Annotated in this window: 61 protein-coding genes and 1 CRISPR repeat array (1 of these 62 cut by a window edge); of the genes, 16 read left to right on the forward strand and 45 right to left on the reverse strand. The window is 44.1% G+C overall.

Translation table 11 applies throughout. From position 1 onward, the window contains the following. Positions 1-416: 416 nt before the first annotated feature. The 4 genes from QZZ22_RS00930 to hcp form a co-directional block, all read right to left on the reverse strand. Complete coding sequence (locus QZZ22_RS00930) at positions 417-1,304, reverse strand: hypothetical protein (RefSeq protein ID WP_292461703.1); 888 nt, start codon at positions 1,302-1,304, stop codon at positions 417-419. A gap of 451 nt (positions 1,305-1,755) precedes the next feature. Continuing rightward, the gene (locus QZZ22_RS00935; RefSeq protein ID WP_292461704.1) at positions 1,756-2,229 is read right to left on the reverse strand and encodes a hypothetical protein; all 474 of its coding nucleotides are present in this window, start codon (positions 2,227-2,229) and stop codon (positions 1,756-1,758) included. Positions 2,230-2,494: 265 nt separating this feature from the next. Next, positions 2,495-2,800 (reverse strand): hypothetical protein, encoded by a 306-nt coding sequence (locus tag QZZ22_RS00940; protein ID WP_292461706.1) that lies wholly within the window; start codon positions 2,798-2,800, stop codon positions 2,495-2,497. Between the two features lie 210 nt (positions 2,801-3,010). Next, a complete protein-coding gene (gene hcp, locus QZZ22_RS00945) occupies positions 3,011-4,627 on the reverse strand; it encodes a hydroxylamine reductase (protein ID WP_292461709.1) in 1,617 nt (538 codons plus the stop codon). Between the two features lie 193 nt (positions 4,628-4,820). Between hcp and QZZ22_RS00950 the strand changes: the two genes are divergently transcribed. Continuing rightward, the gene (locus tag QZZ22_RS00950) at positions 4,821-5,354 is read left to right on the forward strand and encodes a hemerythrin domain-containing protein (RefSeq protein WP_292461712.1); all 534 of its coding nucleotides are present in this window, start codon (positions 4,821-4,823) and stop codon (positions 5,352-5,354) included. 195 nt (positions 5,355-5,549) lie between these two features. Here QZZ22_RS00950 and mtaA read toward each other — a convergent pair whose 3' ends face one another. From mtaA to QZZ22_RS01025, 15 genes are all read right to left on the reverse strand, one after another. Then, positions 5,550-6,572 carry a methylcobamide:CoM methyltransferase MtaA gene (mtaA, locus tag QZZ22_RS00955; RefSeq protein WP_292461713.1) on the reverse strand — a complete coding sequence of 341 codons (1,023 nt, stop codon included), beginning with the start codon at positions 6,570-6,572 and terminating at the stop codon, positions 5,550-5,552. A 218-nt stretch (positions 6,573-6,790) separates the two neighbouring features. Further along, positions 6,791-6,997 carry a hypothetical protein gene (locus QZZ22_RS00960; RefSeq protein ID WP_292461715.1) on the reverse strand — a complete coding sequence of 69 codons (207 nt, stop codon included), beginning with the start codon at positions 6,995-6,997 and terminating at the stop codon, positions 6,791-6,793. Positions 6,998-7,000: 3 nt separating this feature from the next. After that, the gene (locus QZZ22_RS00965) at positions 7,001-7,927 is read right to left on the reverse strand and encodes a terminase family protein (RefSeq protein ID WP_292461717.1); all 927 of its coding nucleotides are present in this window, start codon (positions 7,925-7,927) and stop codon (positions 7,001-7,003) included. Then, a complete protein-coding gene (locus tag QZZ22_RS00970) occupies positions 7,893-8,255 on the reverse strand; it encodes a hypothetical protein (protein WP_292461719.1) in 363 nt (120 codons plus the stop codon). Before QZZ22_RS00970 ends, QZZ22_RS00965 begins: the two co-directional genes overlap by 35 nt. Beyond that, a complete protein-coding gene (locus QZZ22_RS00975) occupies positions 8,248-8,682 on the reverse strand; it encodes a hypothetical protein (protein ID WP_292461720.1) in 435 nt (144 codons plus the stop codon). Before QZZ22_RS00975 ends, QZZ22_RS00970 begins: the two co-directional genes overlap by 8 nt. After that, positions 8,655-9,899 (reverse strand): site-specific DNA-methyltransferase, encoded by a 1,245-nt coding sequence (locus QZZ22_RS00980; protein WP_292461723.1) that lies wholly within the window; start codon positions 9,897-9,899, stop codon positions 8,655-8,657. Before QZZ22_RS00980 ends, QZZ22_RS00975 begins: the two co-directional genes overlap by 28 nt. A gap of 51 nt (positions 9,900-9,950) precedes the next feature. Then, a complete protein-coding gene (locus tag QZZ22_RS00985; protein WP_292461725.1) occupies positions 9,951-10,097 on the reverse strand; it encodes a hypothetical protein in 147 nt (48 codons plus the stop codon). Between the two features lie 48 nt (positions 10,098-10,145). Next, positions 10,146-13,253 carry a phage/plasmid primase, P4 family gene (locus QZZ22_RS00990; protein ID WP_292461726.1) on the reverse strand — a complete coding sequence of 1,036 codons (3,108 nt, stop codon included), beginning with the start codon at positions 13,251-13,253 and terminating at the stop codon, positions 10,146-10,148. Positions 13,254-13,261: 8 nt separating this feature from the next. Beyond that, positions 13,262-13,579 carry a hypothetical protein gene (locus QZZ22_RS00995; protein ID WP_292461728.1) on the reverse strand — a complete coding sequence of 106 codons (318 nt, stop codon included), beginning with the start codon at positions 13,577-13,579 and terminating at the stop codon, positions 13,262-13,264. Next, positions 13,576-14,568 carry an ATP-binding protein gene (locus tag QZZ22_RS01000; protein ID WP_292461730.1) on the reverse strand — a complete coding sequence of 331 codons (993 nt, stop codon included), beginning with the start codon at positions 14,566-14,568 and terminating at the stop codon, positions 13,576-13,578. The genes QZZ22_RS00995 and QZZ22_RS01000 overlap by 4 nt, the downstream gene beginning before the upstream one ends. Positions 14,569-14,603: 35 nt before the next feature. Next, positions 14,604-14,864, reverse strand: coding sequence for a hypothetical protein (locus QZZ22_RS01005; RefSeq protein WP_292461732.1), 261 nt, complete (start codon positions 14,862-14,864; stop codon positions 14,604-14,606). Then, complete coding sequence (locus QZZ22_RS01010; RefSeq protein WP_292461733.1) at positions 14,864-15,163, reverse strand: hypothetical protein; 300 nt, start codon at positions 15,161-15,163, stop codon at positions 14,864-14,866. The genes QZZ22_RS01005 and QZZ22_RS01010 overlap by 1 nt, the downstream gene beginning before the upstream one ends. 127 nt (positions 15,164-15,290) lie before the next feature. Beyond that, entirely contained in the window at positions 15,291-15,437 is a 147-nt protein-coding gene (locus tag QZZ22_RS01015; protein WP_292461735.1) for a hypothetical protein, read from the reverse strand. After that, positions 15,434-15,775: a hypothetical protein gene (locus QZZ22_RS01020; protein ID WP_292461736.1), complete on the reverse strand. Its 342-nt coding sequence runs from the start codon at positions 15,773-15,775 to the stop codon at positions 15,434-15,436. Before QZZ22_RS01020 ends, QZZ22_RS01015 begins: the two co-directional genes overlap by 4 nt. 200 nt (positions 15,776-15,975) lie before the next feature. Continuing rightward, on the reverse strand, positions 15,976-16,125 hold the full coding sequence (locus tag QZZ22_RS01025; protein WP_292461738.1) for a hypothetical protein: 150 nt from the start codon (positions 16,123-16,125) through the stop codon (positions 15,976-15,978). Between the two features lie 120 nt (positions 16,126-16,245). Here QZZ22_RS01025 and QZZ22_RS01030 point away from each other — a divergent pair, with 120 nt between their 5' ends. Further along, positions 16,246-16,557: a hypothetical protein gene (locus tag QZZ22_RS01030; RefSeq protein WP_292461740.1), complete on the forward strand. Its 312-nt coding sequence runs from the start codon at positions 16,246-16,248 to the stop codon at positions 16,555-16,557. A 70-nt stretch (positions 16,558-16,627) separates the two neighbouring features. Continuing rightward, positions 16,628-16,972 (forward strand): hypothetical protein, encoded by a 345-nt coding sequence (locus tag QZZ22_RS01035; RefSeq protein WP_292461742.1) that lies wholly within the window; start codon positions 16,628-16,630, stop codon positions 16,970-16,972. Positions 16,973-17,017: 45 nt separating this feature from the next. Further along, a CRISPR array of direct repeats spans positions 17,018-18,206; the repeat unit is 29 nt; unit sequence CGGTTCATCCCCACGCGTATGGGGAACTC. Between the two features lie 137 nt (positions 18,207-18,343). On the opposite strand, the gene cas2e is transcribed toward QZZ22_RS01035, so the two are convergent. From cas2e to cas3, 8 genes are read right to left on the reverse strand one after another with little or no spacing between them, the layout of a single operon-like run. Beyond that, positions 18,344-18,580: a type I-E CRISPR-associated endoribonuclease Cas2e gene (gene cas2e / locus QZZ22_RS01040; protein WP_292461745.1), complete on the reverse strand. Its 237-nt coding sequence runs from the start codon at positions 18,578-18,580 to the stop codon at positions 18,344-18,346. Positions 18,581-18,608: 28 nt separating this feature from the next. Continuing rightward, positions 18,609-19,520, reverse strand: a complete 912-nt coding sequence (gene cas1e, locus QZZ22_RS01045) for a type I-E CRISPR-associated endonuclease Cas1e (protein WP_292461747.1) — start codon at positions 19,518-19,520, stop codon at positions 18,609-18,611. An 11-nt stretch (positions 19,521-19,531) separates the two neighbouring features. Continuing rightward, complete coding sequence (cas6e, locus tag QZZ22_RS01050) at positions 19,532-20,209, reverse strand: type I-E CRISPR-associated protein Cas6/Cse3/CasE (protein WP_292461749.1); 678 nt, start codon at positions 20,207-20,209, stop codon at positions 19,532-19,534. Then, entirely contained in the window at positions 20,206-20,952 is a 747-nt protein-coding gene (gene cas5e / locus QZZ22_RS01055) for a type I-E CRISPR-associated protein Cas5/CasD (protein ID WP_292461751.1), read from the reverse strand. The genes cas6e and cas5e overlap by 4 nt, the downstream gene beginning before the upstream one ends. A gap of 20 nt (positions 20,953-20,972) precedes the next feature. Continuing rightward, positions 20,973-22,079 carry a type I-E CRISPR-associated protein Cas7/Cse4/CasC gene (gene cas7e / locus QZZ22_RS01060; RefSeq protein ID WP_292461754.1) on the reverse strand — a complete coding sequence of 369 codons (1,107 nt, stop codon included), beginning with the start codon at positions 22,077-22,079 and terminating at the stop codon, positions 20,973-20,975. 18 nt (positions 22,080-22,097) lie between these two features. Next, positions 22,098-22,601 carry a type I-E CRISPR-associated protein Cse2/CasB gene (gene casB, locus QZZ22_RS01065; protein WP_292461757.1) on the reverse strand — a complete coding sequence of 168 codons (504 nt, stop codon included), beginning with the start codon at positions 22,599-22,601 and terminating at the stop codon, positions 22,098-22,100. A gap of 45 nt (positions 22,602-22,646) precedes the next feature. Continuing rightward, positions 22,647-24,218, reverse strand: coding sequence for a type I-E CRISPR-associated protein Cse1/CasA (gene casA, locus QZZ22_RS01070; RefSeq protein ID WP_292461759.1), 1,572 nt, complete (start codon positions 24,216-24,218; stop codon positions 22,647-22,649). Between the two features lie 24 nt (positions 24,219-24,242). Then, complete coding sequence (cas3, locus tag QZZ22_RS01075; RefSeq protein ID WP_292461761.1) at positions 24,243-26,993, reverse strand: CRISPR-associated helicase Cas3'; 2,751 nt, start codon at positions 26,991-26,993, stop codon at positions 24,243-24,245. Between the two features lie 196 nt (positions 26,994-27,189). On the opposite strand from cas3, the gene csa3 reads away from it, so the two are divergent. Continuing rightward, positions 27,190-27,789, forward strand: a complete 600-nt coding sequence (gene csa3 / locus QZZ22_RS01080) for a CRISPR-associated CARF protein Csa3 (RefSeq protein WP_292461763.1) — start codon at positions 27,190-27,192, stop codon at positions 27,787-27,789. A gap of 444 nt (positions 27,790-28,233) precedes the next feature. Here csa3 and QZZ22_RS01085 read toward each other — a convergent pair whose 3' ends face one another. Together QZZ22_RS01085 and QZZ22_RS01090 are read right to left on the reverse strand one after the other, a co-directional pair. Next, positions 28,234-28,596, reverse strand: coding sequence for a hypothetical protein (locus QZZ22_RS01085; protein WP_292461765.1), 363 nt, complete (start codon positions 28,594-28,596; stop codon positions 28,234-28,236). A gap of 202 nt (positions 28,597-28,798) precedes the next feature. Next, the gene (locus QZZ22_RS01090; protein ID WP_292461767.1) at positions 28,799-29,524 is read right to left on the reverse strand and encodes a spore germination protein GerW family protein; all 726 of its coding nucleotides are present in this window, start codon (positions 29,522-29,524) and stop codon (positions 28,799-28,801) included. A gap of 253 nt (positions 29,525-29,777) precedes the next feature. Here QZZ22_RS01090 and QZZ22_RS01095 point away from each other — a divergent pair, with 253 nt between their 5' ends. Next, entirely contained in the window at positions 29,778-31,382 is a 1,605-nt protein-coding gene (locus tag QZZ22_RS01095; protein ID WP_292461768.1) for a PAS domain-containing sensor histidine kinase, read from the forward strand. Between the two features lie 207 nt (positions 31,383-31,589). Next, the gene (locus QZZ22_RS01100) at positions 31,590-32,375 is read left to right on the forward strand and encodes a winged helix-turn-helix domain-containing protein (RefSeq protein ID WP_292461770.1); all 786 of its coding nucleotides are present in this window, start codon (positions 31,590-31,592) and stop codon (positions 32,373-32,375) included. A gap of 15 nt (positions 32,376-32,390) precedes the next feature. Here QZZ22_RS01100 and QZZ22_RS01105 read toward each other — a convergent pair whose 3' ends face one another. Continuing rightward, positions 32,391-34,355 carry a CheR family methyltransferase gene (locus tag QZZ22_RS01105; RefSeq protein WP_292461771.1) on the reverse strand — a complete coding sequence of 655 codons (1,965 nt, stop codon included), beginning with the start codon at positions 34,353-34,355 and terminating at the stop codon, positions 32,391-32,393. A 74-nt stretch (positions 34,356-34,429) separates the two neighbouring features. Here QZZ22_RS01105 and QZZ22_RS01110 point away from each other — a divergent pair, with 74 nt between their 5' ends. Next, positions 34,430-34,816 (forward strand): IS5 family transposase, encoded by a 387-nt coding sequence (locus tag QZZ22_RS01110; protein ID WP_292461773.1) that lies wholly within the window; start codon positions 34,430-34,432, stop codon positions 34,814-34,816. Beyond that, positions 34,801-35,232 carry a transposase gene (locus tag QZZ22_RS01115; RefSeq protein WP_292462171.1) on the forward strand — a complete coding sequence of 144 codons (432 nt, stop codon included), beginning with the start codon at positions 34,801-34,803 and terminating at the stop codon, positions 35,230-35,232. Before QZZ22_RS01110 ends, QZZ22_RS01115 begins: the two co-directional genes overlap by 16 nt. Here QZZ22_RS01115 and QZZ22_RS01120 read toward each other — a convergent pair. The 4 genes from QZZ22_RS01120 to QZZ22_RS01135 all read right to left on the reverse strand — a co-directional run bounded on the left by QZZ22_RS01120 (position 35,191) and on the right by QZZ22_RS01135 (position 40,359). After that, the gene (locus QZZ22_RS01120; protein WP_292461777.1) at positions 35,191-36,255 is read right to left on the reverse strand and encodes a chemotaxis protein CheB; all 1,065 of its coding nucleotides are present in this window, start codon (positions 36,253-36,255) and stop codon (positions 35,191-35,193) included. The genes QZZ22_RS01115 and QZZ22_RS01120 overlap by 42 nt on opposite strands. A gap of 896 nt (positions 36,256-37,151) precedes the next feature. Then, entirely contained in the window at positions 37,152-37,934 is a 783-nt protein-coding gene (locus QZZ22_RS01125; RefSeq protein ID WP_292461778.1) for a winged helix-turn-helix domain-containing protein, read from the reverse strand. A 134-nt stretch (positions 37,935-38,068) separates the two neighbouring features. Further along, positions 38,069-39,811, reverse strand: a complete 1,743-nt coding sequence (locus tag QZZ22_RS01130) for a sensor histidine kinase (protein WP_292461780.1) — start codon at positions 39,809-39,811, stop codon at positions 38,069-38,071. A 35-nt stretch (positions 39,812-39,846) separates the two neighbouring features. Beyond that, entirely contained in the window at positions 39,847-40,359 is a 513-nt protein-coding gene (locus QZZ22_RS01135) for a response regulator (protein ID WP_292461782.1), read from the reverse strand. Between the two features lie 148 nt (positions 40,360-40,507). Between QZZ22_RS01135 and QZZ22_RS01140 the strand changes: the two genes are divergently transcribed. Next, on the forward strand, positions 40,508-40,783 hold the full coding sequence (locus QZZ22_RS01140; protein ID WP_292461783.1) for a MarR family transcriptional regulator: 276 nt from the start codon (positions 40,508-40,510) through the stop codon (positions 40,781-40,783). A 50-nt stretch (positions 40,784-40,833) separates the two neighbouring features. Here the strand turns inward: QZZ22_RS01140 and QZZ22_RS01145 are convergent, their stop codons facing one another. From QZZ22_RS01145 to QZZ22_RS01185, 9 genes are all read right to left on the reverse strand, one after another. Next, a complete protein-coding gene (locus tag QZZ22_RS01145) occupies positions 40,834-41,508 on the reverse strand; it encodes a sensor domain-containing protein (protein ID WP_292461785.1) in 675 nt (224 codons plus the stop codon). 129 nt (positions 41,509-41,637) lie between these two features. Beyond that, positions 41,638-41,874 carry a PLD nuclease N-terminal domain-containing protein gene (locus tag QZZ22_RS01150; protein ID WP_292461787.1) on the reverse strand — a complete coding sequence of 79 codons (237 nt, stop codon included), beginning with the start codon at positions 41,872-41,874 and terminating at the stop codon, positions 41,638-41,640. A gap of 26 nt (positions 41,875-41,900) precedes the next feature. Next, complete coding sequence (locus QZZ22_RS01155) at positions 41,901-43,115, reverse strand: ABC transporter permease (protein ID WP_292462173.1); 1,215 nt, start codon at positions 43,113-43,115, stop codon at positions 41,901-41,903. An 11-nt stretch (positions 43,116-43,126) separates the two neighbouring features. Beyond that, entirely contained in the window at positions 43,127-44,365 is a 1,239-nt protein-coding gene (locus QZZ22_RS01160; RefSeq protein WP_292461788.1) for an LPXTG cell wall anchor domain-containing protein, read from the reverse strand. 10 nt (positions 44,366-44,375) lie between these two features. Continuing rightward, positions 44,376-45,086 carry an ABC transporter ATP-binding protein gene (locus QZZ22_RS01165; protein WP_292461791.1) on the reverse strand — a complete coding sequence of 237 codons (711 nt, stop codon included), beginning with the start codon at positions 45,084-45,086 and terminating at the stop codon, positions 44,376-44,378. A gap of 127 nt (positions 45,087-45,213) precedes the next feature. After that, positions 45,214-46,428 (reverse strand): ABC transporter permease, encoded by a 1,215-nt coding sequence (locus QZZ22_RS01170; protein WP_292461793.1) that lies wholly within the window; start codon positions 46,426-46,428, stop codon positions 45,214-45,216. Positions 46,429-46,431: 3 nt separating this feature from the next. Continuing rightward, positions 46,432-47,646, reverse strand: a complete 1,215-nt coding sequence (locus QZZ22_RS01175) for an ABC transporter permease (RefSeq protein ID WP_292461795.1) — start codon at positions 47,644-47,646, stop codon at positions 46,432-46,434. Between the two features lie 11 nt (positions 47,647-47,657). Continuing rightward, positions 47,658-48,902: a COG1361 S-layer family protein gene (locus QZZ22_RS01180; RefSeq protein ID WP_292461796.1), complete on the reverse strand. Its 1,245-nt coding sequence runs from the start codon at positions 48,900-48,902 to the stop codon at positions 47,658-47,660. A 14-nt stretch (positions 48,903-48,916) separates the two neighbouring features. Next, on the reverse strand, positions 48,917-49,621 hold the full coding sequence (locus QZZ22_RS01185; RefSeq protein ID WP_292461798.1) for an ABC transporter ATP-binding protein: 705 nt from the start codon (positions 49,619-49,621) through the stop codon (positions 48,917-48,919). A gap of 259 nt (positions 49,622-49,880) precedes the next feature. Between QZZ22_RS01185 and QZZ22_RS01190 the strand changes: the two genes are divergently transcribed. The 7 genes from QZZ22_RS01190 to QZZ22_RS01220 all read left to right on the forward strand — a co-directional run bounded on the left by QZZ22_RS01190 (position 49,881) and on the right by QZZ22_RS01220 (position 56,223). Further along, positions 49,881-50,495, forward strand: a complete 615-nt coding sequence (locus QZZ22_RS01190) for a YIP1 family protein (protein ID WP_292461800.1) — start codon at positions 49,881-49,883, stop codon at positions 50,493-50,495. Next, the gene (locus tag QZZ22_RS01195) at positions 50,492-51,790 is read left to right on the forward strand and encodes a hypothetical protein (protein WP_292461802.1); all 1,299 of its coding nucleotides are present in this window, start codon (positions 50,492-50,494) and stop codon (positions 51,788-51,790) included. The genes QZZ22_RS01190 and QZZ22_RS01195 overlap by 4 nt, the downstream gene beginning before the upstream one ends. An 11-nt stretch (positions 51,791-51,801) precedes the next feature. Further along, a complete protein-coding gene (locus QZZ22_RS01200; protein ID WP_292461805.1) occupies positions 51,802-52,488 on the forward strand; it encodes an ABC transporter ATP-binding protein in 687 nt (228 codons plus the stop codon). After that, on the forward strand, positions 52,475-53,650 hold the full coding sequence (locus QZZ22_RS01205; protein ID WP_292461808.1) for an ABC transporter permease: 1,176 nt from the start codon (positions 52,475-52,477) through the stop codon (positions 53,648-53,650). The genes QZZ22_RS01200 and QZZ22_RS01205 overlap by 14 nt, the downstream gene beginning before the upstream one ends. Before the next feature lie 301 nt (positions 53,651-53,951). Beyond that, positions 53,952-55,055, forward strand: coding sequence for a hypothetical protein (locus QZZ22_RS01210; RefSeq protein ID WP_292461810.1), 1,104 nt, complete (start codon positions 53,952-53,954; stop codon positions 55,053-55,055). 15 nt (positions 55,056-55,070) lie between these two features. Then, positions 55,071-55,979: an ABC transporter permease gene (locus tag QZZ22_RS01215; RefSeq protein ID WP_292461812.1), complete on the forward strand. Its 909-nt coding sequence runs from the start codon at positions 55,071-55,073 to the stop codon at positions 55,977-55,979. Beyond that, positions 55,936-56,223: an FtsX-like permease family protein gene (locus QZZ22_RS01220; RefSeq protein ID WP_292461814.1), complete on the forward strand. Its 288-nt coding sequence runs from the start codon at positions 55,936-55,938 to the stop codon at positions 56,221-56,223. The genes QZZ22_RS01215 and QZZ22_RS01220 overlap by 44 nt, the downstream gene beginning before the upstream one ends. Before the next feature lie 38 nt (positions 56,224-56,261). Here the strand turns inward: QZZ22_RS01220 and QZZ22_RS01225 are convergent, their stop codons facing one another. Both QZZ22_RS01225 and QZZ22_RS01230 read right to left on the reverse strand, forming a co-directional pair. Beyond that, positions 56,262-56,681, reverse strand: a complete 420-nt coding sequence (locus QZZ22_RS01225) for an inorganic diphosphatase (RefSeq protein ID WP_292461816.1) — start codon at positions 56,679-56,681, stop codon at positions 56,262-56,264. Between the two features lie 209 nt (positions 56,682-56,890). Continuing rightward, on the reverse strand, positions 56,891-57,671 hold the 3' portion of the coding sequence (locus QZZ22_RS01230) for an ABC transporter permease (protein ID WP_292461818.1). It continues 389 nt past the right edge of the window; only the last 781 of its 1,170 coding nucleotides appear in the window; its start codon lies off the right edge, out of view — the gene reads right to left on this strand; it ends in the stop codon at positions 56,891-56,893.

Consider the following 57,671-nt stretch of genomic DNA (forward strand, 5'->3'; position numbering starts at 1 on the left):
ACTTTGATGACAGAAATGATGATTTAGATGATCGGGATGAGGACTTTGATGACAGAAATGATGATTTAGATGATCGGGATGAGGACTTTGATGACAGGAACGATGATCTAGATGACAGGGATGAGGACCTAGATGACGATGATTAAATGATGGCTCTAGCAACATAACTTGATAAGGCGGCCACCATCAGACATCCATATCAAGGAGGATCCTAATGACCATATGAAAGATATGTGGAAACAGTACTTTGGAACTTTATTAAGATTCATTTTTTCTGTTCAAAAAAAGGCACAGGCACTGGCTTAAGTGTCTGTTAAGATTTTTACTTTAAGGAGATAGACAACCTTGACAATCCTGCCAAGGATAGATATCTATGACTCAAATTCGGATTTCTACAGGTCTATCGAATTGAACGATTATTTCTTTTCTTTACCCTTATTTATGAAGAGAACAATTATTAGCGAAATTAAGAGAAACAGTGCTTCAAATCCGGGGATAGTTTCATCACTATATTCATGTTCTTCATTATCCATATATTCTTCAGCTGCATCGTCAAGTAGTGTCTCACTTGCTGGTTCTGATAGAACACTAATATCCCCCTTCCAATTGTATAAGTGCCTTTCTGCATAGTATGTTCCTGCAATATGGCCTATTTGTATCTGGATAGCTCGTTGCTGCCCAGGCTGGCCTTCAGGTAACGCCCCTGTCCAGGTTGCCTCCATGGAATCCATTGAAACGTAGCGCTTCATAGGTTCTGTTTGGCCTTGTGTGTGGCCCCAATTTGAGTCTGTCCAAACCATCTCAGCATATTCTTCACCGTCGGGCCCTCTAAAATAGGTAGAAGCAAAATTCGTGCCAACAAGTCCAGTTTCTGCTTTGGACCAGATAAGTGGATACCAATCACCATGCTGGAATTGATGTACATCTCTATCTATATTAACATTGAAAACCTCACCTGGACGCAAAGTATGAGGTGGATTAGTCCATGTAAAGTCTAAGAGAATAATTTCTGGTGTTGTTTTATCGGGATTATTTTTAAGAAGCCTATTCGGCCGATTTTTATCGACTTCCATTCTTCCAGGGCTCATTTTCCCAAGTTCATAACCACCATCATCAAAACGTAGTCCTATCTCAGATGGTTGAGTATCAAGCCATTGTCGGGAACCATCCTGGCTCAAATAGACTGTCTTCTCATATACCCAGGCACCTTCGGAAGCTTCAGCTTCCATAGGCATTATTACAAATATCATCAAGAGACATAAAGAATAGACAATACTTCTGTTGATCCTTGTTAAATTCATCATTTATTTAACTCCTCCTGTTTTTTCGACAAAAACGAATTAAAGAAAGTTTGTATCAATAAGAAGTTGAAGTAAATTATATAAATAATCTTCTTTTAATCTTGAAGAAATCCTTGTTATCCAGGTGAAGTGGCAATTTTCAATAAGTAGAAACTTAATGCCAACTACTAGGATATATGACCCTTCTTCCCAATAGTCGAATCAGTTGCAGCTGAAGAAACTCCTATTGAAGAGTCCACTGATGGAAAAAGACTTGGTTTCCTTGCATGGTTAATTGCAATTGTGCTTGTAATAGGGATGATAATGGTTTATGTAAGAAAAAGAATGAAGGAGGGCTTTAATTCTCTCCTTTTTTATTGCATAGCGCTACTCTCCCTATTGAAAACTGCGAAAATCACAATTTATCAAGAAAGAGCATGATAAATATCTGCTTCAGATATGGCATTTCAACAAATTATTTAACACGGGTACCGTATATTCTTTGCAGATGATCCCTTGGATCGGCATCTGTCGTGAATTTCATAGTACCTGAGCTATATGTGATTGTAACTATCCAGAATATTAAGGAAGTGTGTTCTTCACGATCACGGCGAGTCTTCTTTTTTAAAGTAACAGAACTTATGTTTCCATTTGGGACTGAGAAATTCTCAGGACTCTCCATGAGAATTTCCTGTGGATTCATCCCAGCATATCTTTCAGCATAGTTAAATGATCCCTTTATCTGTGCTCCCCACTGCCCGAAAAAACCTTTGCCTTCAGCTTTCGCTTGATCGCGGGACTCTTGTACTATTTTCTTCATCAATTTATTCGTTACCTTGGCAAAGATAGTTATGTCCGATGTTGCAACGAGTGTAAAAGTGTCTTCCGATAGACCTAGCATTTTACTCTTTTTCATATTTGGGATAATACTGATTATTTGACTCTCCATAAAACCTCTCCTTCAAGTGCAGCAATTAATATAATTAGATGTAGGATTTATATAATATTATTGACTTGCATTGATAAGTTCTAGAGTGCTTTTTAAATATTCTTATGAAACTCTCAAAAAGAGCATCATAACAACTATTGCCAATGATTAAGTTATAACTAAAAGCCCTTGGAGAACCCTGTCCTCAGCTCACTGCTTTCTTTACCACTGAGGTGATATTTGCTTCTTCGGCGGCAGTCAACTCCTTCAGTGCAAAAGAGGTCGGTCACATGTGGCCTTCATCAAGATTCGCCTTCTCGTCGAAACCAAATGTCATATATCTATCATTCTTCGTGCCGCGGAAGAAGCAGATGACCTTGCCGTCCTTGCTATAAGCAGGCATCCTATACCAGGTTCTTGGCGAGAGAGATGGTGCACTGTATGTGATGATGACATGAAGCCGCTCGCCCATGGAGCGATATGGTTGCGGCATCTCAGCGATCTTTGCAAGCACAGCACTCTCTCCACTTGTCTTATCAGCAGACGAACTTGTCTTTTGTTTATTGGGTATTGATTCTTTTGTTGTTTTCATAAAGTCATCCCTTGATAAGCATGCTTAAACAAAACGGAGAATTTGATAACAAGTTTGTTCTAAGCACTAACACAGAATCAATTGAATGGGCAAAAGACTTATTTGAATGCTACTTGAAAGATTCTACTCAAGTGACACATCTTGGAGTGTCTTGATTGTTTAAAATCAAAAGTCTTGTTTTGTTTTGCTAATAATCTTCCGGTAAAAAGTTTAAAGAAGGACCTTGAGATCCTCTTCAACTGTGGAATTTGGTCTGATATTGAACTTCTCAACCAGCACATTCAGGATATTTGGTGAGACGAATGCTGGAAGTGTCGGACCAAGTGTAATATTTTTTATTTCAAGTCGCAAAAGGGTAAGTAATACAAGGACCGCTTTTTGTTCGTACCATGCGATATTGTACGAGATTGGTGCATCGTTAACATCTGTGAATCCAAGTCTTGCCATAAGACCCTGTGCAATCACAATCAGCGAGAACGAGTCATTGCACTGCCCTGCATCCAGTACCCTTGGAACTCCATCAATTTCCCCTAGGTTAAGTTTATTGTAGCGATATTTTGCACACCCGGCGGTGAGAATAACAGTATCTTTGGGCAATGCTTCTGCGAAATCCGTGTAGTATTGCCTGTCTTTGTGCCGTCCGTCGCAGCCTGCCATGACAACGAACTTCTTTATCTTTCCTGTTTTGACAGCATCAACGATCTTGTCTGCATTAGATAACACCGAGTTGTAAGCAAAACCTCCCATAATGGTGCCTTCTTCTAGTTGTATCGGAGGTTCACATGTCTTTGCCTGCTCGATGAGAGCGGAGAAATCTTTCATATCGTCCTCGGCTACAATATGTGTGACACCGTCATAACCTACGGAGCCTGTGGTGTATAGCCTGCCAATGTAGCTCTCCCTTGGAGGAATTATGCAGTTGCTTGTAAGTAATATAGGACCATTGAAACTCTCGAATTCCTCTTTCTGATGCCACCATGAGCCGCCATAGTTGCCGACAAGATGATCATATTTCTTAAATTCAGGATACGAGTTTGCAGGCAGCATCTCTCCATGAGTATAGACATCCACGCCTGTTCCTTTGGTCTGGTCCAGTAGTTGTTTCAGGTCTTTCAGGTCGTGTCCACTTATGAGAATCCCGGGATTGCCTCTTGTTCCGATGTTAACCTGTGTGGGTTCAGGATTTCCGAATTTAGTTGTATTCACTCTGTCAAGGTCTGCCATCACATCAAAGCCTTGTTCCCCGCATTTCAGGACCAGTGAGATGAGGTCTTTATCGTTCAGGCTGTCATCCGTTGTTGCCACAAGTCCCTCTTCAATGAATGAGTTGGCCGTCTTATTGATATTACCAAGCATCATAGCATGATGTGCATATGCTGCAAGTCCTTTGATACCAAAGATTAACAGTTCCCTTAATGACCGGATATCTTCATCCTCTGTTGCAAGTATGCCTGTATTCCTGTCCTTAAGGTTCTCCGGGGTCAAAGTTGCAATCTCAGGCAAACCGTTCTCATCAAGTGCATTGTTGTCCAGAAGTTTCTGCCTGATCTCATTTTGGATCTTGAATCCTCTGTCGATGCGCTCCTGAATTCCAGTAACTCTGAAATCGGTATTAGTTATGGTTGAGAACAATGCATCAAGCATAAAATCATCAGTGCTATTATCAGAAATGTTTGCCTTTCTTGCTTTCTGGTTGAAGAATGCAACACTCTTAAGCACATAGATGAGATCATCCTGAAGATCTGCAACTTCCCCTTTCTTACCGCACATTCCATTCTTTGTGCAGCCTTTCCCCTTCATTGTTTCTTGACACTGATAGCAGAACATTTTTTTCACCATGCTTCCTATAATTGATATCTTTTTGATACTTGTATTTAAGAGATACTTGCATATAAGGAGAATAGTTTCCAAATGGATATCTGTGACTGCTCCGTAGAAGATTATCTCAATAGAATAAGCAATTGATTGCAGAAACTAGTAAGAAAACAATGGGGGAAATTATACGAAACCAACCGATGATTTGAAAGAAGAACACCATGCAGTAAATCTGATGCTTAAAATAATGGATGGGATGTGTATGAAAATAGAATCCGGAAAGGAAATTAAACATGAGCATCTTGAGAACGTGGTTGAATTCGTGAAAGTTTTTGTCGACAAATGCCACCACACAAAGGAAGAAGAATATCTTTTTCCTATAATGAGAAGGGCAAATGTTCCCGGTTCAACAGAAATCATAGATTCTCTTCTGGAAGAACATGAACATGGAAGAAGGAGTGTTGATATGATAGCTGGGGCAGTTTCGGTAAATATGGATTCTGAAGCTCTATCTACGATAGTCAAGAGCTCAAGAGACTATATTGAACTTTTGACCCAGCATATCAACAAAGAAGACAATATCCTTTTTCCATTGGCAGATAAACATCTTGCTGAGAAAGTTCAAGAGAATTTGCTAAAATCGTTTGAAATTGTTGAGATCGAGAAAATCGGTGAAGGCAAACATGAGGAATTCCACAAAATGCTTCATAATCTGAAAGAGATATATGTTATGTCATAGGTAGTTGTAACTTGGATTCTTTAGAAACAACTGTAGAGGACTTTGTTTCTCTACACCATCTTTTTCAGCTTGAGTTTCTCGATCACAAGCTCAGCAGTCTCTTCCAATTGCTTCTCCTCGATAAGGTTCTGCATTTTCGGGTTATGTAGAATAGATATATTTCATAATGATCCTGGCACATATCTCAGTGTTCAATCATTCATAATATTCGTCCCTTGCACTTACTAAGGCTTTTAAGTTTATAATTGGAGTATGGGGTGCAAGTCCACAACCTGGCGCCAGGATATCCACACCATTCTCTATACACACCTTAGCTTCTCTTTTCACTTCGGAGGGTTGTGATAATAAAAGAGTACCAACAGGAGCTACATTACCTATGAGGCAAGCTCTGCCCCCTATAACATCTTTAGCATATTTGAGATCCACTTTTTCTTCAATGCTCAATCCTTCAAATCCTGCATTTGCCATTGGATCTAGAATTGCAGTGGCATCTCCACACATATGCAAGATCATGGGGCCAGACGTATTGCGACACAATTTTTTATACGCTGGTAAGAACAGGGATTCAAAAGAGTCTGGTGGTAACAGATCAGGACCTGCTTCTGAGTCGGGCATACATACGACATCTGCACCTCTTTCAAAAAGAGCATTGGAGTAATCCGTACATACCTCTGCTCCGAGTTGAACAACTCGTTCTATAATCTCCGGATCAGTAATGGACCACATCAGATAATTTCTTATACCTACGAGAAATGCAGCTATTGCTGCAGGACCAACCATTCCCGCAACAACAGGTACATCATCCCCTACTTTTTCTCTGACAAATACTGTAGCATCTAATATTGTGGTAATACGGCAAGATTCCATAAAATTTTCAGGAATAGTATACTCTAAAGCATCTTCTTTATTCTGACATGGACCCTTAAGGACCGCTGGTTGGGAGTCAAATGTTCCTTCTTTGATAGTACAACCAAGAGTTTGCGCAATAGCAGTTCCATCAAAAGGATACCTTACTGCTTCTAAACCTGCAATCTCATATCCTCCAATAGCAAGGATTGCCATCATTTTAGCATCATAATTTGCATCCGGCCAAAAGGTACCAGTGGCTTCCATCAATTCCACTGTTCCTGTCTGAGTTACTGAACAGACGGGCACTTTATCAACATATTTTCCCATCAGAGAATCTAAAAATCTTTGCCTTAGTGATATATCTGTCATAAGATACCTCTTGGAATAACCTTGAAGATCCATAAGGTTATAGATATAGAAAGTTAGTCTGCATCTGTTAAAATGGTTTCACATGAACACCACTTGAACCTACGAGCCTATCAATTTTGAGATATTGATTCAAAAAGAAGATATGCTTTTTACACAGTTAGGCTTTTTGGCCTTACCTATAACCCCTCATAAAAGTGCGAAGCTTATAATTCGAATATTTACACTAGCCTCTTCAGCTTTAATTTCTCAATCACACGCTCTGCAGTCTCTTCCACCTGCTTCTCCCTGAGACTATTCTGCGTTTTCGAGTAATGCTCCGCAATGAAGTCCACCGCCTGGCTCTTATTACAGTCCTGCTCTTTCATCACCCGATGAAGTACTGCGGTCGTATTCTTGCTCACGGTTGCATAGAGTTTGGGTCTCATAGATTACCTCGGTCTTGTTTTGATAAGTGCTGACATGTTCAGTTTCTGCGGCCCATATCTCGATTTGCTGAGCTCCGACAGGGCCCACACGAGAGCATCCACACGGTCCGGGCTACTGCCTTCGCCCGGGACCCAGTCACACATCTGGTCCTCCAGGGCCGGGAAGGATCCTACGTGATGCACCTTGCCTTGCTCATACAGAGCACTGATAGGCTCGGCTCTGGTCTGCTTTCCCCGGCTGGCTCTGACCGAACGATAGGATACATTCGGGTCAATAGTCCGAAGCGTATACTCCACGAGCTCGCCCCCGTTGTTCACTTCGCCGATGACCCTGTCTGCAGAATGCTTGTAGTAGGCTGCAATGATCTCCTGAGCCCACTTCTTCGGTGTTGCATGGATGGTATAGTCTCCCAGGACATAGTACTCTCCGCGTTCATCCACAGCTGCAACAACTATGCCGGTATCAGCTGAAGTTTCGTTGGATGTAACCGCCGGGTCCACGCCAACCACGATACGCAGAAGGTTAGGAACTTTGGACACCCTGGCATCTTCTATCATCCCCCGGGTCCAGAGTGCATCCGGGTTGTCGTCCAGGATCTCTGCGTTGAGCTCCTGCCTGCCCAGCCGAGTCCCTTCGTATCTGCTGATGATCACATCGATGAAGGCAGGTGCCAGGTTGGACAGGTTCTCGTAGGTGGACCCTCTTGTCACGTGGGTATTGGAATCGTTCAAGAGGGCTTTGACTAGCGGAATGGGGCGAGGTGTTGTGGTGATGGCTGCCCTTGGATCATCTCCCAGCCGGAGGCCAAACTGCAGCATGTCCCAAGTCCTGTCAGGATACTTCCAGGCCGCAATCTCGTCACACCAGGCAGTGTCATGCTGGGGTCCTCTCAGTCTATCCGGTTCCTCTGCAGAAAACAGCAAAGCCATCGCACCGTTGGGCCAGGTGAGCCTGCGTTTGGATGGCTCGTATAGGCCGATTCCATGGCGGGCAGACCGACAATATGCCAGACTCTCCTTCAACCATAGTGTCCCTGGCATCCGCTGCAGTTGGAGCCACTAAGGCTATCCTGCGGGCCTTGCCGGATTCTACTCTGTCACGGACCCATTCAGCCCCTACCATGGACTTCCCCCAGCCTCTCCCAGCACAAACCAGCCAGTACCGCCAGCTTCCTTCCGGAGCGAGCTGATTGGGTCGAGCCCAGAATCTCCAGTCATATTCCAGCTTCGAGAGCTCATCATCGCTGATATCACTCATGATCTTCTGGCGCTCTGAGCCTGGAAGCAATGCTATTGATTCTGCTAACGATCCTCTCTCTTGTTTCATCTGTATTGATCTCGACGTTGTTCTGGGTCATATTGATCTCAACTTCACGCCTGCCAAACTCAGCAGGACATGTGCGCTCAAGCCACCACGCTGCAGCCTGCCATGAATGACCTGCTGCCTTCTGGATGATGGCCACATTCCTGGCAATGGCCTCTGCCTTGGCCTGCTTAACCTTGAGATAGAAGTCATGGTACTGCCCGGATGTTGCTCGTTCGCCACGCTTCATCCAGTCGTAGTAGGTGACAGAAGCGACCCCAATTGCATCACATGCATGGATCACAGGGACACCGGACTTGAGCAGCTTGATTAGTGGCTCGGATACTTCGGCCATTATTGTGCTGCCTTTCTTTCTCCCCATATGTAGTCATCACCATTTCGTTTCAGTTCACAGTTGCCTGTCAGATTGACATATCGTTGAACAATTACATCGGCGTACCGAGGGTCAAGTTCGCATGTGTAACAGACACGATTGAGTTGATGTGACGCAATTAGTGTCGTGCCTGAGCCGCCGAACAGGTCAATAACCAAATCCCCACGATTACTAGAATTTTCTATTGCTCTTGCAACAAGTTCTACTGGTTTCATTGTCGGGTGTTCATCACTTCGTTTTGGCCGGGGTATCGCCCACAGGTCAGACTGTTTTCTATCTTCCACAGGGCATGCTCGAGGAGCATCACCTTTCCAACCGTACCATATAGGCTCGTACTGTGTGTGATAATCTTTTCTGCTTACAACCAGACTGTCCTTTGCCCAGATTATAGTCGATGACCAGTGGAATCCGCTTTCTTCTAGTTGAGACATTATCAGCCCCCATTCCTGAGCAGACATTGCCATGTACAATATTCCACCATGGATCAACCTGCGGTATATCTGGTCACAAAATCTCTCTGCGAATTCACCGAACTTGTCACCAAGATTGTCGTTCAGGATGGTCCGCTTCTTCCATCCAAGAGCATTATTACCACCCCTGAAACCTTCGCCATATGATACATTCCATGGTGGATCCGTCCAGCATATGTTTGCCAGTCTCCCGTTCATCAATTTGTCAACATCTGCCTGCAATGTAGAATCACCACAGAGCAATCGATGGTTGCCAAGCTCCCAGATATCACCGAGAACTGTCACCGCCTCCTCTGGCACCTCCGGTGGTTCATCTTCCACCACCTCTACTGGTGTTATCGACTCAAGTAAATCGTCCACTGCATCCAGGGTGTAACCAATCGCCTCAAAGTCGAAGTCCGGGATCTCTGCTATTTCCTGCAGCAGCTTTGCCAGCTTTTCTGTATCTGTCTCGGCCAGTTCGGCCAGCCTGTTATCGGCAATCACGTAGGCCACGGCTTTCTCGTATGGAAGGTCGAGGCTTATTACGGGAACCTCGGTAAATCCCAGCTCAAGGGCAGCCTGGAGCCTTGCGTGGCCTGCTACGACCATCTTGTCGGCTGTGATGAGGATGGGGTTTGTCCACCCAAACTCCCGCATCGACTTCTTCAGCATGCTCAACTGACTTTCCGGGTGCCTTTTAGGGTTATCGATGAATGGTTTCAAATCGCCTATCGGCATAGTAATGACTTGCATTTTTTGTACCTTTTTTTTAATGTTAGATTTATCTATTATTTATACGAAAATTCAGATCTTCTCGAGTTTCTCTCCGTTCCTCAGCACCCAGAATTTTGACTTGCAGTTAGTGCATTCCACCTCTTTTTGGTCAGCTGATGTGATGAAGAGGAACTTCTTGCATTCCGGACAGTGCTTGGACATTGGTTTGAATTTCAATAGTTTACCTCCGATGTAATGACGGGCAACGGTTGCAGGGGATATAGGTCATCCTCCTATCCACACAAGGTCACCGTCAGGTTTCTCGTGTATCACTCCTTTCTGTTTTAGCAAATCGAGACGTTCTCCTACCATGGGCACATTCAACATTTTACATTGCGCCACTATCTGGTCTCTCTTGTAAGTCGTCTTCATAACTTCTCGAATGCAGGAATAAATTACACGTTGCTCTGTAAGAGTTTCATCCGGGCCAAAGAAGCAAGCTAGTTTCTCAGTTATTGATTGCAGGAATTGCTTGCCTGGTTCTGTCCCATTATCATAATTTGCCTGGACGTCAGAACCGTTGAGCAAAATCGAGTCCGGTTGACCAGAGGAGGTTGTTTGCCGTCCAGGCGTCCAGGCATTTTCTCTATTGTACTCATATACATGAATTATATTTTCATTACACTCTATAGTGTTATTTTGGTTATTACTACAATGTAAAGAAGTGCTTGGACATATGGACGAATCATCCTCAGCATCTTGTTTTTTGCCGTCCGGGCAGATTTTGTCTCCCTGGACGGATTGCCTGAGAGCACAGTTCTGCCAAGTCCGTCTCCTTTCACCAGCGCTTTCTCTTCCGGTGATATACCCAAGCTTTGTGAACCTCTTTGAAAACACGTTCTCATGTACCAGGGGAACATCGTTATTTTGGCACCATACAATGAACTCGTTATACATCCTTGACTTTAAAGTGTCACTGTCAGAGTAGACCACACAGTCGTCTGCAAACTGCGCTATAGGGTCAGAATTGATCCTGTAGAGCTTCATCACTTCATCTGTTGTAAGCTCAAAGCTATAGTGACCCCTCTGCAGCAGTCCCTTCAGGGCCTTCACACAGACATTGAACAGGCCTGACAGTTCCTCAGGCTGTGTGAGCTTGTCTATCAGATTCTTATCCGCTCTCTTCCCCTCAAAGGTATTCGGGAACTTCAGAGGGATCCATCTTCGGAAGTAAGCAAAGTCGTCACCAGGAACGGGGGGAAGGTTGTTGGCACTAAATATCAGGCGGGCAGTGTTCTTGAACTTGAACGGATGCTCGAACTTACGCTGTGCTCTGATCTCCTTCTCGTTACCTGTGAGCATCTTGAAGGTACTGTTCTCATAGATGGCTCGGGAGGCCAGGTCCGGGAAGATATTCGCCAGTTTCCCATACAGCTCTGCGGTAGAGTAAGGATCCTTCTCAAGCATGTGCAGGGATTCAGCACTGGTGTTGTGCCCTCCAAGGAACTCTCCGAATAGAGACAACATAACGGACTTCCCATTGGCACCTTTGCCGATCAGCATAAGGGAATATTCCAGTCTGGTGTCGGGTACCATGCAGTAGCCAAGGAACTCATAGATCACCGGCACACGCTTGGGTTCAAGTACCTCGGCTACAAACTTCTCAATTAGCGGGCATTTAGCATCTCTATCATAGGTTACAGGTAACTGTACAATAGAGATATAGTCCGGTGTGTGCGGCTCCAATCGGTCTGTTCCAAGATTGTACAGACCGTTCAATAGGTTGATCCGCTTGAGGTCATGGTTGATCTGTCCACGCGGGATCAATGTCTCAAGCTGCACGAAATTGAGGATTTCGGAAATATGCTTTTTCTTGGAAGCGTCCCCCAGAGATGTCTGGACTATACGAGCAATGATGTCCTCCCCTCCAGGCACATAGACACCGTTACGATAATGGAAAATGTTCTTCGTATCCTCAAAGGTGATGAACCTGTGAAGTGAAAGGACGTACTCGCCAAGCTTCTTGACCTTGAGATTACCACGCTCGGTGAAGAATCCATGGTCCTCCTCAACTTCTGCAGGAGTATCATCCTCAAATTTGACCGATCTCAGGATATCGCTGATGTCAGTATTCTGAAGCTCGAAGTAGCCCCTGACATCATTGCGAATAAAGATCTTCCTCATTACAGGGTCCATCTGTTTGAGCTCGTTCTGTATGAACCTCTTAGCTGCCCTGAACCTGTCCATTGCCTTTTCAGGAATGTTCTGAGTGTGGAGCTTGATCTCCCAGACATTGTTGGATTCCAGCTGCAGGAAATCTTCTTTGCTGTTGTCCTGCAGGTACTCTGCCAGGTCTATCTTGTCCACACCATCAGGCCTTGGCAACTCGATGACTTTGACGGGTACACCTCTTGACTCAAGGTACTCTGCAGTTGCAATGGCGCCTTTCTTACCGGTACCGTTGTCCTCATTGTCGTTGCATATGATGACCTCGGACTTGTTCTTGACCAGCTGATAGGCATACTCCTTCTGCTCATCCTTGATACGGACCGTGACAGGCGAGATGCAGGCCAGACCTTCCTGGAGAACTTTGATGCAGTCGGTGACACCTTCAGTGATGATCACAGAATCTGCTTTCTTGAGGGAATCCTCGCCGTAGAACACAGAATTGTCTATCACTTTGCTGACATATGGCCTGGTTTCGGAATGCACCAGCTGCTTGAAGTATTTGGGGCTATTCTCAGAAGGGTTGGGATCTCTGCCAATGAAGTAGACTACCTTTCCGCCTTTCCAGTAAGGAAAGATGATCCTCCCTCGGAAGATGTCTCGCATCCTGCCATCGTTTGTGACATTGAAAAGGCCGGACATCTTCATGACATCTTCCGGGAATAGGTCCCACATCTCCTTCTGCAGGTGGCAGTTCTCCGGAGCCCAGCCTATCAGGAGCTCATCGATCATCTTGTCGCTGATACCCCATTTGCGGTGTATGTATGCCCTACACTCATCGGAGAGCTGTGTATGGTAATACCCCGCAACTGCCCGGAGGAAAGAGTACACCAGAGCTTTGTCAGAGAGGAGCTCTTTGTGCTGGTGTTCCAGGACAACGCCTGCTTTTTCAGCTGCAATCTCAAGTATCCGGGGAAAATCGGATTCTATGTCAAGGTCCTCGCGGTACGCTATCCAGTTAAAAATATCTCCGCCATTATCTCCTGCGAAATTATTGTATATCTGTTTTGACGGATCTACTATAAGCGAAGCACCTGACTTTGAGCTGGCAGATATTGCTCCCCGATAGAAGTTTCCTCTTTTCGTGAGTTTAACAGTTTCTCCAATTAGCGAAACAATATCGATCTTCGACTTGATCTCCTCGATAGTGTCTCTATCACTCGCCATGAAACACCTCACTGTTCAAACAATTGCATTTCTACAACACGATCACAAAAATTAGGATCAGGTTTGCCGTTTGGAGCTATGCCTTTCGGTAATCTTTTCCTATTAACATCTTTGGCTCCGTGGAACATTATATCAAGCAAGCTCACCGCTTTTCCATTATGATACTCAATAATATCCTGGAAAAGAACTCGCATCGTGGACTGTGCACAATTGATACAAAGATCTCCTCCAGGAACGATCTCTATCCATTTATCCACCTTTTTTCCACACACCTCACAGCCAATAGGCCCTCGCATAACATAATCAGATGTTTTGCATATACTCATGCTTTCAACTCCACACCATTGCTACTGATCTTCATGTCCGCTATCTTTGTCCTGTGCCCAACACTCCGGCTCCTGAAAGCACTGATGCGGATGTTAGTGTACGCGGGCTTGCGGTCCACTATCTCTGTCTTCCAGATCTCCTTGGCAGCGAACTGGCTTTTGTCACCGAATGGTCGGAGGACATGCCCCGGTTCCTTGTTGAACTCGGACTCTGGCTGGTTCGTGACGACCACGACACCGCTGTTCAAGTATGCCCAACCCTTGAGGTCACCGAAGATTGCGATAAGCTTCAACAGAGCATCGCCTTTCTGCTTCATGTTCATCCTGGCATAGGCTGTGAGCACTGGGAACCCGATGGAGTCGATGATGACGACATCCACCTTCGGGAGCTTCTGTACGATCTTGTCAATCTCATCGATAATAGGAGTGTACTTGTACTCACATCCCTTTAGGTCCTTGATGTCAGTCTCTGTCAGGTTCCTCTCGGTGTCAAGATAGAACACCTTTTTTCCTGCAGCAATGGCTTCCTTTGCGACTGCCATAGCAAACTTTGATTTCCCGCTGCCTGTGTCCCCGAAAACCTCAAGGACATCGTTCCCGACATATCCGTGGATAAGGCTCAGCAATTGTGTCGGAGTAGCGTTATTTTCATAAGCTGGTGATGCGTTCTCTTTATTGGTGGGCTCTTGCGGACAATCCTCTTTGCTTTGCTCGGCTAAGGTTTCGTCTTTTTGGGCTTCACCACTTTGTTCACATGAAGTTTCTACAAGCATCCTGAGCTCTGTGAGCACTTCGTCTCCAGGTACATCGTATTCCCGGTGGTCCTCTACCCATTTGAAGATCTCGTTCTTCTTGAAGTCCACGCCCCAGAACACGAACTCGTCCTGGTTGTCACTGGCCTTTTTCCACACGTCAGTACCGTTGAGGGTGTTATATCCCATCATATTGAGCATAGGTACAAGTGTGTCTTTGTCAAGTTTTACTTCCATGTTCACACCTCACATCCTGCATATCTCGGTTTCATTCACTGAACACCTCTCTTCAGGATCTCATCGATCGCAAGCATTACTTCCTCCACTCCTCTGGAAACATCTGCATGTATCAGTTCCCGGATCTCATCGCCGCTCTCCAGTTTCCGAGAGATTGTGACCTGTGCATTTGGCTTGATGTTGCCTTTTGAATCGATCTCTGCACCGATCTTTGTTGAGATCTCGTATCCCTGGGTGTAGACGATGCGGGTTTCAGAACTCATTTTTGATGCTGGATCTGACAAGGTATCGCTCATCAGGTATTCCTCCTGAAATCCTTCACAACAATAGGCACCATCCCAGCCTGAGACCATCCTATCCGGGTCACGTTATTGCATGATGCAAGCTCCGCTGTTGCGACCATATTCACAAATCGGGATGCTCTGCCGGTTATGACCGCAAAGACCTCGTTCTCTCCGGAAACCTTGCTACGGACCCATTGCTGGATCCTGGTCACATCCGCAGCACCGATGTGTTTCAGAGGATCGTCCTTCGTGTAACCTATGCCAGTTGGCAATCGGTCGAAATCGATGTATACTTCAACTTCTTCTGTCATTTCGTACACTTCCTTTCGGTTGTATCTCAAAAGCCTGCAATCTCTATGTTCTGCAGGCCGATGCTCCGGCCGGGGCTCGAACCCGGGAGTGACCCAGAAGTCCCGGAGTGGGTGGAGGAGGTGACCTTTAAGGTCTGACCTCCTTATCACATTCCGGGCAGTAGATGGGTCGGTTCTTACACTGCCAGTCGATCTCAAAAATATGGCCGCATTGGTCGCATATGCACTCGGCCACGATCCTTGTGCGTGCAAGCGGAATGCTGTTGATGGTCATGCTGCAGCCTCATGAGATCTTGCATCGTTCATCCTGTTCAGGTCCTCACAATAATACTGAGCCATCTTTTCAGGAGATATCTCACGTGTATGCTCATGTTCGCATTCAGAGCATTTCCACCAGGACCGGGCGCCAAGCTTTGTTGTAACCCCTGCCTCAATGCATATTGCTGTCTTTTTGTGACATCTGGGGCACTGGCCTACCCGGTCCAATGTGGATCTGCAGACGTCCATGGCATGATTGTACCTGCGCTCCTGGTGGCCCTCACCTAGCCAGTATCGGTCCTTTGTGGACCCTATCGGCCGGCCTGCATAGCCTCCGCTCTTAGACCAGCCCATGCTCAAGCCCCCGTAAGAAATTTAACCATATGAGCCGTTTCGAACATTGGGTACCACACGGGAAGAGCTCCATAATTTTCTCGGTGTGCCTTTTTGTGGACGGCCAGTGCCTTCTCTCCTGCAAAGTCAGATGGCATTGGTCATCACTCCAATCATTTCTCGTCTCGCGATCTGCGAGCGTATTGCCTTGTACTTTTTTCTCACTCTTTCACCTCATCTATCTGTAGACCGGATCTGATGTAGTGCCTGGCAGCGTCACTGACGTTGATATACTTTCCAGAATCTACGATCTGCAATATCTGTTCATAGTCACTGGAAGGCAAATTCACATGTAAATGCTTGTACTTCATGAGGATTATCTCCTAATTATGACATAGACTTTCTAATATAAATATGTAACCCAAGTGTCATAATTAGGCGGAATTCCTTGCAAAAACATATATATGGAATAAACACTACATCATCATGTAATGGCAATCCAATATAAGAAAGAATCAATTCACGCAACAGTGAGTCCTTACATCAAGAAGCAGGCAGAAGAGCTGGTCGATACGGGTGATTTCAGCAGCATGTCCGATCTTGTAAGCGTTGCACTTGCGGAGTTCATTGGGCATTACAAGAGAGAGCAGAAAGAAAAAGACATGGAAGCTGAGGGGTCACTGTCAACACTTTCACAAAAAGACATAACTCCTGCCATGGTAAAGTTACTCAAGCAGATGTTTGAAGAGGGTAAGACTTCCAAGAGCATTCGCCCCATCATCGTGGACGACATAATCGAATAATTCAGTTGAAAAACACTGTTGATCGAAATTACAAGCTTGTCAGCATCCGGTTAAGTGCTAGGTGATTTGCATGTATATAAAAACAAAATGTGCAACATGTGGTGAGAGATCATTTCATAACATTCGATTTAATCGAAGAAATCTTATTTTAGGCGACATAAGAATATCATGGCTTACGGATGCTGAAGTAACAGACTCCTGTACCCCCGGCGAGTTGGCAGAATCTGTCCTGCACGAGCTTGCTGATCACGTTTATAATGGGATCTCAACCCATGAGCTCTGCAAGATACTCCGGGAGAAGTTCGGTGTCCTGGAACAGTATTGTTGTGACCTGGTGCAGAAGTTAAAGATCGAGCTGGATATGTACTGTCCGGACAGGCAGCATTTGTATTATGTAGAGACAAGGCCTCCATGAACTTTTCAGGGTTTACCTACATTACATTTAAATGAGTGGTTTCTTCGGTTCATCCCCACACATGTGGGGAACTCGTATTTGCCGCTAATTGTGTAAGCATTAATTCCGGTTCATCCCCACGCGTATGGGGAACTCATTCTATAGTCTTTTTCCGCGTATATTTTCGCCGGTTCATCCCCACGCGTATGGGGAACTCCTCTGTCGGGTGTGTGTCAATCGCCACAAGATCGGTTCATCCCCACGCGTATGGGGAACTCGAGATGGGTTAGGGCCGTGCCCGAAGGGCACCACGGTTCATCCCCACGCGTATGGGGAACTCTGTTTTTGGATGAAGAGGCTATGCTTGTGATGCGGTTCATCCCCACGCGTATGGGGAACTCTGTCTATTGTATCGAATTTCATTTTTATAAGGCGGTTCATCCCCACGCGTATGGGGAACTCTAAGCTGAATTTAAATCATAGTTGTGTATTGTCGGTTCATCCCCACGCGTATGGGGAACTCTTTAAAGTCCCTGTTAGATGCAATCTGGTATCCGGTTCATCCCCACGCGTATGGGGAACTCTAGTCAAATCCAAATCAATAGACAACGCACCCCGGTTCATCCCCACGCGTATGGGGAACTCTCCACTATGCAGCCTTTCGCCACTATATATGTCGGTTCATCCCCACGCGTATGGGGAACTCCGATGATCATACTCTTGTCGCTAAGGTGGTGGCGGTTCATCCCCACGCGTATGGGGAACTCTGTCGAGAAATGCATAAGACTGTTTGACAAACCGGTTCATCCCCACGCGTATGGGGAACTCGCCATGATTAAAACCCTCTGCTATTTTTCATACGGTTCATCCCCACGCGTATGGGGAACTCATTCCATCTCTGCCACTGTTCCCAGTATCAACCGGTTCATCCCCACGCGTATGGGGAACTCATTTGAACCAACTAGCGTAAAAGCAGCCCTGTCGGTTCATCCCCACGCGTATGGGGAACTCTGGATTCTCTCCGGGGTTGGAGTTCATGAATACGGTTCATCCCCACGCGTATGGGGAACTCACACAAATAACCCAGAAGTAGAGGAAGGAAATCGGTTCATCCCCACGCGTATGGGGAACTCATGGGCGACCTCACAAGCCAGCAGATCACCGCCGGTTCATCCCCACGCGTATGGGGAACTCCGAGAACATCCTGATATTCATAGGCATGGATCCGGTTCATCCCCACGCGTATGGGGAACTCTGTGCATCTTTTATCCAACTAACAAGGAAAAAGGATTCTGCCTTCTCGATATAAACAACTTGCAGCTATTTTGCACGTATTTTTAGATAGACTTTTCTGCAAATAAACATTTAAGTGCATAGAAATCCTCTTTTACTTTAATTAGTATCTGGCAAAAACGATATTAACTTTATCCCATCCATTTCTATTGGGATGCGACGGTTTTCACCAAGTGTTATAAAATCAAATCCCGTTTCGTTTGGAGAAGACCACAACACAACTGCATTTCCTTCCTCCAGTCCTTCTTCAATGTTCTGCAGGATCATTTCCCTTACTTTTACGGAATAATCTCCAACATAAACACCAGCACGGACTTCCAGAAGCCATACTGCCAAACGACCACGCAATCTATTCGGCGCATTCTCAAGTACGATGACCAACATCACCAATGCTCCTTTCATTTGGTATTGCAGGAGGTACTGATTCTTCGGGGGTATCAGGTAATTCTATTCCACCGGCTGAAAGTACCTCTTCGATAGTTGGAATTATCTTCTTCAGCAAGCGTGTTTCTCTGAAAGCATCCCTGCAGGCAAGTCTGACAGCCCTTTCGTAATTGTTATGTTTCTCGGACGCAATCCTAAAGGCAAGCGGGACCACTGTTTCAAATTTGAATAGATCTGCAATATCATATACAAAAGATCTGGGTTTTCCTGTATGAATAAAACCAACTGCTGGAGAATATCCAGCAGCAAGGATTGCTGCTTCAGCTACTCCATATATGCATGAAGTTGCTGAACTAAGGCATTTGTTCTGCACATCAGCACTATCCCAGTCCCCGATATCATAATTGCGTCCCTTCCACTCGATCCCATACTGATGAGCAAACAGTTGGTACATTTTCTTCACACGGACTGCTTCCATCCCACGCATCTGTTCGACACTATAATGGTCAGGGAGAAGCTCATTGAACCTCATCGCATACATTTTTCGGACTACTTTTCTTCTAAGATCATCATCAAGAGCAAGTTTTGCCTGATATAGTAATCTGTCTGCCCTTGCACCGCCTGGCTGTCCTGCTGAATAAAGTCTGACACCTGCCTCGCCAACCCAGATCAATAAACAGCCAACCCTTGAAGCAAGTACTACCGCTGCATGTGAAACCCTTGTTCCCGGTTCCAGCATCAGGCATGCAATACCCCCAACAGGAATATGAGAACGCACGCCGTTCTTGTCAATGATCACAAAGGCTCCGTCCACTACATCGAGTTCACCTTTCTCGAGGAATAATAGGGAGAAGCGTTCCTTTATGGCAATGGGTTTGAGTTTTGGAAGCATGGATTACCACCTTAACGAATCGGACGCACAAGAAGCAATCCGCAGCCAAAACCTTTTGCAGGACCAATTCCCTCAAAAAGTGCCTGTTTGAACAACTCTGGATCAGTTACAGTTAAAACTCCTGTAAAGTCAATGGTGTTGAAGCTAATGTTGTGCTTGCCATTTGGCTTGTAGAACTTGTGATTACGATAACCATCTGCACGCACCTGTTCTTCATCTATTAAAAAACCGCTTTTGTCTGCTTTCTTTTGTAACCATTCAACTCCTTTTCGCTGAACAATCTCAGAAACATACGGGCAGTTATCTTTGTCGGAACTTTCTTTTTTCATGCTAAATTTTTCATCCATCACTACATCATGACGGTGCTGTTTTCCTTTTTCGTCTCTTTTTGAGACAATTGGATTGGCTCGAAGGGAAAAAGAAAGTTCCTGCCCTGGTCTTAATGCAGGATCATACGATTTTACATTGATATCCCATACTTCAGATTCGTTCTCCGGTTCACTTTCTGATACAATATAAAAAGTCGGCAGTGTCCCGTTCGATTCCTGACGATACAAAAAGCTCCTTTCATTATCAGGTCCTTTTGAAAATAAGGACCATACCATACGGTGAATATTGTAACTGCTTCCCATGTTAGTGAAAGATTTATCTGAAACTGCTATAGGAGGGAGCAGGTTTGCCTTACTCATGTACATGCATCTTTCCTCCAGCTAATCATTGAATAGTATTCTTTTCTGTCAGCAAACTGCCACCTTTTCCGGCTCAGTACTTCATCGCGGCGGGAAACGCTATGCTCATGAGAAACTTCCTCATCCGGATCATCCCAATAGAACCGGCAACTTCTGACATCAATAAGTCTTCCGATAAACGCATCATCCTTAAACTCGGCATTTACAATTGCCTCCTTCATAGTGGGAGCAGATATGATCATAGGATCGAGTGGAAGTGCTACAGTACAGGACTTCCTCCCAAGATACATCGAGAATGAAGGCTCTTTAATAGCATTTGCAAGCATTTCAAGCGAATAAGGAGGATTCTCTTTCCTTGAAGAAAGAATTACAGTGTAAAGACCATCGCAGTAATAGTCACGAGTGGAAAGAATGGTGTTCAATTCCTCCTTGGGAACAGATAGCTCATCCTTTCTGGTCAAAAATATCTTCCTGTTCCTGCCTGTACCTGCAGAAGGGACCTGAGAAGTATGGTAGTCACGAAGCATAAAACCTGGTGAGTTTATGAGAACTCCGTAATTGTAGCCAGAAGCCAGTTCAAGCTGTTTTTCCTCTTCATCTCTGCGAATTCCCAATGCTGCTGCAAGAAGGCCCAATATTGCTGATTTAGAGGGGTGATCAAAAGTAGGCCTGTAAGAACCTACCGCAATGTCACCCCAGGAAGCCATTGGACCGTACAGTCGAAAAATTAAATAATTATCCAAGCTAATCGACTCCTGTACATCTAATTGACCACAAAGTTCAGCATTTCATCCAATGAGCCTTCACCTGTGTAGGCGTTCATATCCATACTATTTTCACAGCAGCCACCGTATACTTTTATCATATTTTGGTTTGTCTGTTTGAGAGCATCTATAGCACTTTTCAACATGCTCCTTCCTCTGACGGGCTCCAGGTACGAAACCGAGAGAGAACGAGGCTGTTGCTTACCTTTTTCTAGCATCATGTAAGATGCATAAGCTCTGGATGCAAAACTATTCTGCTTTCCTGTCGGAGATACTTTTGCCATTGCCTCAACCAGTGCACACAAAGCCTTCTTTGCAAGTTCTTTATCTCCACCAAGATTGCGCTCCAGAAGTTCGCAGTCTACACAGACATAAATATAGAAAAGACCGGAGGCAAACTCTGTTTCGCCAAGGTGACCTGAACCCATGTCATCTTCACCTCTGTTCAAATCATCCACTGCTGTGAAGAAATCATCTTCAACTGCAACTTCATTTGTGGTAATGGCATGAGAAACCTGTACTGCCGCCTCGGTATTGAATTTGGTATTGGATGCAAGCATACGGCCAAACATGGCAATGTCTACAGCAGTGTGCTTCTGCCTCAAAAGATCAAGATCATCTTTTGAAGGAGCGCTTTTGCATGACGAAATTTTAGCAATAAGCTGATCTATTGCTGATATCTCTTCAGGGCTGAAATGAGCCAGCTGCTCTATCTCAAGGCCGGTTAAGGAATCTTCACTGTCCTTTTTGGATTTGCCAAAGACACCTGCAATTGATCTGGACCATTCCCTTGCATCTTTTTCAGATACCAGCGGGTTGACAGGAAATGAATTATCTTTGCAGTCCAGAATATCCGCCAAATTGAAGCCTGTTGTCAGAGCCTTATAGACACTGGGCCCCATGCCCTTTGTGCGGATACCGATGTGTCCACTAAGGCTTTCTTTGAAGATATCTGATGTTCTCCAGGCCCTTTTAAGACTTTGTGAAGATACCCTTAACCTTTGAGTTCCCCCCATTACGGCAGTCTTTGGTCTTCCCAGATCATCCCGGTTAAGATTGGATGGGGGATACGATACAAGTGTGTGTATTTGTACGAATTTTGTCATCTTTTTTCCTCCTGAGTTCTAACGTTTACTTTCAGATGCTTTCTCATAGTAGCTATAAGCCCATTCTTTCTTTGTGTAATCATTCCACCAGTAGAGACCAGTTGCAAGATTGCAGGCATTGACACTTCCATCCATCAGTTTAACAATCCGAACGATCGAGTTGAACAATTCCTCTTTATCTTTGATTTTCAACAATCTCTTAAACCTTAGACTGCTAATCTGCGGATTTGAATCATCTTTCATGCTCGCCATCTGAGCAGCAAACGACTCCCCTCCCTGATGATTTTTTACGTTAGCCAATACTCCAGCAATCAATGCAACAGAATCGCGGTTTCCAAAACCAAGCTTATTCATAGTAAGCCAGAGTTTGTGGTAAGCTGGATTGAACACTATGTCCACTGTATTATGGCATCTGCGAAGAGCAGCCCTATCTCCCCGGTTATTATCCAAATCCTTCCACCATGTAAGCAAAACCCCACATGCTTCGGGATTCCTATCCAATGAATTTTTGTTTATTACCAATTCTAATCACCTTTCTGAAGTACAGTTGTAGTTACGAATGAACATCTATTCTTTTGAGTTAGGCAATCCCAGAGTTTCCCTTATTTTCTTACCACCTTCTGAATTGTATCTTCTAAGATCTCTGCGAGCTATAGCCACTTTTTCGGGATCAACTACACTTAGCTGCATGGATTGAGAATATTCATCATACAATTTTACAGATACCTTTGATAGTGTCCGTACCCATTGAATTTTTAAATCCGCAACATCGGGGTTGTTTTCCAACTCTTGGATTAATTTATTCAAGACCCTGTAGAATTCAGGCTCGGTATCATGCCAGAAACGCGAATCGATAAAAGACATGTCACCTTTAATAGAATTGTCCTTAAATAGTGCCTGTTTGATACAGCTTCGGGTGTTGTACCCTATAATCTCAGCAGTCTTTACCAATTGAGATATGACAGATTCATACGAGAGTCTTATCTGATCAGGAACATTGAACAAAGGCATGGTATTTTCATACCAGCAACGAACTTTCATGTTATCGAAATCATAGCCAAATGTCCATAATTGAGGAGGATATTGGAAAACATCGTCTAGTTTGACAAGGTCTTGCTGCTTGTTAATAAACTTTTCAAGTGCTAGAGATGGATGCTGACCTCTTTCGGGATCGTTTTGAACAAGACCCAGCCAGTGACGATAAGTTATTCCTCCTGGCTGTGGGTGCCTTGGTAATAGGGCATCTTTAGTTTCACTATGAGGACTCAAAACATGACACCACCCTCCCTCATAGTTAATTCCATAATTCTTCGTAATGTAATCGGAAACAAGTCCATCAGAACTACAGCCGCACACGTCACAGAATCCTTCTTTAATATTATCAAAGTCAAGACTGATTCGACGTGGCATCCCCCAATACATCTGTTTTGGGTTTACATCCATAGGAGTTGTTTCCATCCCTTTTTTTTCACTTGTACGAGTAGGCTTCATCCAAGGAAAAATATCGCCGATTTGAGTTTTACTAACATCTCCTAATCTTTCAAAGTTTTCTTCAGTGATGACATTTAACCATATAGTTTGCCAGAGATTATTTCCTAGAACCAATGTTGTTAGTGGTCCTCCGCCTCGAAGGGAGGTACGATGACCTTGTCCACCAGAAGGTGCATTTAATTGCAGATTAAACAGTGCAGTTGCACAACACGGAATACACATTTTTGAGATATAATCTCTTTTTATGAAATGATCCGTGTTATCTTTCAGAGTTTTCTCACCTGGCATCTCCATTAACAACGCTTCCACACGGTTCTCAACCCCTTCAAACGATTCATAATCCTGCATAAAACGTTCATTTTCCCCATCCAGATTGAAAGCATCAGATACTTCCTCAAACATAACATGCAAATCATCTGTTTTTGGCGGATTGGTGAAATATTTTCTCCAACCTCTTTCATTTCTTGGAGACATTATGGTTTGTGCCAGGCCAATCAGGAACTGGATTAGGGAACCGTTAAAATCCGGACGTGATGCAGCCAGTGAAATAACCGGATTTGAATCTAGTTCATCAGTAATCTCCCATGGAGCTATTTTCTCCTTTTTGCCGTCCTGCCTTTTTACCCATATCCACTTTTCATTAATCAAGTTAAAAACCGTGTTATCACCAGCCTATTCTTTATTTATTCTAAGACCAATTTCTGAATTGTACGTTAACAATACTTGTTTTTTGTATTTGTTCAATGCAGAACCTTTCCAATTGATTCCATCGTCGGAAAACATAGGAATCAATAAACTCCATTTACCTTTGTCCTTCATCGAATCCTTAGATTTCTCTATTAACCCGTTCATTTCCTTGCCATAATCATCCACATACCTTATACGGCCACCACTGACGCTTAATTGACTCATATCCCATGAATGACCTTCAGAAAAAAACATGGGAACAAGAACTCCATTTTCAACTCTTAAAAGGCGAATAGTCACTGATTCTCCAAGGCGGGTAGGAATTACAACATCATCCAGCCACTGAGTACCTGAGCGCACGTAACCCTGCGACAGATTAAGGGATTTGAAATTAGCCATTGACGTTTGTGCCATTGCTTCCCCGTATGCCTTTTCGTCAAGAGCTTTCAGTTTTTCCGGGACCTTTTCGCTTGCATTTTCACCAAAAACACCTTCTATGAAATGTCTGCTTTCATCAGGCACTTTGAAACTTCCATGTTCAGAAAGCAGATGAGCCGTAAGCCACAACTGGCCGTGTGACTGGTAAACATGTGCTCCCTTTGGGAACATATCAGAGTACCAATCTTTTGAGACCAGATCTGTCAGTTTAGGCGAGAGGATTCCAAGAACGGGAGTGCCCCTTTCTTCATGCTCACCAATAGCACCGTTTGTATCACGGCAATGGCGCTGCAAACGTCCAGCCCGCTGAAAAACAAGATCAATAGGAACTAGATCCGTAACCATATAATCAAAATCAAGATCTAATGATTGCTCTACAACCTGAGTGGCAATCAGTACCTTGCTTCTGCGCTCCTGAACACCACTTGTTTTTCCAAACGAATTAAGAACTTCATTCTCAATCTTCAGGCGATCACCCATTGCATATCTTGCATGGAAAAGGATTACTGAATCTGTCCCTAGTAAAGATACAAGCCTGTTACAGGATTCAATTGCATCGTCTACAGTGTTGCGTATCCAACAACTGCATTTTCCTTCAGCAGAACACGACACAAGTTTGTCGATTACTGCAGATTCATCATTGAAAAGCTCAACATTTACGGTACGTCCGGTTCCTTCACGAGATTCTATTTTTGTCTCAGAAAAACCGGATTCGCAAACGTGTGTCAGGAGAGGATATTCTTCTTTTGAAATCCCCTCTATCGAGCATCCCAAACCTTTACAAAAATGAGATGCCAACTCTCTGCGGTGCTTTATTGGTAGTGTGGCGGAGAGAAGAATTGCACTTCCACCCATTGATGCGTGGAACTCTAAAAGGGTACATAGAATTCTGTGCATATAGGGATCATATGCATGGACTTCATCAACAATCAAAACGTTACGCGACAAGCCCAGCAATCTTAGAGACTGGTGATTTGAAGGTAGGACACCCATCAAAGCTTGGTCAATGGTCCCTACTCCTACATCAGCAAGTAAAGCTTTTTTACGGCTGTCAGCTATCCAAGCTGAACACTGGGCAGAAACCGTTTCATCTTCTTGCGAAAAGTTCCCCCGATCACTTTGAGAACTCCTAGTGCCAATAGATTTACTAAATACACCTGACAAATGGCTTTGACCATGTGCAAGCACCAATGAAGGAAAAGAATCGGGTCCATACAAGTTATTATAAAGATTCGCTAATCTTCCGTACATAGCATTCGATGTTGCCATTGTTGGTAGGCCGAAGTAAATTCCATTCTCTATGCCTTGCATCATTATTCTATGAGCTAAACATAAAGCTGACTCGGTTTTCCCGCTGCCTGTAATATCTTCCAATATGAAAAGCTGGGCACAATCAGCAATAAGACAGTTAGATACATATTCTTGCATCGGACTGGGGACTTCAATCTCTGGAAATAGCGTGTTAATTCCTGAATTTGGCGATACTAACGATGGAAGAATACCTGAGTCTGAAAGTGCTTTTTCTGCCGATGGCAAAGCATGTTCTTTCCAATACTCCTCTAATGGAATGAATTCGGATAAATACTTGAAGTGTTCGTTTGAAGAACCTATCCAATCACTTACAATCACGATACCTGCGAGTAACCAAGAAGTAATTTTGAATGCAGCCTCTATATCCTCAAACTCATATCCATAACCATCCGAACTTGAAAAAACATCGAATGCATTTTTTAGTAGGAGGGAAGATGTTTTTTTTATAAATGAACCTGCCATGTCGAGATCTTCTTCAGTGAATAAATCATTTTGATTTATTGAGAGACCATTGTTCATGTTTTTTGGAGGGTTTCCATGATGACCAGTTGTGGAAGTAATCCATGGAGTTAATAGGTCATTCCAATCATAGGAATCAAAAGAAGTTTTGTCAAGACAAAGCCAATTTTCATCCCATATTTTATCCCATAGTGCTTTCCACAAGTAGGAGCCCATGCTATCATGGCGAAGACTATAACTTCTTGTACTGTCGTGTCCTCTAAGATTGACTAATAACTCCGGCTGAAGATTTTGAAATCGTTCTGAGAATTTGCCAATATCATGGATTGCAAGGTAAAAAGATACCAAAGAAATGATTTGTTCATCATCCAATGGAAGATGTTCTTTCAGTTTTTTAAGGAGAAGAGGGTCTTTTCTCAACAAAAGATTACCTGAAGCAGCTACATCCAAGCAGTGGTATACCAACAAATGATAACGTCGATCCGCAGAATTCTTTGCAGTATCGGTTTTTCCCCAGTTTTTATACATTGTCACCAACCATATTAGATATTGTGGATTGTAGTCTATTAAATGGCTTATTAGATTAAATATTTAACAATAGCAATACTGTATACCCCTAATATATACTTTGCTATACTTGCTCTAAACAGTGACACATACAAACCTACTTATCACTACATATACCACTCACAAATATATAGTACCTATACGATATTATCATACAATGTCCCACCTAACGCTCATCACCACTCTCTACACCCTTGATCCTGTACTGTTCTGCATAACACGCCTCTCACCGACCAAGGTAATAATTCTCACAGAAGACGGAGCCGTGGACAAGAAAGTTCAGGCAGAGAATATGCTGGAGGCTACTTTCGGGAAGTTCATTGAGATTAAGAAACTCATTACCTCCCTGTACGATCCGGTGAGGGTTGCACTGGATGTGGCAGATGCCATCGAGAAGGAACATGATCTGGGTAACCAGGTAATGATCAACGTGTCGGGGGGCAGAAAGCCGCAGGCTTTCGGGACGCTGTTCGGGGCCTATGCACGTAGCGACATGGTAAAGCGGATCGTATATGTGACCGAGGAGGACAACTTCATGATAGAGTTCCCAATCTTGGGCTTCAACATCTCGCCCACCAAGAAGGCTATCCTGGAGCACATCAGGTTCGGGGAGAAGTCGGTCACCGCCATCGCCGTAAAGGTAGGCATCTCTAGGGGCATGGCCTACAACCACATCCGGGAACTCAAGGACATGGGCTACATATCCGACGAGGACGGATTCAGCATAACCGACTCCGGCAGGCTTGCAGTCATCTGAAATCAAAACATAGTTGAATTTTCTCATCATCGCCACCATTTATCTAAAGCTCAACACACCTACTGTGGTTCAATATCTTAGTGATCTAAAAGCACATAGCCCTCCACCCGGATAATGTGAAAATGTCCCGAAAGGCAGCATTACACCCCTTACGGTCAGAAAAGATGATATCTAACCTGTTCAATATAAAACACGCAAACGTAGAAAAATTGTACCTGGTGGGACAAACCCACCCGATGTTCTGGAAAAAGTCGCCCATTCTACCCACAACGCATATATAAAGAAAAATACTGTTCTACCATGTAGGCTTTTTACTGTGTTGCCGGCCCCCAACCTCGGCGTAGAATCATTCAATATTTTTTAAATTAGACCGGTTTCTCCAGAAGTTCAGGAAACAAAATATCCTAAACTTCAGTTAAGGGTACGGAGTCCTGCAAGTAATAATTAAAGAGTTTCTTTCCCCCATTCCACCGAGTCCGGGCTATCAAATATCAATGACAGGTTTACCCCCCTGTTGATCATATCCGAGAACAGCTCAGGAAAGCCAGGGTGAAGACCGGCCGCAACCATGCGGAATGATTTTGAATAAAGAGAGTTTTCATGAGCCTGCTTGTTGTAGTCATAGATATCAGAAAAGTAAGGTTGTATGACATTGCAGCGATTAACTTCATGCAACTTTCTCAGCAAAAACGGAGGAATAAAATCCGGTTTCCGGTTCAGCCAATAGCTATCAGCACTATTAATGAACTCCTCAGGAGTTAAAAGAGGTGTCAGTTCCTCTGTAATTAACTCCCCAATACGAGTCAACCTGTAAACACCGTTTTCTCCTGATGAGATAGCACTCCTCAAGCAACTGAATGATAGAATGCAGCTGTTCTTTAGTTGTTTCCATGGATATTACTAGTCCGGCAAGATCTGCCGGACCTTCATCCAGAAATAAAAGTAGAGAACAGAGAAAAGTGTAGGTATGGTTATTAAAAATAGTACACTAAAATAGCGTAAGGGGAGTTTAAGCTCCCCCCCTGCCACCGAAGGATTGGCTGCTTCCACCTGAGCCACCTTCTTCCAGTGATCGGCTTCCAAAAGCCTGCTTGTTCTCTTCGGAAGGTTCTTTTTCACCAAATGGCTGGCTGCTTTCGCTTTCAGATTCACCTTCAACCTTTCCTCTCAGCTCTTTTGCTTTCCTACTTACCTCTTCAGCGCCATGCCTGACTTTTTCAGTCATTGAGCCTTCCTCAGATTGCATATCCTTCATTCTCTGACTTATCTTTCCTGCGCCCTCTTTGACCCTATCGGTCATCGAAGTTTTTCCTTCCTCAGACCGCTTCTCTCGCCTTTCCCTGATCTTTTTATTAACATCTTCGGCCATGTGGGTGCCGGCATCCTTTACTCTGGATGCGGCATAAGGCAGTCTGCTTGCCAGTTCAGGGATCACGTCTATAATGCTATTGAAACTGCTTCTACCCGACAATGTGAGCAAACGGACATCTTCTTCCGAGATCACAACAAAACCAATAGGTTCCATGTTAACCCCGGCATATCCTCCACCGGCGTACCCTGCCTGCCCGCTTTCCTGATGATTTTCCCCGCCAGCACTCCCGAAACCGGCAGAAACTTTCATTATCGGCATTATGGTCTTCCCTTCCCAGGTAGTGGGTTCACCAATCAGTGTCTTGGTATTCACTATGCTCTCAGTTTCATGAGTTATTTCTTTGATTATTTCATCTAACCCCATATCTACTCCCCATTTATACAAAGTGTTTTTTGTATAATAGTTGATTATGTCCTTATAGTTTAAAAGTGAATCTGCAATATATATTAAAATTTGATAGGTGTATAAAAATAAGCATACAGACCAGGTATTTACAGACAATTTGGCAAGAGGATTGATTTGTATCAGACCTATACCCATTTAGCGAATTCTCACAAAACTTAAGTACTTCAAAAGTTAATAAATATATAAACTTAATAATGGATTTTTTGTAAGCATGAATTCTAAAAATACTGCCACCGATAAAAAACATTCAAATGCAAAAAGGACGAACACATTCCTCAGATCCAGGGTCCGGCATCTTAGCAAAGAGCTTGAAATAGTCAGAAAAGAACTGGTAAGAACACAGGATTTCTACAACGAGCGCCTGGAGAATCTTAATGATGTAGTTTTTACTATCGACAACGAGGGCATATTCACTTATCTCAATTCAGCCATCGAAAATATGACGGGGTATAAAAAAGAAGAGGTCATCGGAACACCATATGCGCGGTATATTCATCCTGAAGACCTTCCCGGACTTGTGGAAGATATCCGGTTGACAATCGCCGGTGAGAGAAAACCCTATATGTTCCGTGTTATAAGAAGATCGGGAGATATCAGTTATGTGCATACTACATCCCGTCCTATCATAAGCCACGGAAAAGTTACAGGCATAAATGGCCTGATGGTAGATATCGCCCTGCTCAAACAGATTGAAATGAACCTTCGGCAAGAAAGGGATAAAGCTCAAAAGTATCTTGACGTTGTAGCCGTCAGCATACTTGTCACAGATATAAATGGAAACATAATCCTGATAAATAGAAAAGGTTGTGAGATCCTCGGATACAAAGAAAGCGAGCTTGTAGGTAAGGACTATTTCAATATTATCCTGCCGGAAGATACCAGGGAAACTGCAAGAGAAGAGTATCGGAAACTAATGAAGAGTGAAACATCCCTCAATGTATCTTTTGAATCACCTGTCCTGACAAAGGATAGGGAAATAAGGACATTTGAGTGGAGTAATATACTGCTGGAGGACACAAATGGCAACATACAGGGGCTTCTGGCCTCAGGTAATGATATAACTGACAGGAAAAAAGCTGTAAAAGCCATTTTGATGGCAAAGGCCCTTTCGGACAATGCCTCCCAGATGAAAAAAGATTTTATAACCACCATGAGTCATGAACTGAGAACTCCCCTCAACCATATCATAGGATATTCTGACATTCTTTGTAAAGGTGACCTTGGGCCCCTTAATACTGAACAGAAGAGTTGCATGGATATTGTTGCCAGAAGTGGAGGGCGATTGCTGATGCTTATTAATGCCATCATAGAGCACTCCCAGATTGAAGAAGGAAAGATGGGAACAGAGAAAAAAGACTTCCTTCTCCTGTCTGTTATTAAAAATATAGAAGCTTCTACAATGCCGCTTGCACAACAGAAAGAGATAGACATACATTTTAATTTAGAAACTGGCATAAAAAAGATATATTCTGACGAAAGTAAATTCAAAACAATCCTTTATGACCTTATCAGCAATGCAATCAAATTCACTCCTGCGAAAGGAACGGTCACTATAAAATTCGTTTCAAGAAGCAAAGGTACCCTGACAGTCATTGTTGAGGATACAGGCATCGGCATATCCGCAGAGAACCAGAACAAGCTGTTCAAACCTTTTTCCCAGATTGACTCATCCCTTACAAGGAATTTTGATGGCGTTGGGCTTGGATTATATATTGCAAAAGAATTTACAGGAATGATTGGAGGAAATATACAACTGGAAAGTAAACCTGGTAAAGGGAGCATTTTTACGTTCACTATTCCAGTTGACAGGCAGTAAAAACACTAAATACTGAATTGTTCCTGCCTTCTCTGCGATCCAAATATTAAAAGAGGTCAATTTAGCGTGTAGATTTGTATGGAATGCTCTCTTCCAAACCATGCAATCTTGAATTTTTTCCAATATCATATCCATATATTTGTACATATCACTTATGATCCGAGAAAAATCTTATATGCGTTCATTATCATTTAAATGTGAGACAAGATGAAAAGACCGATTGTTGAAATACTGCTTTCATCAGAGAAGAGAAAAAAGACACTTATGCTATTACAGGATGGGCCCAGGGAGATGGAAGCTATCCTGAGATCACTGGATACAACCAGAACAGCGCTGCTTCCACAGATGAAAGTATTAAAGGAAAGGCACCTTGTATCCCAGCACGATGACATTTATGAGCTGACTACAATTGGGAAATTGATCGTCAAGGAAATGGCATCCTTTTTAAAAATTGCGGAGACATTTGGCGAGAACTCAGATTATTTAGGAACACATTGCATTGATTTTATTCCGGAGTATCTTTTAGAGAAACTACCTCTACTTGGTTCTTATGATGTAATTAACATTCCCATATACGAGATGTTCAATCCGGATATAGAAATGTACCAGAAAGCCTTGAAGTCGAAATACTGGTTTGAGGCCAGTTCTGTTCTCTACCCCACATTTCATGACTTTTACGTTCAGATGATAGAACATAACATAGATATATCGGTCATTATCACCCGGGACTTTTACGAAAAGGCTAAAGAGGATTATTATGATCACTTAAAAGAGATAGTTGATCTTGAATTCATCTCACTATACGTATATCCCGGTGATCTTGGTTTTGCATCTCTTATTGTTACTGATGAATGTATTCGTTTCAGACTGTTCACACACGAGCATATATTAGATAGTAAGAAACTGCAGATATGTGGACCTGCTGCCCTTGAGTGGGGAAAAGAACTGCTTGAATACTACAGGCAGCAATCTACAATTATAACTCAGGTCTAAAGATGTTTGGTCTATTCAGTATTTTATCTGACGCTCAGTGGTAGATACTGAATAAACATTACCATCCTCATCTGCCAGAGGGGTAGATGTCACCCACACATCTATTATACGGCCGTCTTTAGTGAGTCGTTGGGTACGATAAGTCTGCGGGATCTCAGCCTGAATTAGCTTTTTCAATGTAGCTGATTCTTCGTCTTTTCGGTCCTCCGGGATCATGCTGCTAATATTCATAGAAAGTGCTTCATCTTCGTTCCAGCCATACATATTCTCAGCCATAGGGTTCCATGCCATGATGTTACCCTCCATATCCTGCAGAACTATAGCATCCACAGAGTCCTGCACCACCACGGACAGGCGGCGCAGTGTCTTTACCTGTTCCTCCTGCTTCTCCTTTAGTCTGGTGATCTCAGTAAATGTGATCACAGCACCTTCAACTTCATTTTTCAAGGAGAGATATGGCCGGATGGCCATGACATACCATTCACCTGCATCAGTACTGACTTCAATATCCACAGGAACAAGGCTATCCAGCATGCCCTGTATGTCCGGTATCAGATTGTTATAGCCTGATATGTTTGAAACGGTATGCTTGATAGGCCTTCCTACATCTGTAGGTATCAAATTGATCACTTTCGTGGCTGCAGGTGTAAAGCGCCGGATACGCAACTGGTTATCCACAATAATAATACCCACATTTGTTGAAGCCAGTATCTTGTTCGTCTCCTCATTAGCTTCAGACAGCTCTCCAATCTTGGTCTGCAGTTCATTGTTTACAGTGATCAATTCCTCGTTGACGGATTGCAGTTCCTCCCTGGAAGTCTCCAGCTCCTCGTTCGTGGATTGGAATTCCTCGTTCATGGACTGCATCTCTTCATTGGAGGATTTGAGCTCCTCATTGGAGATTTCCAGTTCCTCATTAGCAGATTTGAGATATTCCTCTGTGGTCCTCAGCTCTTCTTTCAAGGCTGCAACGCTTTCCTCCTCGCTTTCGTTAACTGCATCTTTCTCTTTATGGAGTACGGGTTCTGAAGGTATTTCAAAGGTGACAAGGAACAGTTTTTGGTCACCAGCCTCTTCTAAAGGTCGCACTTTTAAATTGACGATGGTAAAATCACCATTTGTCTTAACCCGAAGTCCGGAACGGGTTACCTGCTCTTTATGGACCACTGACTTGCGCAGGGCTGCAGTCAAAGCCTCCTTAAGCCCTTTACGCGCCATCTTCAGGATATTTTGACTAGGCTCACCTGAAGGTAATCGTAGATATGGACCGGTCTCTCCCTGGAAATAGAGGATATCACCACGTTCGTCGACCAGCACACCTGCCGGAGCGTACTCCTGCAGCATCCTTTTTTCTGTCAGTTCACGCAATTGAAGTTTATTGCCGCCTGAAGGTTTTCTTGAGGGTTCCTGCGGTATACCTTTTCCCTGGGAAGATGAAAGGAAAGTTTCTATCGAATAGGGGCGGGGAATCGCTTTGCTTTGATATAGCCGGGACTGGCGGTCTACTGTATCAAAGAGATTAGAGAATTCTCCAATGCTCTCGGAAGAGCCAAGTAATAGGAATCCACCCGGATTCAGCGCATAATGGAACATAGGAATGAGCTTATTCTGCGTTTCCCTGTTCAGGTATATCAGCAGGTTACGGCAGCTGATCAGGTCCATTTTGGAGAACGGAGGATCCATGATCAGATCCTGTTCTGAAAAGATGATCATATCGCGGATGTTCTTTTCAATGCTATAGGTGTCGAGTTTGGGATCATGGACAAAATAGCGCTTTAGTCTTTCAGGTGAGACATCTGCTGAAATATTGGCAGGATACACGCCTTTGCGGGCCTGCTCAATTGTCCGGCTATCAATATCGGTGGCAAACATCTGTACCTTATATTTTTGCTTCAGCTTTTCCATCTGTTCCTGAAGAAGAATGGCGATTGAGTATGCTTCTTCTCCGGTGGAGCAACCTATCACCCAGACGCGGATCATCTGGCCTGGAGATTTATTGAGCTGGTTTCATAAGTATAAATACTCCTTTTCCCAACATTATTATGGGGATTTGAATGGGGTTTGAAGAACTCTCAGATGAACAGTGGAAGTTTATTAAACCGTTTTTACCACCACAACCTATAACCGGAAGAAAGAGAGCTGATGACCGTAAGGTCATCAATGGCATTCTGTTTGTCCTGGCTACAGGTTGCAGGTGGAGAGACCTGCCACCTTGCTATGGTTCGGGTGTTACTGCGTGGAGAAGGCTGAAAAAGTGGTCAGAAGAAGGAATATGGGAACAGATCATAGAATCCCTTCGGGATTCCGCTTACCATGATTCTAAGTTCTCAATGGAAACGGTGTGTGTTGATAGCAGTTTTATAGAAACTAAAAAAGGGGAGAAGATTCCGCTTACAACGGCCACAAGAAAAAGAAAGGTATTAAGATTCATGCTTGTGTAAGTTGCGAAGGTTTTCCTCTTACAATTCAAATATTTTGCGGGAAAGATTATGATAATCATCATTTCCTCGAACTTATGAAAGATGTCAAGATAAGAACCGATGGAAGACCAAGAACAAGACCACTAGAAGTTCTGGCAGATCCGGCTTATGATGATGTGAAGATAAGACAGTATCTAAGGTCTAGAAGGATACAAAGTAACATTCCAATGAATCCCAGAAATACGAAAACAAGGAAAAGGGGAAGACCTACAAGATTTGATTCTGTATCCTACAATCGAAGAGGAGCGATTGAACGATTTTTTGGATGGCTAAAGATGAGATTTAGAAGATTGGTGATTAGATATGAAAGACTTAACGTAGTGTTTAAAGGACTTTTAGATATTGCATGTTTTATGGTGAGTTGGAAAAAGATATAAGGGGGGTTTTGAAACCAGCTCATTGTTAAAGAGAGTGGGAATCGCATGTGTCTGAAGCGCTTCAAAGACCTTGGAATTACGGAAGAAACTTGTGACACCAATTAACAGGTCAAGGAAAAGTGCCTCTATTTCCTCAGGTTTCTGTTGCAAGTAGTGCGCGTACCCGTCTATACGTTTTATATTGTTGACGATCATGCGACGCCTGATACGTCGGTCTATGGTCTTATGTTTATATTGGGAAAAGTCGTGGCCCGTCTGAGTGAGCAACAGATGGAAGATACTTTTCATCGCTTCCTCAGTACTGGGAGAGGACTGGAATTCATCTTCATACATATGAGATACATATTCCCGGAGTTTAGCTGGCATCTCGCCCGGTTTCAGGATATAGTCGACCAAACCTGTGTCAATAGCACTTTTCGGCATTCCGTTATATTCACTATGTTCCGGGCTTTCCGCCATTACCATACCGCCTTCAGCCTTGATAGCCCGCACACCCATTGTGCCATCACTGCCGGTGCCCGAGAGCACAATACCAATAGCACACTCCTTCTGATCAGATGCAAGAGAACGGAAAAAAGAGTCTATAGGCAGACGATAGCCATGTTCCTCAGCCGGCTCTAACAAATTCAAGAGACCATCTATAATGACCATATCCCAGTTGGGAGGAATAACATATACATTATCGGGTTTTACAACCATCCTGTCCGTGACTTCATATACCTGCATTTTTGTATAACGCCTGATGATATCGGAGAGCATACTTTTATAATCTGGTGCCATGTGTTGCACCAGAACAAAGGCCATGCCTAATTTATCATGGGATATCGCTGAAAAGAACTCCTCAAATGCAGATAGCCCACCGGCAGATGCTCCAATGCCTACAATAGGGAACTTGCCATTGGAGAAGCCTTGAGCATCCTGAGAAGGTTTGTTATTTTCAGATGTCTCTAATGTAGCAGATCCTGATTCCTTTTTTACGACTTGCGCCTTCTTTTCGCTTGTAGCTTTCTTGTTTGCAACCATAGTATTAATCCTTGAAATGCAGATTTCCAGGGTAAGTATACAATAACAGGATGTACTCCAATGATATTATGATAATATTCTATTTGCTTACTATTAGTAATCTTTCTCATTCTCCTGATAAATGCTTTACTTTAAATTATAGCAGGGAATCAATGCAAGAGACTAATTCTGTTAAATAAAAATAATTGGGAACTTGGTTAAAATAAGACATTGGATTTTCAATGATAACTCGAGGTAATTGAATAGTCGGTAGTTTTATATGAACTACTTTATATTTATAATAAAAAATGAAACTATCTTGAAATATGACGTATAAATACTGTTGCGAATTTCCATATAATGCCCAGCGCATCAGTAAGCAATTTTAAACTTGCTAATTAAGACCTTAATGTAAAAAGAGTAACCTAATAAAAATAACATTACCTCTGTTATTAATCAGAGGTTAGGTTAAATATAACAGGTTACTTATTACAACTTGCGGGCAATGGGGTGCTCGCAAACGCGGGAGTGGATTAATCGAGAGATGTTGGGGAACATCTCGGATTCGCAAGGAGAGAGGCGCCTTAAAGCGTGGTGGTTTCCAGGCGCCTCATCCTACCTCTCAATTGAAACTAGGGGTAAAAGTGCTTAATGGTATAAAAACCATTCATGGTAAAAGTTATTTGATCTTGCTCAATCGTTTATTCACTTACGATTGATTAATTAACGTGGGTTTCAAGTCGAGACAATGTTATATTACCCTTACATATTATTTTTTAATGAGATTATAATTTCAGTTTGCTTTATCCTTATCTTTACAAGTAGTAGGGTTCACGTAAAGTTATCCGCTCTGTAATTCATTTGAAATCAGTTTGATCTCAGAGAAAAGAGAGAACGATAGTTGAATTTAATAGGAATTACATTTCAGTTATTGGTGTTGAATCTTTCAGATAATGATCAAAGAGGTCTTTTCCCCATTTAAGCGCATCTTCTGTACTGCATAAGATATACTTGCTATCAAAGTCACCATCTTTCTTTAGTGGGTTTATGACAATATGATAATCATCAAATGTAAAGAACAGGAAATTCATTTTTTTGTTGTAAACATATAGTTTAAAATAGCCACTTTCGATGACTAATTTGAAGTATTCATAATATTCAGTTCTTACTTTATCCAACAGATTCCCAGACACAATATAATTTATAGTTATGCCATTCTCTATCATCTCAGTGAATCTTGTTTGATAATCCGGATAAAAAGTGTTACCAACTGAATAGACTGACTCGGTTATTTTATGTTCATGATATCTTTTGTGCATAGAATACAAATCTGTCAGGCGAGGGTTTATAATCTCATGGCTTCTCAGCTCATTAATTCTTTTAAGCAGATCAGGTGGAATAAAATCAAAGTTATGAGTACCCCAGTACTCAGTATCTACATCCAGAACTTCAAGAGTATCCACTAACGGGCTCATCTCATCAACTAACAATTTACCAATGGTTGTCAGGTCATAGCTATCATCAGAGTGAGTAACCAGATAATGCTCCTGAAGTATCTTTACTTGAGGTAGTAGTGCCTGCCTGTTAGTTTCAAGAGCCTTGAGGAGGGTCCCCATCTCCTTTTTGCCATCCTGTAATAATAAGAGCATATTCTTTCTCTTTTCAGATGCAAACATTACATCAAGCAATGATCTTTTCATTTGCTGCACACCCTCTAAACCACTTATAACCTCACCTGCAATATTATTATTTCTGTGAAATTACTTATAGTAATTCTATCTGACCTTATATAATTAATTCAATTGATTATTTCGGAACTGCAGAATGATAGAACTTAACTCTGCGCCTTTTTTAGAGTGAGAATAAATTTGCTACCCACACCAGGCTTACTCTCAACTCTTATCGAGCCGCCCATACCTTCAACCAGACCTTTTGTGATTGCAAGCCCAAGACCACAACCTCCTGCAGTGCGGGTTGAGGTGCTGTCTATCTGGTAGAACTTATCGAATATGTGCCCGACATGAGATGGATCGATACCTATACCCGTATCACTGACAACTACCTCGATGTTATCACCGGAATCTTGTGCAAGAACAGTTACAGCCCCACCCCTTTGAGTGAACTTGACAGCGTTGTTCAGGAGGTTGACAAATACCTGGATGAGCTTATCCCTGTCCGCAATGACTGCCGGAAGAGACTGAGGCATATCCACCCTGAGGACAACTCCTTTGCTTTCAGAGAGACGGCGAATGTTTTCAATTGAATGGTCAAGAGCCTCCGGCAGGCTCACCGGTTCCATATTGAATTTAATCCTGTTGGATTCGATCCTGGAAATGTCCAGAAGGTCATCGACCAGTCTTGCCTGCCTGTCAACATTGCGTACTATGAGTGCAAGCAGTTGATTCCTGACAGCGGGCTCACACCGGTCCTCCAGCAGGAACTCACTCGAAGTTTTCATGGCAGTCAAAGGAGTCTTGAGTTCATGCGAAACCATGGACAGGAACTCATTCTTCAGCCCGTCAAGTTCCTTGAGCTTTATATTTGCAGCAGTCAGTGATTCATTGGATTCCTGGAGTTCACTGGTCTTTTTCTCAACTTCCCTCTCAAGGGTCTTATTCCAGTTAAGGAGAATAATATAGACCTGGGAACTCACAAACAGGATGAAGAGCACAGAAACCGCGGCCACGGTGAACAGTTTTACATAAACAGATAGAATAATGTCATCAACAGCATCTCCAGGGCTAGTAAGACCTACAGACCATCGTTGATTGTACCAGTTTATAGGGGAATAGGAAACCAGCACATATTCACTGCCATCAGTAGTTTCCTGCCAGTATTTACCATTGCCCATCATTCCCCCCATCTGTGCTTCAAGGACATGCAGGCGGTCAGTATCATTCTGATCAATATGGTCAAGATAATTTGTGCCTTTCTCATAGGTGCCTGACTGATCGTAGAGTATCATGCCTTTATCGTCTACAATATAGACATAATTACTGCTGTCCGAAGTGGTTTCAAATTGTGTTATAATGTTCTCATCCGAAACAATTCCGAGGATAGAACCCCTGAACTGTCTGTTCTCAAACACCGGGACCCATACATAAGCTCCGAAAATACCTTCCATCGTATTCACTGGTTCGGAGATATAAACCTCTCCTGTATCCCTGACATGTTCAAATGCCCAAGTCATATTGTTAGAATAAAGGTTGAAACCTAAAGGCACATTCTCCACAGGATAACCTGAAACGACAGTGCCATTTGCATCTATGAACTCCAGCACGTAGTAAATATCAGCGACCTCATATACCGTTTCAAATTCAGACCTGAACAGGTCATCAGGAACACCCTGCTGTTTCTGTGCCACCACCTCCAGCAGCAGCACTCTTTCATTGAGCAGTTCCCCGATAGAGTATGAGACATATTGAGTAAGGATGAGCTGCTGAGTCTGGTATTGTTCTTCTACGATGGACCGGACCTCATCGTTAGCCCTCATCCAGAAAAAGAAGATAGAACCTACCAGCAGTAGCACTATAACTGCAAAAACAACGAGACTCCATCTATTTTTTTTGTTTAACATAAGGTCAATATACAAAAAGAAGTGAGAAATAAGGATTAGACAGTGCCTCTTCTGAGAACTATCCTGATACGGGCTTTCAGTTCCTTGAGGTTGAAAGGCTTTGTGATATAGTCATCCGCTCCCATTTCAAGTCCTTCCACTTTATCATCGACCTCTCCTTTTGCGGTCAGCATGATGATAGGTATATGCCTGGAAGCCGGGTCAGCTTTAAGAAGTTGGCATACTTCAAAACCATCCATACCTGGCATCATAATATCAAGAAGGATTATGTCAGGATTTTCAGATTTTGCCTTCATGAGACCTTCATATCCATCAAGAGCCTCTATAACATTATAGCCCTCTGTTTCAAGCGCTAATTTAAGTGCGGTTGATGCGTCAATTTCCTCATCCACGATGAGGATCTTCTCACGTGTGTCAGACAGAAAAGCTATCCTCTGGCTGATAAGGCTTTCATCCAGTCCAAGTGACATGGCAATCTCCTTATCTGTCATGTGTGGGTTCTGCTCCATCAGTGCCAGGATCTTAGGGTCAATGTTTTCAGTATTCATGGTGATACTACCCAAGCTGTGAATAAGTATAGCAGGATGATGCTATTAAAACCTTTCCAAATATCAAAGGGTTATATCTTAATTAGACCAGTCGTCCAAATTAAAGAAAGTATTATAACCCATCAATGAATATCTAAGGTACGATACAATGGATGCACTGGAAGAGATATTTGGAAAGACAGCCCAGATGACCGTTCTGAAAAACCTGATACAGCATCAGAACGAATCAACTTATCTTTCAGGGATAGCAGAAGAGACAGGTCTGTCCCATTCCAGTGTGGCAAGAGTTATCGCACCCCTGATTAAAACTGGAATCGTTATTGAGAAACCTCTGGGTAAGCAGATACGCACTTTCCGCCTGGACCTTGATAATGAAAAGACACAATTAATACTTGATTTTTACAACAGGCTGAACGAAAGATAATTGACTTTCAGAATCTATCTCTTTCAAGGATATCAAGCTGGATAATACTTCTACATTTCCTGCATTGCAGAATCCTCCTTCTTCTGCGAAATCCCAAGCATCAGTAATGCAAACCTCCCAGAGAGCTTTGCAAGGAAATTCATTACATGCAGGGATAACAATCCTGCCGGGATTCCTGCAAAAAAGGCTACCAGAGAGAATTCTAATGTATACCAGGGCATATCCGGGGTGGAAGGATACCCAGCATAATACATAAGAGGAGACATCAAAAGGAACAAGGTTACAGCTAGCATTAATATTGCCAATGCAAGCGAGAATATTCCCAGGGGGAATTTCATGAACAGGAACAATAACGCCTTCCATGTAACAGGGTTCCTTAACTTGACTATCCATCTCTCAAACAGGCTATCTGCTTCAAGCTGCTCGCGGGACATCGGAGGCATCTTCATACCAAGCAGCCATTCGGCAAGCTGGCGTTCAAAGGATGCCATTTCCCACCAGGCAAGGAGGACAAGCATCAGAATAGGGATACCTATCCAGATGCCTACCAGATGGAAGCCCAGTGACAGTCCTGTAACCAGGAATACAAAGTAAGCTGTGCCAAGAGGGAACGTGAACAGCAGGTAGAGCATATTCATATAGGTCTGTCTTCTGAAAGCTACAGCTACAAAGTCAACTGCATACTTTTGTGCTAAACCGACTGCTGTGTTAATTATCTCAAGCATTTTATCTTATCCATATATCCGGCAGAGATACTGGCATCGCCGGCACATCATCTGCTTCTGCTTTCCTTCCCATGTGCTACCCGATAGAAGCCAGGCTCTATCCAACTTGCTCTGCAGAAATACTGCTCTTTATTCCCCGAGCTCACGTATGCGCTTTGGTCTTCTGACCAGGAAGTAGACCAAAGCACCAAGCAGGTGCGTGAATATTATGATCAATATCCAGATCAGCTTGTCATTGCCTGATGAGGGCTCTTTTGTCGCGCAGTCGATGAGCATCCATATCCAGAAAAGGGTCCCGATGATGCCCACCCCAAAGAAGAGGAAGAACATCAGAAAGGGAAGCCCTATATACAACATATCGAACATTTTACCTCCACTATTTTTTGAATATTTTATTCATGCCTCAGAGCATCCACGGGATTCATCTTTGCAGCCTTGTTTGCAGGATAGACACCTGCAACAAGTCCTACGATAATAGATACTGCAACCCCGATGAAGATCATATCCAGCGGGAACACGTGAGGCATGCCCATTGCACCGACAACCACGTAAGCGCCGATAACTCCGAGTGCTGTGCCAAAGATACCACCGATAAGACCTACAACCATGGATTCCACAATGAACATGGAGAGAACCTCATGGTTCTTGTAGCCGAGTGACTTCATTATGCCTATCTCGCTTGTTCTCTCGGTTACCGTCACCAGCATGATATTCATGATACCGATAGATCCAACTATTAGGGATATCAGCGCAACAGCCGTCAGCAATGATCCGAGTGCCCCTGACAACTGATCGACCTGCTCCAGTATTTCCTCCTGATTGAGAAGGGAATAAGGTTTAGCATCTTCGTTATCCAGGTCACGTGCCGGGACTCCGAGGTTCCTGGCAAGCCTGCGATCCACTTCATCAGTTACGTCGGAAATGCTTTCCATGTTCTCTGAGGCAGCAAAGAAACCCCAGTAATAGTTCTCTCCCATTATCTCATTCATTGTGGCAATGGGAATGAATATTCTCACATCGGGTTCAATACCACTCTGGACGAATGAGGTTTCCGGGCTGGATATTATGCCTTTTACCTTGAACTTCTGGGTAACAACTTCCCCGTTAGCTTTCACAAAGGTCATCTCAATGGTATTCTTCTCTGAGATGAAACGGTCAAACTTTTCGTATGCAACGTCATGCCCCAGTACAGCCACATACTTGTCATTATCAGTGAGGAAACTTCCGGATTCCATCTGGATATTTGCTACTTCCTCATAGTCTTCTGAGACACCCTGCACAGATATCTGCCGGGTAGTGGAAATATACTTGACTTCTGCCACCTGCTGGCTGACAGGAGAAACACCCGTTATCCCAGGCGTGCCCCTCACCAGTTCAAGCTCGTTATCATGAAGCAGGTTGGAAGTCTTGCTCTCTATTATGATGAAATTATTGCCTACCGAACCTATCTCTTCGGTGAAGTACTGACTAAAGCTTGCACCAAGGGAGACATTGGCGATGACCGCGGCAACGCCTATGACTATTCCGAGCGTTGTCAGGGCCGAGCGCATTTTTGCGCTTCCAATGCTGCCAAGAGCTATCTTTATTGATTGTTTCAGGCTCAGCATAAGGCATCCCATCACTTATTGTTCTGTTTCTTGCGCCTGTAAAGAACCATTCCGGGAAGACCTAACAACAACGCCAGTCCGATAGCTGTGACTGCAAGAGTGCCGGTGTTGCTATTGTTTTCCTGCACTATACTGGCATTACGTGTGCCGACCTGATTGCTGTGGCTGTTCATGCCATTCCTGTAGTCGACCTCGATTGACAGGGGAACTGAGGATTCGGTGCCGGTACTCCGGGCTTTGATCTGGATAGTGAAAAGCTCATCAGAACCCATGGATCCGATATAATATTCCTCGGGAGAGAACTCAAGATCATCCGACACCAGCCTGACACTCACTGAATTGAGAGTATTGGGATGACTGTTGGCCACATCAAATTCAAAAACACCTTCTCCATTGGTGATGATCAGCGGCTTGGAAGGGATGACCTTGATAGCAGATGAATCTACCTTGACAGGTATCCTCCAGTTGTTATTGTATGCATGGGAGTTACCGACCATGTAGAAGTCCAGATAGTACGTCCCATCCTCTACATTATCATCTATCCGGATATTATAGTTAAGAGTGATAGAGTCACCCGGACCTATAACACCCGAGCCTGCATAAGTGTCACTTATGACCGTGATCCCATCAGTTCCCCTCAGAGTTGCGGACTGGACTCTGGCATTGGTATCATAATCGTTTCCATCAATTGTAACAGAGCTGGTTGTGGCTGTATTCTGTAGAGTGAAACTCACAGTTCCCCTGTCACCAGGCATAAAGACTGTCGGATCGCTGGATATATCGCTAAGCTGGATGGTACCCTTGCTGTCAAAAGTATTGGAACCTACTCTGAGGTCAACGGTCTTTTTGAACCAGGCATCCCCGTCGTCTGCCTTATAAAATATATCTATGCTGCCGGTGCCTACCTTGGCATTCTCATCCACGAACAGCCGGTACTCATGAACGACTGCTTTTTCAGGAGTCAGTATCCCAATGAATTTAATCGCGTTCTTATCGGAGTCAAGGGAGAACGGATAGTCAGGTTCGATCTTCAGGGAAACAGCATCCGCACGACCATAACCGATATTCTCTACCTTGACACGGACATCCACATATTTGCCTATCTCGGCAGGATATGGGTCATAGTCCAGCACGTCCACTTTCAGATTTGCACCGGAACTTGCAGATACCGGTGTGAATAATGTAAATATCATTCCAAGGCAGATCAATGTTCCCAGGATCTTTCTTATAATATCGTTTATCTCAGTCATCAGAACCACTTCAGTTGTTATTTATATATCCGTCTTTTATGAGCACGACCCTATCTACATATTTTTGCATCTCAGGGTCGTGTGTGATCATTATTATTGTGCATCCCTTACGGTGCAATTCCGAGAAAATACCCAGTATTTCCTCACTTGTCTTTGAATCCAGGTTACCTGTCGGCTCATCAGCAAGGATAAGGGAAGGTTCATTTATCATGGACCTGGCTATAGCAACTCTCTGGCGCTGCCCTCCTGAAAGCTCCGTTGGCCTGTGATACATACGGTCATCAAGACCAACCAGCTTTAGCAGGTCTTTTGCCCTTTGCGGAGCATCGTGTCCCTTTTTTGAATTGGAGTAAGTAGGAAGCAGTACATTCTCGTATGCACTCAGCCTTGGTATGAGATTGAAGCTCTGGAACACAAAACCGATCTCAAAACCCCGAAGCTCTGCAAGCTCGTTGTCAGAGACGGAACATGTATCCTTTCCCATGAGCACGACCTTGCCACTTGTAGGCCTGTCCAGGCATCCGATCATGTTCATCAGGGTGCTCTTGCCGGAGCCGGATGGACCCATTATAGCAACAAATTCCCCTTTCTTCACGCAGAGATCGATTCCGTGGAGGATCGGGACTTCCATATCCCCCAGACGGTAGCTCTTCTTTAGATCGCAGATATCGATCACAACTGTGCTTTCTGAAACTGAACTCTCCAAGTTCTTGCCAACCATGCATATACCTCTAGTAACCAGTCGAAAAGCTCGCCTATTTTTCGACAGGTTAGACTATTATGACTAAGTACTTAAGAGTTTCTATAAATCGCCCGGTTTGCCTAATTACAAAAGAGTAAAACCAATATTATTCATGTCTTAAGGCTTCCACGGGATTCAGACTGGCGGCCCTGCTGGCAGGATAGACACCTGCAACCAGGCCGACAATGACTGATATGAAAAAGCCCAGGAAGATCAGGTACATTGGAAAGATGCGTGGGATATTCAGATAGGTCTCGACTATGAACGAACCTGCCATTCCCAGAAGGGTTCCCAGGATACCTCCTATCACACCTACAACAATGGATTCCAGCATAAAGAGTGTCAGGATGTCATATCTGGCATAACCCAGGGATTTTAACAGACCAATCTCCTTTGTCCTCTCGGTCACAGTCACAAGCATGATGTTCATAATGCCAATAGAACCTACAAGCAGAGCCACCAGAGCTATTATCGTTATCAGTATGGTAAGGGAATTGGAAAGCATGTCAAGCTGCTCCAGGATATCTGCCTGGTTGAATATACGATATGGCTTTGCATCCTCATTGTCAAGGTCCCGCGCAGGGACACCGAGATTGCGGGCAAGACGCCTGTCCACTTCCTCTGACACCGACCTTACTGATTCCGCGTTTGCAGTCTTTGCAGAAAAGCCGCTGTAGTCATCCACATCCAGAATATCATTCATGGTCTGGATCGGAATATATATGCTCACGTCCCTGTCAGGCCCGCCCTGGACAAAAGTATTGTCCTCGCCTGCCAATACGCCTTTGACCCTGAATTTTCTGGTCACGGTCGTACCGTCATTCCTGCGGAAAGTGATATCCACGTAATTCTTGACAGGTACATTCCGGTCAAATTTCTCTTCAGCTACATCTTTCCCAAGGACAGCCACATACCGGTCCTTGTCTGTGAGAAAACTACCGGATTCCACATGCAGGTTGGATATTTCCTGTGCAGCCGCACTCACTCCCTGGACATCTATCTGCCGCGTCGAGGAAAGATAAGTCACAGCAGCTGTCTGCTGATTAAAAGCCGAAGCGCCCACCACACCCGGAGTATTCTTTATCACTTCAAGCTGGGCGTCATAGAAGATATTCACATCCTGACTGTATATGATTATGAAATTGGAACCAAGCGAACCAAGTTCATCAGTGAAATACTGGTTGAAGCTGGCGCCAAGCGAGACATTGGCAACTACTGCTGCCACACCTATGATAATACCAAGTGTGGTGAGGGCTGAGCGCAGCTTTGCGCTCTTGATGCTTCCAAGAGCTATGACCAATGCCTGCCTGATATCTATCATATATTAGTCCTTCCTCAGTGCTTCGACCGGGTTCATCCTTGCCGCCTTATTGGCAGGATAAACACCTGCTATCAGACCAACACCTACAGCTACCACAAAACCAATAGCAATCTGTCCTATGGGGAAGATGTTAGGCAACTCAAGGTAACTGTTCACCGCCAGAGCTGCGGTAACTCCTAATGCAACACCAAGCACACCACCTATCAGACCCACTACCATCGACTCTATAATGAACAGCACCAGGATATCCTTTTTAGTGAATCCCAGAGCCTTCATCAGACCTATCTCCCTGGTCCTTTCAGCAACTGTTACTAACATAATGTTCATTATACCGATGGAACCTACCATGAGCGAAATAAGTGCAACAGATGTCAGAAGGGATGTGAGGGCCGTAGATAACTGGCCTGTTTGTTCCAATATCTCAAGCTGATCAAAGAGCACATAGGGTTTTGCATCATCATTATCAAGGTCCCTGTTTGGCACCCCGAGACTGCGCGCCAGACGCCGGTCTATTTCGTCCCCGGTGGTTTCAACAGCTTCGAGACTTTCAGCTTTGATAAAAAAACCGCCATAATAGTTGACCCCGAGTATCTCATTCATGGTGGCGACAGGTATGAAAATACGAATCTCCGGTTCGACTCCGGTCTGTGCAAACGTGGTATTGGGATCCTGTATCACACCCTTGACTATGAATTTCTGGGTGACGACACCTCCGTCCTCACGCCTGAAGGTGATCTCTATTGGATTCTTAACCGATATCCTCGTATCAAATTTTTCGTTTGCCACATCCGCACCCAGCACAGCCACATACCTGTCATTGTCGTCCAGGAATTCCCCCGATTCCATTATTATATTGGCGACCTCGTCATAGTCCTCGTTCACTCCCTGGATATCTATCTGCCGGGAAGTGGAAAGATAGGTTACCCTCGCCATCTGCTGATTTATGGGAGACACCCCAACCACCCCCGGAGTATTGCTTATAAGTTCAAGTTGGTTATCAAAGAAGATGTTAGTGTTCTGGCTGTAGATGACAATGAAATTGGACCCCACAGCACCGATCTCATCAGTAAAGTACTGGTTGAAGCTGGCACCAAGGGTAACATTAGCTATCACGGCAGCGACCCCGATAACTATACCCAGCGTCGTGAGGGCCGACCTGAGCTTAGAACTGCTGATGCTTCCCAATGATATACTGAAAGACTGCTTCAGACTCAGCATTGATCCGGTACCTATTCTTTGCTCTTCCTGCGCCTGTAAAACATGTAGCCTCCGACAGCTATTGCTGCAAGCAGGATAAGAGCCACGGCTATACCAAGGTTACTATCCTCATTCACAGTAACACTACGCAACTGCCGGGCACTCAATAAAGTGGAATGCTGGTTGACTCCATTCCTGTAGTCGGCTATTATGGTCAGGTTTCTCGGGGAAAGTGATTTGTTATCAACAGACGTTGCTTCGAACTGGATGGTGAAAAGCTCATCCGGGTCCATAGAACCTATGAAGTACTCCGATGGTGAGAACTCGACGTCTTCAGCCTGAAGGCGTACACTCACAGATGAGAGCTGGTTGGGATGGACGTTCGCAACATCGAACTCAAGCACACCTGCACCATTCTCAAGCACCAGAGAGCTTGACGGTATAACTCTCACGGAAGAGGAGTCAACCCTTACAGGAATCCTCCAGGTATTGCTTAAAGAATGGGAATTTCCTTCAACCACTAAATCAAGGTAATATGTGCCATCCTCGATATCGTCGTTCACTCTTATACTATAAGTAAGATTGACAGACTCGCCGGGACCTATGACACCACTATCGTGATAGGTGCCTGTTATGACATCTATCCCATCAGTGCCTTCAAGAGAAGCAGCTTGTATCCGGGCATTAGTGTCAAATTCCTCCCCTCCTACCATTACAGACGGAGAGGTAGCTGCATTTACTAAACTGAACCTGATAGTACCCCTATCACCAGGTATGAAGACTTCAGGTTCTGTCACAGGGCTTCCCTGAATCTGGACACTGCCCCTGCTGTCAAAAGTACTCTGACCGACCCTTATATCGAACTCTTGCTGGTACCATACACCCTCAGTACCTTCCTGGTACCATATCTCTATTGATTCGGTTCCATCCCTTGCATCTTCATCAACGAAAAGACGATACTCGTGCACAGCTGCCCTTCCCGGAGTTAGCACCCCTGTAGTCTTGTTCGCATTCCCGGGAGAATCCAGAGTAAAAGGAAAATCAGGTACCATCCTTACTGAAACATCTTCTGCCCGTGAAAAGCCTATGTTTTCCACCTTGACCCATACAGTCACATATTCCCCTATCTCAGCAGGAATGGGTTGGTATTGTAATATACTTACATCCAGATCCGCCCCGGTTGCAGCTGTGCACGGAGAGGAAAATAATACAGTTAATAAGATGAGCCCAATCGCCTGGATCGATATTCTCCACATTCTATGATAACTATATGACATATGATATCTCCTCCTCAGGTTGCACCAATCACTCCGTCCTTTAGATGAACCACCCTGTCAGCATATTCCGCAAGATTGGGATCATGGGTGATCATTATGATTGTCCTGCCTTTACTGTGAAGCTCTTCAAAAATTCCCATGATTTCCTTTCCGCTCTTTGAGTCAAGATTGCCGGTTGGCTCATCGGCCAGTATGAGGGAAGGGTCATTGATCAAAGCCCGTGCAATTGCCACCCTCTGTTGCTGTCCGCCGGAGAGAGCTGTGGGTTTGTAATTTATGCGGTCCTGCAATCCTACCAGTCCTATAAGCTCCTTTGCTTTTTTTCTGCCGTCTATTCCTTCCTTTTTGTTGGCATACGTCGGCAATTCCACATTTTGAAGAGCACTCAGCCTTGGAACGAGATTAAAAGTCTGGAATACGAACCCAATCTCAAAACCCCTGAGTCGTGCGAGTTCGTTATCTGTGAGCTGGTTAACGTCTTTTCCCATTATGAGGACCATTCCACAGGTCGGCCTGTCCAGACACCCGATCATATTCATAAGAGTGCTCTTACCTGAGCCGGACGGGCCCATTATCGCGACGAACTCCCCCTTTTTCACTGACAGGTCTATGCTTTTCAGGATAGACACTTCCATATCCCCAACCTGATAACTTTTGCACAGGCTGACAAGTTCAATAACAGGCTCTCTTTTATCCATGGTTTCGCTTGATTCGGCCATAGTTACTCCCCGCACATAATACCGGATTCATCTTTCTGGCATCTAAATATCCGGCCCGGAATGTATTTAAAAATTAATTAATGGAATAAACGATTACAGATAAAGAAAACATGTCTTAAAATATAAATTGTTGCTTTGGATTGGAGTTGTAAAAAGATTAATAGTAAAATATAAATATACCTGCCACCTAAAAGGTTTGGCTATTAATCGTCAGGTTTGAATATACACGTATTAAACCTGATTTCACGGAGGTAGAAACATGCTGGAAGTACTGACAGACCCAAACGGGTTCTTTAAAAGAAAAAGTAATGAAGAGATTAAATTTAAAACGCCATTATTGATCGTACTCCTGATGGCAGTAGTCGGGGCCATCACTGTTGTTCTAATGATGCAGAATATCATGGGAAATCTCCCTGAAGAAGCCGCAGCTTTTGCCTGGATCGGTTCAGTATTCGGAGTAGTAGGTGCAGTAATTGGGGCTTTTATAATGTGGGCTGTTTACAGCGCAATATTTTACGTGATATCCATGCTCTTCAACGGTGAAGGAAGTTTTAAAAGAGTAATGGAATTTGTATCATACGGATTTATACCTTCCATTATAAGCTCCATAATTTCTGCGATCTTTACAAGCAGGGCCTATTCTAACATTGACTTTTCCGATCCTATGATCGCAGATGTATTGCTTTCTGATCCAACACTCAGGATTGCCGGCATAGTAGGAATAATTTTCACGCTATGGAGCGCGAATATATGGATATTTGCACTGGTCCATTCCAGGAATTTGTCTGTTAAGAATGCAGCAATTGCCGTAGGAGTGCCTATACTGCTATACGTTCTTTATACATTATATACACTCAGGATATTTGGTGCATGAAAGTGAGAAATATTTTCAAAAAACTTGTGGCGGCCTTTCTTGTCATGGCCGTATTTTCCACTTTATCCCTTGCAGCTACCAGCGAAGTACGCCCGACGGTCACCCTGAGCTATGAGATCGAACCTGAAGTATTCATGCCGGGGGATACAGGCACAATCACTGTCACCCTGCAGAACATGGCCACCGGAGGTATGTACGTAACCGAGGATGCCGAAACACTGAGCATGAATGCGTACATCACCAGTGCAACCATGGGCGGGAACAGTAATTTTGAGATACTTGACAGTGGCTACAGTAACATCGGCCTTCTTGGACCACAGGACTCCCTGAAGCTTTCCTTCAATGTCAAAGCAAAGAATAATGCTGCTTTAGGAACACATTTCCTGAATCTGCAGCTCATCGGCGGGAGCAATATGTACGACCTTAATTACCGGATCCCGGTCAAGGTTGATGACCGTGACCTGAAGATCATCCTGTCGGACGTACCTTCCACCCTGATGAACGAGGTTTCCACCATTAATGTAGAAGTAGTTAACAGAAGGCCGAATGAAGTAACGAGTGTTATCATAAGTCCGGAATGCGAAGGGATGGTATTTACACCTTCCGAGTATTTCATCGGGGCAATTCCTGCAGGAGAGAAATCAACTGCGACCTTCACGCTAAACACTATGTACAGCAATCCGGAGAAAAGGGATATGTCCTTCACAGGATCCTACTTTAACGGTGACAATCTCCGCCAGACTGTTAAGACGACAAGAGAAGTGGAGGTCATTGAACAGCATTCCCTCATTTTTACATCACTCGATGTGAGCAAAACAGGAAACAGATACACAATCTCGGGAGACCTGAACAATTTCGGGACCACTGAGGCAAGGAATGTGATGGTGTCTGTAGCGGAGTCTGACAATGTGATACCTGTCCAGCCTTCTGCAAGATATTATATTGGTACGCTTGAAGCAGATGATTTCAGCAGCTTCGAACTATCTGCACAAGTGTTATCCAGCAACATCTCAGGCATACCCATAGTTATCGAGTTCAGGGACCCAAATAATGCATACATGTCGGTTCGTGAGAACATCCCAATTGGCAGTAACATTTTTACTCCTGCTTCCACCAGTGCAGAGGACAAAGACAGCCCGATGCTCCTCTGGGCAGTGGCAGGAATACTTGCTATCGGAATAACTGCATTGGTATATAATTCATGGAAGAAGCGCAAGGAAGATGAAGGCGCTTTGCAACCTGAAGAAGAAGAAGAAGAAGACGAGGAAGATGATGGGGAGATCCTTGACTCCTGAACGGTGCCAACATGCCAGAAACCATTGCAGACATCAGAAAAGTGACAAAGGTCTACACTCTGGGCGAGAATAAGATATATGCCCTTAACAAGGTGAGTGCAAAGATAGAGAAAGGAGACTTTGTCACTATAATGGGCTCTTCGGGCTCCGGTAAAAGCACCCTTCTTAATATGCTTGGCTGCCTTGACCTGCCCACGAGCGGAAAAGTGCTGATCAATAATACGAACCTTTCTAAACTCGATGATGACGGGCTTACCTCCCTCAGAAGGAACAATATCGGTTTTATTTTCCAGCAGTTCAATCTGATCCAGACCCTGACAGCTGTGGAGAATGTAGAGATCCCCATGATATTCAATGGAGCATCACCCGGAAAGCGTAGAAAAAGAGCACTGAAGCTGCTGCAGAAAGCCCAGCTTCCACCGGAGTATGCTGATCACAAGCCCAGTGAACTATCAGGAGGACAGCAACAGAGGGTCGCAATAGCTAGGGCCCTTGCAAACAATCCCACGATACTGCTTGCTGATGAACCCACAGGTAACCTGGATTCTAAGACAGGACACGGTGTCATGGAGCTCCTCAGGGAACTCAACCAGGCAGGCACCACCGTGATAGTGGTCACCCACGATCCCAGAATGGAAGAGTATTCCCGAACTACCATAAGGCTGCAGGATGGAGAGGTCGTTAATGAGAATTCCTGATCCCCTGAAGAACAACATGTATGCAGAACTTGCCAGAAGAAACCTTAAAAGGCAGGCAGTCCGCACGGCACTTGCAGCTATTGGCATTATCATAGGGGTTATAGCAATATCCTCAATGGGAATACTTGGTAACAGTCTGAAACTCTCAGTCACGGATTCCTTTTCAGATATCGGGGATAAGATCATAGTCTCGCCAGTTCCCGGAGAGGATTATATTACAGACAAGCAGGTAGATCAGATCAAAAAGGTCAGTAACATTGAAAGTGTAATACCTGTGATATCCGGCGGGGAGATAGTCGAATACAAAAAAAGTGGAACCACTATACAGTATTACGTTGCAATATATGATATAAAGAAAGATGATATGGATAAGCTTGTCGACCTCCAGGAGGGCCGTTATTTCAAACCTGGGTCCACTGAATGCGTAGTAGGATCCGGCATAGCGAAGAACCTTGATCTTAAACTCGGGCAGAAGATTGAGATAGATGGCTCAAATTTAAGAGTTGTCGGAATACTCAAGGAAAGAGGACTTGGATTTGATATCAATACAGACAGCGGCGTTTTCACGTCCTCTGAAATGTATGGAAAATTATACCCTGACGCCGATGAAGGTTATGGTACGGTCATAGTTATAGTGAAGGATATCGACAAAATAGATAGTGTTATGGAGGATATCCAGGAACGTATCAATAAAAAAGAGGAACTCGTCACAGTCTTTGCCACGAATATGATAACTGAAAGCCTGGACAGTGTCTTCAGGTCCATCTCCCTTTTCCTCATGGGCATAGGTTCGATATCATTGCTCGTTGCAGGTGTGAGTATACTCAATGTGATGCTTATGTCCACCATGGAGCGGACAAAAGAGATAGGCATTATGAAAGCTGTGGGAGCCTCAAGGAGAGATATACTGAAGATGTTCTTGCTGGAAGCATTGTTCCTCGGAGTCATAGCCAGCACTGCAGGAGCGATATTAACCATTGGAGGAAGTTACCTCATAATGTCCCTGCTCGTCAAGAACACTTCATACCTGTTCACACTTTCCAGCATGTTCTACGTAGTGGAAGGTTTCTTTTTCGGGATAGCCACAAGCCTTCTTGGCGGCATGTATCCTGCGTGGAAGGCTTCAATGATGAGACCGCTTGACGCACTCAGGTACGAATGAGGAGCGTAACATCCCCTAAGGTTGTTTTCCCAGCCTAAGGGGTGACCCTCAGTTCCCTATATGCTTTTTCGTTCCACAGAGGACTCTGCCCCCTCAAAAACCTCAGTAATTCATGCATTGATATACCTTCTTCCTGCAGAATATACTACAATGGAAAGTGTCCTCAATGACACAGTGCCCGATGGTTTTTCAAGACTGATGATAATGTGTGTATTTTTCATAATCGGGGCACCAGATTCTTCACGGATTGATATAAATACTATCACACAATAAATTTCATTTAAAAACCAGGAGCCCTGAGATGAGACCTGTTTTTATTTTATTGACCAGTATTTTGTTAGTGTTTGTTTTTGTCGGCAACTCTTTCGCAGCCGATTGCCCTGAAGGGACCTATGATGTAAGGATAATTGACATGTACTCCGATATCGACAGTGGGGATATGACAATATATTCCTCTATTGGATTACAGGCGCTCAACCTTGAACTGCAACTGGTACACGACGGAGAGGTGCTTGATACGACTACCATCAGGATAGACAGGATATCAGCAGGTTCAACTGTTGCCAAGGTATTCGAATGGGATACAGGCAGCCTGTCTGACGGAAGATATACCGTAACAGGCAGAATTATGCAGGGCGACTGCCAGTTATATTCAGGGAATTATTCTTTTGTACACGGTCGTCAGGTCATACCCAGGATAACAGCTAATGACCTTGTAGCCAATTCCGAAGGGGCCAGTCTCATGATCATGCCGGTGCAGCCTGTGATAATAGACCTTGAATTCATGCTTGTGAATGGATCGGATGTCATATACACAGCCAGGGAACAAAAAGTTGCCCTGCACACGCAGCCGGGAGTCATTGAGCATCAATGGAACACACTACTTGCAAATGAGAAAGACTACCAGGCAAGAGTGAAGATCAATATGTATACGCCTGCAGAGTCTGTCACCCTGATGGAAAGTTTCACGGCAATCGAGGATGTATTCATCTCTGATATCTACAGGGACGCTGTAGGTGCAAGCGCTACTATCGAAGGACGCTCACAGGTCCCTTTTACAGGGTCGGTAAAATTCACACTTATAAGGAATAGCGACGGGGCTATCATTGAATCAGTATCCCGGAGATCACCTGTGCTTCTGAGGGGTGATGACGAGACTGTGGAAACTATCTGGGAGAACAGGCTTCCTGAGGGTACCTACAGGCTGACGATCGAAGTCATTGGCAATGACGGAAAACTACTCGATCAGAGACAGACCATCATCGAAGCTGCAGCCGTCCAGCGTACGGCAACTCCTGCCAATGATACAGGAAACGAAAGCCAGCAGGCTCCGGGATTCACGGCAGCTTACCTTCTGTCAGCACTTATTGCTGTTGCTTTAGTCCTGAGGATCAGGAGCAAGTAAATGCAGGTGCCCTGAATGCGATATGAACTCTTCATTGCACTCCGTTATATAAGGTCAAGAAAGCGCCAGACCATCCTCTCGGTTGCTGCTATAGGGATAGCCGTAATGATCCTGATGGTCTCCCAGGCTTTCATGGTAGGGTTCACGCAGGAGATATATGATACTACTGTTGCTAACATGCCCCATGTTGTTGTATCGCCTGACCAGGAAGACGACTACATTCATCTCTACAGGAATATTGTCCAGCAAATAAACTCCATGGATGACGTAGCTGCCTCTTCCCCCTATCTGGCAGGTGAGGCCTCCTTCAGGCACAGGGACAAAACCTCAAATGTTGTACTTAGAGGAGTCATTCCCTCTGAAGAGGAAGCAGTGGCTCATGTGAGCAATGATGTGATAGACGGTAGCTTTGAGGAGCTTGCCTTCTCAAGAAGAACTATAGTGATAGGCGATGATCTTGCCAGCAGACTGGAGCTCAGTATTGGTGATACGGTGGAAGTATCATTTCCCAATGCAAACACACTTTCACTGTATGTTGTAGCTATTTACGATACCGGCACGCCTGTGGATGAAAGTTTGACATACACATCCCTTGAGACCGCCCAGAACTTCTATGGCACCCCGGATGTCATCAATGGCATCTACCTGAGACTGGAAGATTTTAACCGTGACAGGGAGATAGCTTCCATGCTAAGGGAAGAAGGATACAGGGCAACAGGCTGGACCGTGAACAATCCGGACATTCTGCGCACCCTGGCAATTGAAAGAACATCCAACAACATCACACTGGGATTTATCCTCCTGATAGCATCCTTTGGGGTTGTGAGCACTTTGAACATGGTAGTGATGAGCAAGATCAAGGAGATAGGTATCCTCATGGATGGGTGCGAACAGGTCCGGTATCAGACTCATCTTTTTGATTGAAAGTGGAATACTGGGACTTGCAGGAGCTTTGCTGGGAACGTTTGCCGGAGTTGTCATAGCTCTTGCTATAGGAGGTTATCCTCTGCCGGAAGGAGTATACGGGATCACTACAATACCGGTGCTGATACGTCCCGGCGATGTTATCTGGATAATAGCCATCGTCTTCCTGCTCAATCTGATAGCCGGCATCTATCCCGCACAGCGCGCCGCCAACCTTGATCCTGTTAAGGCCATCTCCAGATAATGAGGAATTTCGGCTGCGTGTGCGCATAATTTCAAGCTTTATTCATCTTGCACGCCTGCATAAGGAAATTCTATGCCCTCAAACCTGCAAGTGCATAACTTCCTTTTGTGCAGGAGATAGAGAGCAGATTTGAATAAGGCATAGAGACGGAAATAGAAAGCGAAAAAGGGTTTTGGGAAGAATCCCCCCATATAGATTATGTGTTTATCGTCCCGGATAGAATCATCGATAAATCTCACGACACCATCAAAGTGATTCCTGTCGAGGACATCCCCCTGATGCATGGCAGGACCTATAACAATGACATCGGTTTCCATACCATCCTCACTCAGGCTTTTATCGATGAAACCATAGTTGAAGAGCACAGGTATGGGAGAGATGAACTCGGTTTTGAATTGTGAACCTTCTTTTCGATATTTAAGGAAGCTATATTTAGGCGTCTCGATCACAATCCTCATAATACATTATTGGCCCATATTATAGAAAAAACTAACATTCTTAGGCGAACGGGAAGAAGGATTGAATGCACAGGTTGTTGGTGCTGGTTTGTGGAGAGGTACTAGAACCCGTTCGCATGAGTACAAATGACAATATAAGATATAAACCTTTCGTGTTTATACGAACATGATTGGTTCATTCCCTCCGGCAGTGAAAGTCAGAACCCGCCTTACTCACTCTCGATAGCTTCAACAGGGTCCAGCCGGGATGCCTTTCTTGCAGGATAAACACCAGCTGCTAAGTTGATAATGAAAGAGAATACGATAGCATAAATGAAATTGCTCACTTCAATGCTTAAAGGAAGTGTTGTCAGCCCGAAATACACCTCACTGGGCAGGTCTATCTGGTAATTTGAGAGCAGGACGGTTCCTATGTATCCCAGAACGCATCCCAACAATACACCCATAGTACCGAGGATAAGTGATTCCAGCAGAAAGATGGTTGTTATGTTTCTCCTGGAAGTACCCATGGCCATTAGCATGCCTATCTCCCTCTTTTTTTCTGCAACCACAGTAATAAGAGTATTCGCAACACCAAAACCGGCTATGAGATAGATAAGCCCGTAATATAGCCAGACAATGACCGCCTGGGTATTCAGCAGTTCTAGGATATCCCTGTTGGCCTCTTCCCAGCTTACAGCATCCAGCCCGGTGGTTGCTTCGATGGAGCGGGATATTGCCTCTGCCTGGTACGGGTCCTGGGTACGTACATTTATGTTGCTTGCAACTCCGCTCTCTCCAAAGAAGGACTGGGTGGAATCAAAGCGTGCATATGCAAGGGTCTCATCCGTAGGCGTGCCGGTGTGGAATATACCGACTACTTTGTATGAAATAGGACCTGCGGTTGGTGTCACTGCAGAAACAGTATCCCCAACTCCTACTCCAAGATCTTCTGCGAGCCTGTTACCAAGAACTATTCCGTTATTACTTCTTGAAAGAGAGGAGAAGCTT

The organism is Methanolobus sp. (genome assembly GCF_016278365.1).
Classification (GTDB): Archaea; Halobacteriota; Methanosarcinia; order Methanosarcinales; family Methanosarcinaceae; genus Methanolobus.

Excerpts from the sequence above, each read along its gene's own strand:
- hcp (WP_292461709.1), bottom strand. The coding sequence starts at position 4,627 with ATGTTCTGCTATCAGTGTCAAGAAACAATGAAGGGGAAAGGCTGCACA.
- cas1e (WP_292461747.1), bottom strand. The coding sequence starts at position 19,520 with ATGCTTCCAAAACTCAAACCCATTGCCATAAAGGAACGCTTCTCCCTA.
- QZZ22_RS01160 (WP_292461788.1), bottom strand. The coding sequence starts at position 44,365 with ATGACTGAGATAAACGATATTATAAGAAAGATCCTGGGAACATTGATC.
- QZZ22_RS01210 (WP_292461810.1), top strand. The coding sequence starts at position 53,952 with ATGAGACCTGTTTTTATTTTATTGACCAGTATTTTGTTAGTGTTTGTT.
- QZZ22_RS01195 (WP_292461802.1), top strand. The coding sequence starts at position 50,492 with ATGAAAGTGAGAAATATTTTCAAAAAACTTGTGGCGGCCTTTCTTGTC.
- QZZ22_RS01215 (WP_292461812.1), top strand. The coding sequence starts at position 55,071 with ATGCGATATGAACTCTTCATTGCACTCCGTTATATAAGGTCAAGAAAG.
- QZZ22_RS01220 (WP_292461814.1), top strand. The coding sequence starts at position 55,936 with ATGGGTGCGAACAGGTCCGGTATCAGACTCATCTTTTTGATTGAAAGT.
- QZZ22_RS01205 (WP_292461808.1), top strand. The coding sequence starts at position 52,475 with ATGAGAATTCCTGATCCCCTGAAGAACAACATGTATGCAGAACTTGCC.
- QZZ22_RS01105 (WP_292461771.1), bottom strand. The coding sequence starts at position 34,355 with ATGATCCGCGTCTGGGTGATAGGTTGCTCCACCGGAGAAGAAGCATAC.
- QZZ22_RS01120 (WP_292461777.1), bottom strand. The coding sequence starts at position 36,255 with ATGGTTGCAAACAAGAAAGCTACAAGCGAAAAGAAGGCGCAAGTCGTA.
- QZZ22_RS01175 (WP_292461795.1), bottom strand. The coding sequence starts at position 47,646 with ATGCTGAGTCTGAAGCAGTCTTTCAGTATATCATTGGGAAGCATCAGC.
- QZZ22_RS00965 (WP_292461717.1), bottom strand. The coding sequence starts at position 7,927 with ATGGCTTTGCTGTTTTCTGCAGAGGAACCGGATAGACTGAGAGGACCC.
- QZZ22_RS01200 (WP_292461805.1), top strand. The coding sequence starts at position 51,802 with ATGCCAGAAACCATTGCAGACATCAGAAAAGTGACAAAGGTCTACACT.
- cas6e (WP_292461749.1), bottom strand. The coding sequence starts at position 20,209 with ATGAGTAAGGCAAACCTGCTCCCTCCTATAGCAGTTTCAGATAAATCT.
- QZZ22_RS01010 (WP_292461733.1), bottom strand. The coding sequence starts at position 15,163 with ATGACAGAAGAAGTTGAAGTATACATCGATTTCGACCGATTGCCAACT.
- QZZ22_RS01020 (WP_292461736.1), bottom strand. The coding sequence starts at position 15,775 with ATGGGCTGGTCTAAGAGCGGAGGCTATGCAGGCCGGCCGATAGGGTCC.
- QZZ22_RS01005 (WP_292461732.1), bottom strand. The coding sequence starts at position 14,864 with ATGAGCGATACCTTGTCAGATCCAGCATCAAAAATGAGTTCTGAAACC.
- QZZ22_RS01025 (WP_292461738.1), bottom strand. The coding sequence starts at position 16,125 with ATGAAGTACAAGCATTTACATGTGAATTTGCCTTCCAGTGACTATGAA.
- QZZ22_RS01110 (WP_292461773.1), top strand. The coding sequence starts at position 34,430 with ATGGGGTTTGAAGAACTCTCAGATGAACAGTGGAAGTTTATTAAACCG.
- QZZ22_RS01095 (WP_292461768.1), top strand. The coding sequence starts at position 29,778 with ATGAATTCTAAAAATACTGCCACCGATAAAAAACATTCAAATGCAAAA.
- QZZ22_RS00930 (WP_292461703.1), bottom strand. The coding sequence starts at position 1,304 with ATGATGAATTTAACAAGGATCAACAGAAGTATTGTCTATTCTTTATGT.
- QZZ22_RS01100 (WP_292461770.1), top strand. The coding sequence starts at position 31,590 with ATGAAAAGACCGATTGTTGAAATACTGCTTTCATCAGAGAAGAGAAAA.
- QZZ22_RS00935 (WP_292461704.1), bottom strand. The coding sequence starts at position 2,229 with ATGGAGAGTCAAATAATCAGTATTATCCCAAATATGAAAAAGAGTAAA.
- QZZ22_RS01170 (WP_292461793.1), bottom strand. The coding sequence starts at position 46,428 with ATGATAGATATCAGGCAGGCATTGGTCATAGCTCTTGGAAGCATCAAG.
- QZZ22_RS01145 (WP_292461785.1), bottom strand. The coding sequence starts at position 41,508 with ATGCTTGAGATAATTAACACAGCAGTCGGTTTAGCACAAAAGTATGCA.
- QZZ22_RS01130 (WP_292461780.1), bottom strand. The coding sequence starts at position 39,811 with ATGTTAAACAAAAAAAATAGATGGAGTCTCGTTGTTTTTGCAGTTATA.
- QZZ22_RS01190 (WP_292461800.1), top strand. The coding sequence starts at position 49,881 with ATGCTGGAAGTACTGACAGACCCAAACGGGTTCTTTAAAAGAAAAAGT.
- QZZ22_RS01165 (WP_292461791.1), bottom strand. The coding sequence starts at position 45,086 with ATGGTTGGCAAGAACTTGGAGAGTTCAGTTTCAGAAAGCACAGTTGTG.
- QZZ22_RS01030 (WP_292461740.1), top strand. The coding sequence starts at position 16,246 with ATGGCAATCCAATATAAGAAAGAATCAATTCACGCAACAGTGAGTCCT.
- QZZ22_RS00975 (WP_292461720.1), bottom strand. The coding sequence starts at position 8,682 with ATGGGGAGAAAGAAAGGCAGCACAATAATGGCCGAAGTATCCGAGCCA.
- QZZ22_RS01150 (WP_292461787.1), bottom strand. The coding sequence starts at position 41,874 with ATGTTCGATATGTTGTATATAGGGCTTCCCTTTCTGATGTTCTTCCTC.
- QZZ22_RS00990 (WP_292461726.1), bottom strand. The coding sequence starts at position 13,253 with ATGGCGAGTGATAGAGACACTATCGAGGAGATCAAGTCGAAGATCGAT.
- QZZ22_RS00980 (WP_292461723.1), bottom strand. The coding sequence starts at position 9,899 with ATGCAAGTCATTACTATGCCGATAGGCGATTTGAAACCATTCATCGAT.
- QZZ22_RS01155 (WP_292462173.1), bottom strand. The coding sequence starts at position 43,115 with ATGCTGAGCCTGAAACAATCAATAAAGATAGCTCTTGGCAGCATTGGA.
- QZZ22_RS01035 (WP_292461742.1), top strand. The coding sequence starts at position 16,628 with ATGTATATAAAAACAAAATGTGCAACATGTGGTGAGAGATCATTTCAT.
- mtaA (WP_292461713.1), bottom strand. The coding sequence starts at position 6,572 with ATGACAGATATATCACTAAGGCAAAGATTTTTAGATTCTCTGATGGGA.
- QZZ22_RS01000 (WP_292461730.1), bottom strand. The coding sequence starts at position 14,568 with ATGGAAGTAAAACTTGACAAAGACACACTTGTACCTATGCTCAATATG.
- QZZ22_RS00940 (WP_292461706.1), bottom strand. The coding sequence starts at position 2,800 with ATGAAAACAACAAAAGAATCAATACCCAATAAACAAAAGACAAGTTCG.
- QZZ22_RS01125 (WP_292461778.1), bottom strand. The coding sequence starts at position 37,934 with ATGAAAAGATCATTGCTTGATGTAATGTTTGCATCTGAAAAGAGAAAG.
- QZZ22_RS00995 (WP_292461728.1), bottom strand. The coding sequence starts at position 13,579 with ATGAGTATATGCAAAACATCTGATTATGTTATGCGAGGGCCTATTGGC.
- QZZ22_RS00970 (WP_292461719.1), bottom strand. The coding sequence starts at position 8,255 with ATGAGTGATATCAGCGATGATGAGCTCTCGAAGCTGGAATATGACTGG.
- QZZ22_RS01135 (WP_292461782.1), bottom strand. The coding sequence starts at position 40,359 with ATGAATACTGAAAACATTGACCCTAAGATCCTGGCACTGATGGAGCAG.
- cas7e (WP_292461754.1), bottom strand. The coding sequence starts at position 22,079 with ATGACAAAATTCGTACAAATACACACACTTGTATCGTATCCCCCATCC.
- QZZ22_RS01140 (WP_292461783.1), top strand. The coding sequence starts at position 40,508 with ATGGATGCACTGGAAGAGATATTTGGAAAGACAGCCCAGATGACCGTT.
- QZZ22_RS01090 (WP_292461767.1), bottom strand. The coding sequence starts at position 29,524 with ATGGGGTTAGATGAAATAATCAAAGAAATAACTCATGAAACTGAGAGC.
- QZZ22_RS00960 (WP_292461715.1), bottom strand. The coding sequence starts at position 6,997 with ATGAGACCCAAACTCTATGCAACCGTGAGCAAGAATACGACCGCAGTA.
- QZZ22_RS01180 (WP_292461796.1), bottom strand. The coding sequence starts at position 48,902 with ATGTCATATAGTTATCATAGAATGTGGAGAATATCGATCCAGGCGATT.
- QZZ22_RS01185 (WP_292461798.1), bottom strand. The coding sequence starts at position 49,621 with ATGGCCGAATCAAGCGAAACCATGGATAAAAGAGAGCCTGTTATTGAA.
- cas3 (WP_292461761.1), bottom strand. The coding sequence starts at position 26,993 with ATGTATAAAAACTGGGGAAAAACCGATACTGCAAAGAATTCTGCGGAT.
- csa3 (WP_292461763.1), top strand. The coding sequence starts at position 27,190 with ATGTCCCACCTAACGCTCATCACCACTCTCTACACCCTTGATCCTGTA.
- QZZ22_RS01015 (WP_292461735.1), bottom strand. The coding sequence starts at position 15,437 with ATGACCATCAACAGCATTCCGCTTGCACGCACAAGGATCGTGGCCGAG.
- QZZ22_RS01225 (WP_292461816.1), bottom strand. The coding sequence starts at position 56,681 with ATGAGGATTGTGATCGAGACGCCTAAATATAGCTTCCTTAAATATCGA.